The sequence below is a fragment of the Subsaximicrobium wynnwilliamsii genome, assembly GCF_007997225.1.
Lineage (GTDB): Bacteria > Bacteroidota > Bacteroidia > Flavobacteriales > Flavobacteriaceae > Psychroserpens > Psychroserpens wynnwilliamsii.
On the sequence record NZ_VORM01000002.1, the window covers coordinates 173,015 to 230,685 of the forward strand.

Consider the following 57,671-nt stretch of genomic DNA (forward strand, 5'->3'; position numbering starts at 1 on the left):
GGGCGAAAACGGTTAGAGCTGGCTATAATTTGGTAAGTAATTAAAATTCCAAATTCCAAATTCCAAAATCCACGAGCTAACTGCCAATAGCAATGAATAAAAAGCTACTCATCATCGGTTTTGTGTGGCCTGAGCCTAAAAGTTCGGCTGCGGGTAGTAGGATGCTGCAATTGATTTATTTTTTTAAGGCTCAAGATTATCAAATTACTTTTGCGACTGCCTGTGCTAAATCTAACAATGCTTTTGACCTAGAACAAATTGGAGTTGATAAGATTGGTATTAAACTCAACGATGCCAGTTTTGACGAATTCATTCTGAAATTAAAACCTGATGTTGTGCTTTTTGATCGTTTTATGAGCGAGGAGCAATTTGGCTGGCGTGTCGCAGACCAGCTTCCCGAAGCGTTGAGAATTTTGGATACGGAAGATTTGCATTTTCTGCGGAAGGCTAGGGAAGCCGCTTTCAAGAGCAATGCCAAGAACGAAAATGACTTCTTAATCAGCGATACCACCAAACGTGAAATCGCGAGTATGTATCGCTGTGATTTGAGTTTGATAATTTCTGAAGCTGAAGTACAGCTCTTGCGACAGCGCTTTGAAATCTCAAGTGACTTGTTGTTTTACTTGCCGTTTTTGGTTGAAACGCCTTCCGAAGCATCAAAAATAGAACTGCCCAAATACCAAGACCGTGCTCATTTTATGACGATTGGTAATTTTATACATCCTCCCAATTACAATGCGCTGCTGTATCTCAAAGAAACGATATGGCCAAAAATCAGACAGCAACTGCCAAAGGCTGAACTTCATAATTATGGGGCTTATGCGCCGCAGAAAGTAAGTGAGCTTCACAATGAAAAAGAAGGATTTTTGATTAAAGGCTGGGCGGAAGACGTCAATGAGGTCATGCAAGATTCTAGAATGCTATTGGCGCCGATTCGTTTTGGTGCGGGACTAAAAGGAAAAATCTTTGACGCGCTGCAAAATGGGACCCCTTTAATTACTACCACTTTTGGGGCAGAAGGCATTATGACTCCTGAAATTGCCAATGGCTTTATTTGTGATTCCCCTGATGCATTTTCTGAAGCAGCTGTAAAATTGTATGAAAACGAAACGCTTTGGTTAGATAAACAAGCCAAAGGCTTTGAGATTTTATCCACTAAATTTTCAAAGTCGCATTTTGAGACGGAGTTTGCAGCGCGATTAAGTCGTTTAGTGCAAAACTACAAACGAGAACGCCAACAGAATTTTATCGGGCAGTTGTTGCAGCATCACAGTTTGCAAAGCACAAAATATATGGGGAAATGGATCGAGGCTAAGCATAAGAAGCCCTAATTCAAGGTATTTAAAATCTTACTTAGTGCTTTATTACGAATCTTGCCCGATATCAAACTTTGAGAGGATTTCCAGTGCTTCATTCGCCAAATAATCTGTTAGGCCTACCGATGCGCTGGTTTGTATGAGTTTGTTTTTCAAGACGTCGGGTAAGGCGTTCAGTGACTTGTCGTCGTCAATAATGATAAAGCCCTGGTTGGTATCTTGGCTTTCGAACCATTTCAAAAGCTCATCTTTTCTATTTAAAAGGCTCACATTGTCGGGAAGGCGAGAGATGTTATTGACTTGAATATGGCGATGATTGAAAATGGCAGCCCATTGTTCTAAAGAAAAAAGAGTTTTGTGGGAGGTGGTTAAAACAATATCAGCACCTGTTTTGGCGATGATCTTATTCAAGGCTTGTGTCGCTCTTGAACTAAACTCAGGAAAACCGTCCTCTAAAATTTTAAGTTGCCTCCAAGAATTGGCAGGCACCATAACACCGTCTATGTCTAAGTAAATGAGCATGATTCAAAGATAATAAAAATTAGCGCGTGAGTTCTAGCAGTTCTTCCAAAGCGAGGATGTTGGATTGAGCATCCAAATGATTCCAGTGCAAAATATCGTCTTCCGTATCCCAGTCTTCTGCAACAAAATCAACTTCAGTCCAATCGTAAGCAATGGTTGCAGATGTTTTTGGGGATTTTAAAGTTTCTAGATCCACATCTGCCAAAAGGGAACTTATATAACGATGATGACCGTCAATTATCAAACTATCGCAGACTTTGATCGCATCGAATTTTATGCCCCTTGCCATTTTTTTGTAGAGCCTGTTGATGAGCGGCAATGACAATTTTTTGTGGGTAGAACGCAATTCTGCCTGCTTATTTGCAATGGTATTCAGGATGTTGGTTTTGTCTAAGACGTTCATTTTTTCTGAAGGATTCTAATACTGCTAAGCTAAACTATGGGTTACCAGTGTGTTAGTTGTAAATCAGATCTCCGTTTTCATCCTTTAGGAGAGTGACTCTGTCAGGCCTATGCGCAGCCGTTGGCATGGGAAACGTGATTTTTAAAAGGGATGCAGACGCTGTGATTTAGCGCGAGCAGTAATTTTTACTTTTTTTGATTTCAATTTGTTTAACTTGAAACGAAATACACGGATCGGATCGATTTGCAAACCTTCCAAATTTCCACAAATCACGGCAATTGATTATAGCTTTTGAACTTTGCTTAAAATGCTACTTATTTTTGATATAAATGTGTTTAATATTGTTTACCCCAGTTTCTTTTTCTTCGATTTTAAAGACGCCTATTTTTTTTATCAAAGGATATAATTTCGGAAAACCATAATTTCTGGGATCAAAGTCAGGTTTCTTTTTAATGATATAACTTCCTAATGTTCCTAAAAAAGCCCATCCGTTTTCATCGGAGATCTCATCAATACTTTCTTTCATGAGTTTGATGAGATTCTTGTCAATTTTACTTACTGAAGATGTTTCAGTCTTTGCATTCGGCTGTTTTTTTGGTTTTTCGGTGGAGTCAGAATCTTGTGCTTTTTTGAGAATTTCTATGTAAATGAACTTGTCACAAGCCGTGATGAAAGGTTGAGGTGTTTTCTTTTCACCAATGCCAATGACGAACATTGCAGCTTCCCTAAGGCGGGTTGCAAGTCTGGTAAAATCGCTGTCGCTTGAAACAATACAAAAACCATCTACTTTTTTCGAATACAGCAAATCCATGGCATCAATGATCAAAGCACTGTCACTTGAGTTTTTCCCTGAGGTATAACTGTATTGTTGAATGGGCGTAATCGCGTTTTCAAGTAAAATATTTTTCCAGCCGGAAACCGTTGGCATCGTCCAATCTGCATAGATGCGTTTGATGGTTGGATTGCCGTATTTTGCAATTTCATTGAGCATCTCTTTGACATGAGCGTAAGGCACATTGTCTGCGTCAATGAGAACTGCAAGATTTTTATCTTTCATAGTAATTGTTAATGATCAGCGTCAATTATTTGTATGCAATTTTTCTTATTCCGTATCCCATTGCACTAGAAATTGAAGCAATTTATTTGAAATGCATTCAGTTGATATGATTCGATGTTGTGTTTTAAAGCTATTCCTCCGAACTTTCTTCCATCGTGTGATATACATTCTGCACGTCGTCATCTTCTTCCAACCTTTCCAAGAGTTTTTCAACGTCTACTATTTCTTCTGCGGAAAGTGATTTGGTCACTTGTGGGATATATTCAAAACCTGAGGAAAGGATTTCAATTTCGCGAGATTCCAATTCAGATTGGATGGCGCCAAAACTTTCAAAAGGTGCGTAGATGAGAATGCCGTCATCATCGGCAAAGACTTCCTCTGCACCAAAATCGATAAATTCCAGTTCCAGTTCTTCTGGGTCAAGACCTTCCGCATGGATACGGAAATTACAGCTATGGTCAAACATAAACACTACCGAGCCCGATACGCCCATACTGCCATCGCATTTATTGAAACAGGCGCGCACGTTGGCCACTGTTCGCGTGTTGTTATCGGTCGCGGTTTCCACAAGTATCGCAATGCCATGTGGCGCATAGCCTTCAAAAACAACCTCTTTATAATCACCCTGACTCTTATCGGAGGCGCGCTTGATTGCACGGTCAATAGTGTCTTTGGGCATGTTAACAGATTTCGCATTTTGGATTACCGCTCGCAACCTAGAATTGGCATCTGGGTCTGGGCCACCTTCCTTAACCGCCATGACGATGTCTTTGCCAATACGTGTAAAAGCCTTGCTCATTGCCGACCAACGCTTCATTTTTCGTGCTTTACGGAACTCAAAAGCTCTTCCCATAATTAGTTAAGTTTAGTTTTTTGTTACTGATTTTCCGCAGTAAGTCTATAATTCAAGGTTCCGACGGTGCCAGGTTCAGGATTTAAGATTCAAAGTTGGTCCTTGAAATAAAATCAAAATCCTTATCTCCACTTTAAATCCCTCCAGAGGGCTGTATTCCCCAAGGCTTGCCTTGAAATACCAGGAACATCTTTCAAATCATAGCTTATGGGCTTGCCCCGAGCTTATTGATTTGCAGCTTTTGGATTTCGGAATTTTATTTTTTGGAATCTACCACATTTGGGCCAAAGCCCAAGTGTGCTTTAGTCTTCAACTTCCACAATTTCCTCAATCGCTTCCGCCAGATCAAAATCCTTTTGGGTCACACCATCGGCATCGTGGGTGGATAAAGAAATTTTAAGAAGATTATAAACGTTGCTCCAATTGGGGTGGTGGTTTTGGGCTTCACATTCAAAGGCAATTCTGCTCATGGCACTAAAGCAATCCTTGAAATTCTCAAATTCAAATTCCGCGTAAAGCGTATCATCCTTGAGCTCCCAATCTGGAAATTGCAATAATTTTTTCTCTATGACTTCGTTTGATAATTTACTCATGATATTCTGTTGTTTTTATAGCATAAAAGTAATAAAATTTCTTCGGAAAAAAGACCTGTTTCTTACATACGATTCTATTTGAATGGATACTTACAATTGTAAGTACTATGGATGCAACTTTAGAGATTGACGAAACATAGAATTTCCTAAAACAAAACGCCAAATTCCAAAAAAAAGCAGCCTGCTTCAAACCTTGAAAATTTTTCTCTGCGTCTTAGCGCCCCGGCCTAACGGCAGGCAGGTTTGCGAGAAATTTATGAATGATTTCCAACATATAATTTCCAATAAAAAACAGTCTTGATTTAAACCTTGAAAATTTTTCTCTGCATCTTAGCGCCCCTGCCTACCCGCAAGCAGGCTCGCGAGAGAAAATATATTTAAGATTTTGGAAAGTCGAATTCTGAATAACGAATAATGAAATTGAGTTAGTTGTTGAAAGTCTATCTAGTTTTAACAACTAACAACAACAAAAAATCACTTATTCAAATCTGCCAAAACCTGATCGCTAGTGACCTGTAGGTGCTTGGGCAACTTGTTGTACTTTGGTAAAACTGCTAAATAACGATCCTCGTTGGTGGTGTAAACCTGCTTATAAATCACGCCGTTGCTTTGGGCCATTTGATTCACGATGTCTTTGAAGTATTCATCGTGATGCACCAAATCGGTACTTCCCAAATGAAAAATTCCCGTTTCATCCCTATTGATGATGTAGTGGATTTGTTGGGTCACTTTAGAATCGGTCGTGACGTTCATAATGATGTTCGGGAATACTTCAATCGCGGTTTTGTCTTCCAAATGCTGTTTGAGTTCCTTTAGTCGTGGTGACTGTGCACCCAAAACCATTGGTAATCTTACGATGGCTACTTTTTTCTTCGGAAGGCGAAGCAACATGTTTTCAATCTTGATTTTAAAATGGCCGTAGATGCTTCCGCTAAAGGTTTTATCCAGCTCATAGCTAGGGTATTTGCTATAGGCATCAAAAACATTGGCCGAAGAAAGAAAGATGATTTTACACTCATGCCTCATTAGATATTCCCCGATATGTTGGTGAGCCATGACTTGGGCATGAAAATCACCACGCAAACAAGAAATAATGATCGAAGGTTTTGTCGTTTCCAAGAGCTCATACACATCGTCTTCCTCCACATTGTACTGAAAAAATTGCCGATTGTCCTCGAAGCTTTTCTTGGCCACACGATAAGTGCCGAAGGTTTTAAAATAAGCGCACAGCTCCCTGTAAATGGCGTTGCCCAGAAAACCACTGGCGCCAAGGATTAGGATTCTATGTTTATTGTCAAACGTGCTCATTTTTCAGTCAAGTTTAATTGTGTCTTTCGTTATTGTTTTACTGATATTTACCAAAATCGGAAAGTCGTTTCGAATTGATAAATGGTGCCTACAAGGTCAAAAAAGGACCTCTCAGGATGGGTTTAATTTGATTTTTATTTGTTTTTTTGATGCTGAAAAAAAAAGCTATAATGTTAGCTTTATTTAGTCTTGATTCTTGGCTCTAAAAGCGCAGCGATCTTGGGGCTATTCAAAGATGGTTGATTTAAAATATCGACAAATTACTTTGCGTGGTAAACATCTCCAAAGCCTCCATGCCTAATTTGGAGTTGCCTTTCTCGTTGAGTCCTGGCGACCAAACGGAAATGACAAATTCATTGGGCAATAGGGCGATGATGCCACCCCCAACACCACTTTTTCCAGGTAAGCCCACTTCAAAGGCGAACTCGCCTGCTTCATCATAAAAACCAGAGGTAAGCATGATGGCATTGATGCGCTTTACGTATCTTTTCTTGAGTCGCGGTATGCCTTGCATGTCTTTGCCCTTATTGGCAAACATATAAAAAGCTTTGGCCAGTTGGGCACAGGTCATGCTCAAGGAACATTGATGAAAATAGAAATCCAGCACCTCTTCAACATCGTTGTGCAAATTATCGTAAGCTTTCAAAAGGTTGGCAGCAGCGTAGTTTCGGAAGCCTGTGGAGAATTCCGATTCTAAGACTTTTTGGTCGTAATCAATACTTTGATCATTGGTTACGGTTCTCACAAATTCCAAAAACTCTTTTTTAGGTTCTTTGAAATGGGTGACCAGCACATCGGCAATGACCAAGGCACCCGCGTTGATGAGTGGGTTTCTGGGTATGCCACTTTCCAGTTCCAATAAGGAGAGCTGATTGAAAGGGTTTCCAGAAGGTTCAATATCCACGCGCTCCCATAGGTTGAGGCCTTCAATATGAATGGCCATGGCCAGTGTGAGCACTTTGGAGATACTTTGTATGGAGATATGGGTTTGTGATAAGCCCACTTCATAACTCTCGCCATTGACCAATTGCAAATAAATGCCGAAGGCATTGGGATCTACATTGGCCAATTCGGGAATGTAAGACGCCACCTCGCCACGGTCGGGATCAAGCGACAGCTTTTGGTAAATATCTTCTAAAATGCTTTGGTAATCTGGCATATATTATCCTTTGTAAAACGGCAGCTTCACGATTCGGGCTGGCACTGCGTTTTTTCTGATTTGAATATAGATTCCTGTTCCAAAATCGCTGTATTTCGTTTCCACGTAGCCAAGACCAATACCTTTGTTCAAGGAAGGACTCATGGTGCCTGAAGTCACCTTACCAATCAATTTGCCTTCCAAATCAACGATGTCGTAACCATTTCTCGGGATGCCTTTTTCTGTGAGTTCAAAGGCGACCAGCTTCCGTTTGAGCACACTTTGCTTTTGTTCTGAAAGATTTTCAGAATTGGTAAAGCGTTTGGTGAATTTGGTAATCCAACCCAGCCCGGCTTCAATAGGGGAGGTGGTCTCATCAATTTCGTTTCCGTAGAGACAATAGCCCATTTCTAATCGAAGGGTGTCCCTAGCAGCCAAACCGATGGGTTTTGCACCCGCTTCTACAACCTTATCCCAAATTTGTTGCACTTGATCATTTTTACAATAGATTTCAAAACCGCCACTTCCAGTATATCCAGTTGCAGAAATTATCACATGTGGAACGCCGGCAAAATCGCCAATTTCAAAATTGTAAAACTTTATGGACGATAAATCATGTGAGGTCAAAGCTTGCATCGTCTCAATGGCTTTTGGCCCTTGAATTGCCAGTAGCGAATAATTGTCACTCAAATCGCGCATCTTGGCATCTACATCATTTTTGGAGGAAATCCAATTCCAGTCTTTTTCAATATTGCTGGCATTGACCACCAAAAGATAGCTGTCTTCCTCGATCATGTAAATGATAAGGTCATCTACAATCCCGCCATCATCATTGGGCAAACACGTATATTGCGCTTTGCCAATCCTGAGTTTGGACGCGTCATTGGTAGTGACTTTTTGAATGAGTGCCAAAGCATTTGGACCTTCAATTAAAAATTCGCCCATGTGTGACACATCAAAAACGCCAACACCAGTGCGCACTGCCTCGTGCTCAATTTTTAGTCCGTCGTATTGTATGGGCATGTTATATCCTGCAAATTCCACCATTTTGGCGCCAAGCGCTTCGTGAGTCGCAGTTAAAGCTGTGTTTTTCATATCTGTTAGATTCAATGTTTAATGTTCGAGTTCATCTTAAAGCGCCGTGCTTACTACTTCCAACTTCATTCCTCACAGCTCACACCAACTCGCTTTGGTTCCCGCAAAAGTATCGAAAATTAATGGTACGCGTGGAGCCTTCCGCAGTTAATACCTCCCTAATGAAATGTTAATATTGAAATTGTTGGCTTAAGATATGGGGATAATACTTAATTTTCTAGTTCTTTAAATTCAGCACAGATGAAGCTATTTCAAACATTGATCTTACTTATCTCTTCATGTAGCATTGGGTTTTCTCAGAGGGGTTTGCCGGAGGATTACCTCAGTGCCCAATTTCATAAGGAGCGACGCACTGAACTCCGAAATCGAATGCCGGCAAACACGGTGGCGGTGTTTTTTGCCAATGCTGTGCGCAATCGGGCCAATGATGTGGATTATGTGTACCATCAAGACCCTAATTTTTATTATTTGACTGGGTATAAAGAGCCACATGCTGTATTGATTGTTTTTTCTGAAAACCAGCAGGATCCCGACGGCACTAAATACAACGAACAACTTTACGTGCAAGAACGCAATGCAAGGGCAGAGCAATGGACGGGCCGCAGATTGGGAGTTGAAGGAGCAAAAGCCCAACTTGGGTTTGAAAGCGCCTTCAACGGAAGTGAATTCCTAAATTCAAAAATCGATTTTTCAAAGTACGATAAGGTCATGTTCACTGATTTTAGAGACGATTATCGCGATACGAGGGACAAGGCAGATTTATTTGATTTGGTACACTCTTTTAAGCGCCAGATCCAACTAATTGATGATTATAAAATTGAGAATACAACGAACGATCCAGAAATAAATGACAACGCCAACATCAAAGCGGAAGCTGTGAAGACCGATACCAAGAGTTTATCAACGCTCATGGCCGGATTGCGCGAGATTAAAACCAAGGCAGAGCTGGTCTTGCTGAAAAAAGCGGTGCGCATCTCGGCCATGGGGCAGCGTGAAATCATGAAGGCCATGCATCCTGGGATGTCTGAGACTGAAATTCAGGGCGTTCATGAGTACATCTACAAAAAATATGGCAGCGAATATGAAGGTTATCCCAGTATCGTTGGTGCTGGTAATAACGGCTGCGTTTTGCATTACATCGAAAATTCTAAAACCAAGGTAGAAAATGACTTGGTCTTGATGGATCTCGGAGCCGAATATCACGGGTACACCGCCGATGTAACCCGAACCATTCCTGCCAACGGAACATTCAATAAAGAGCAAAAATTGATCTATGACTTGGTCTATGAGGCACAAGAAGCCGGTATTGAGGCCTGTGTGGTAGGAGCCAGTTTCCAAATGCCAGATGCTGCAGCAAGAGCGATTATCTATAAAGGTTTGGTAGATTTGGGTATTGCTAAACATGAAAGCGATGCGAGACAGTATTTTCCACACGGGAGCTCCCACCACATTGGGTTGGACGTGCATGACCCCGGACTTTACAGGGCTTTGGAAGCGAATATGGTCATTACCGTAGAACCCGGAATCTACATCCCAGAAGGTAGTGATTGCGATCCCAAATGGTACGGGATAGCTGTGCGCATTGAGGATGATATCTTGATTACTGCCGTTGGTCCTGAAAATCTTTCGGCGGAAGCACCTCGTAGCTCAAGCGCGATCGAGAAATTAATGAAAGAAAAAAGTGTTTTGAATGCTTTGGACTTACCAAATTTGGATTGATTTTTAATGTCGTAAATAAGTGAGTTACATCTCGAAATTTGTATCCCTTTTCATTTTAATTGTAATTTGGAATCTAGAATTTGATTTTAGAACCTACAAACATCTAACATCTAACTCCTTCTAACCTCAAATATCGAACATCGAATGACCAATGTTGAATAATGAAGTTGGCTTTTGAGATTGAATCGTATTTTTAATTAATCTACAATCTACAATCTACAATCTACAATCTACAATCTACAATCTACAACCTACAATCTACAACCTACAACCTTGAACTTTAAACTTTGAACTTTGAACCTTGAACATTGAAGCAAAAATCTGTAACCAAAGCCTGATCGCTGTCGTCATAGCTAAGAATGACCATCAACAAAGACCAAATACTCATCAATCAAATAGTGAAAGGCGACACGAGCGCGTTCACGGTGTTGGTTGATAATTACAAGGATTTGGTATTTACCTTGGCCTTGCGAATGCTCAAGAATAGGGAAGAAGCTGAAGAAGTGGCGCAGGATACATTTATAAAAGCTTACAAATCTCTAGCCAATTTTAAGGGCGATTCGAAGTTCTCTACTTGGATTTATCGTGTGGCTTACAACACCTGTCTGGACCGCATCAAAAAGAATAAAAAGCATTTAAATGATGTGCCCATTGATGAGTTTACCGAGCACGAACTCAAAACCATAGACAACGCCTTGCAGCAATTAATGACTGCGGAAAAGAATGAAACCATAAAAAAATGCATAGCCCAATTACCAAGTGACGATGCTTTTTTATTGACCTTATATTATTTTGATGATTTATCTTTGGAAGAAATTTCTAAAGTGGTCGATTTGACGCCGAATAATATCAAGGTCAAATTATTTAGATTCCGAAAGAAATTGGCCAGCATTTTAAAAGTACAATTAGAACCGGAAATTATAGCGACTTATGAAAGAGAACGTAGATAAACAACTAGATGATTTGAACCGAAAGGTCATGGGGACATCTTCCGTGGAGCAAACTTCAACTGATTTTACCAAAAACCTGATGTCGCAAATTCATTCCTTAAATAGATCGAGTTTATTTCGTTATAAGCCTTTGATCGCTACACCGGTTTGGGTGGGCTTGGCAGTCTTGGTCGTTGCAGTCTTTGGATATGTGTTTATCGCTACTTCAGAAACGGCTTCAGAAACCAAAAAGAATCTTGCGCTCAACGCTTTTTTAGAACATAATTTGGCGAATCCTTTTTCTGGGCTTGAAATGTCTCAGGCAGGGGTTTATGCAGTAGTATTGTTCTGTTTGATGCTGTGTATCCAAATCCCCATACTCAAACACTATCTTGATAAGCGAAATTAAGAAAATAGAATTTTTGCGGGACTACTTACGAAGCTCCCTAAAAAAGGCGCGTAACGGAGATAGTGAACGTTTCATGAATACAGCAAACCCTCAATCCGTTGAAAGCATAATGAACTTTTGGTAGAAGTAGCTTAATTGGAATTTGCCCGTGTCTTCCGCAGTGTTGGAATTTGGAATTTATTTTTTTCGGAATTTATATTTTCTTAGGTTCCCCTCAAGCTGTTCAAATCCCCTGTCGCTCCAAAACCAATTTAGAAGATTTCTTTTCTGAAACTTGCATTTTTTGCTCCTTCTTGATTTTTTCACGCATTTGTTTAATGGTCAAGGTGCTGCCATCATGGCTCCAGCCTGGAGCGCCAAAAGCATACATGAATTTATGCCTCCAATTTTTCGACTTTTTCATATCGTTCCAAATGTCCTTGTACTCGTGCGTTAAAATTACCAAGGGATTGTAGCTATTTGGTGGCTTTGTAACGCCGTATTCAATCTCGATATTTTCATCAAGCGCTTTCCAAGTCCCAAAAACCTTATCGAACACATTTAGAAATCCGCCATGGTTTTTATCCATATATTCGAGGTTTTTTGCATGATGTACTTGGTGCATGGTATGGGTGTTGAAGATTTTTTCTACAAAACCCATCTTCGGAACATAGACTGAATGTAGCTGAAATTGCCATAAAGCCTCAATCCCTAGACACACCACTACCATTTCCGGCGGAAAACCAATAATTGGCAACCACATGTAAAATAAAGGTTTGTAGAGAATTGTGAACCATCCGTTTCTTACCGCAGTTCCCAAATTGAAATTATCTGAAGAATGGTGAACAATATGAGCGGCCCATAAAAAACGAACCATGTGGTTTTGTCTATGGAACCAATAATAGGTAAAATCGTCTAAAAACTGACAAATCAACCAAACGTACCAAGCGTAACCAAAAGATTCATAACCCATGATGTTGGTGCGAATGCCATTGATTTCTGGATTGAATATTTCATACAGAAAATTGAATATTACAATCGCAGAAATGGTCTTAATTAATGGAGCGATAATACCAGAGCCAATACCCATCGTGAGTGACGAGGCAAAATCCTTCCACTTATAAAGGTCTTTGTTATTTTTATGGTCGTGCGTTTTACTGTAGGTAAGCTCCAATAAAATAAGGCCTAAAAAGCAAGGCACACCATAAATTAGGGGGTTTGTAAAATCCATATATTCAATTTCAGCAATGCGTATTCGCGATTTTTAAAGAAAAAAGCAAGATAACAGTTTTGGTAATGAAAAAATAATATGTAAGCTGTTTTGTGAAAAAAATAGTGCTTTTTTGGAAGGATTTAGTATTAAAGTTGGAAGGTTATAGTGTTAGGCAGTAATTTTCTGTTCTTAGATAATAATTTCAAAATTTTGAAACCTTCTCAATATTCTATCGTTTTTAATAATGGACAGCCTAAACAGATCAAATGCCATAAGATTTATCGCAACTTATTGAATTCAGAAAGAACTGTTAGTCGCTTTGATAGTGTGCATTTGGTTTCGCAGTATAGTGTGAACCAGAACCAGAACCTCACTTCAAAATTCAGTATTCGCTATTAAAAAGTTGAGTTCAATTTTTTTTATGATTCCCACTACCTACTACCTACTACCTATTTCAATACCAACGTTTTTTCTTCTTCTTCGACCCATCGCCTTTACGCCCTTTTTTGTATTTGCTGCCTTTCTTTTTATGCACGATAGGCTGTTCCTTGGGATTGAGTGGGTAGGGATGATTTTCTTCCACCGGAATCTGTACGTTAATTAAGTGCTGGATATTTTGAACGTAAGCCTTTTCATCTGCCGAGCACATGGAATACGATTTGCCAAAATGTTCTGCACGGCCGGTTCTCCCGATGCGGTGTACGTAAGTTTCTGGTTTGCTGGGCAAATCAAAGTTAAGCACGGCGTCCAATTCATCAATATCAATGCCTCGAGCCGCCACATCGGTTGCGATGAGAATATTGACCTCGCCATGTTTGAATTTGTTTAAGGCACTTTGGCGTTCGTTTTGGCTACGGTCGCCATGCAAACGTTCTACTTTATAACCATTAGTGGTAAGTGTTTGTTCCAGTTTATCTACCCCAAACTTGGTACGTCTAAAAATGAGCGTGCTTCCTTTTATGGTGTTGCGCATTAAATGAAGGCAGAGTTCAATCTTATTCTTTTTTGGAACGTAATACAACACCTGGCTCACATTTTTTGCTGCGGAAGAGGTTGGTGTCACTTCGATGCGCTCAGGTGAATTTAAAATTGTTTTGGCCAAATCTTCGACCTTGAAAGGCATGGTTGCGGAAAATAAAAGCGTCTGCTTATCTTCCGGACATAAACGTTCTATTTTTCTAACATCGTCAATAAAACCCATGTCCAGCATTAAATCGGCTTCATCTAAAACCAAAATCTCTACATGATCCAAATTGATTTGATCTTGCTTGTGCAAATCCAGCAAACGTCCTGGAGTGGCCACAACAATATCAACACCCTTGGTAAGCATATCGATTTGAGGCTCTATGCCTGTGCCACCAAAGATCACGGTGGACTTTAAATTGGTATGGCTTCCGTAGGTTTTAAAATTCTTACCGATTTGTTGTGCCAGTTCCCGAGTGGGACTGATGACCAAAGCCTTTACAGTCTTCCCTTTTTTAGGCGCGTCTTGTCGGTCATATAGCAGTTGAAGAATTGGCAATGCAAAAGCTGCCGTTTTTCCAGTGCCTGTTTGGGCTGAGGCAATCACATCTTTTTTCTCCAAAACCAATGGGATGGTTTGTTCTTGGATTAAAGTGGGATTGTCGTAACCAGCTTCCGCAACAGCGCGCAAGAGTGGTTTGATGATTTTTAGATCTTTAAAAGACATGCAATTTGTGTTTTGGACAAAGTTAATGGATTAATATTGATTTCGTTCTATAAAGACTTAAGAGTGTGGCAATGGCTCAGGACAGCGACAATAGGCGCCTAGACTTGTTCATGAAAAAACGGGTAGGAATATTATATTGATAGCTTATAATTGATCTTTCAGCTTTCTGAACTTCAAGATTCCATATAGGCACCAACTGTTTTAGGAATTAGATTATTTTTTATTATGTAAAAAAACTAGATCTTGGTGGAATTAGAATCGGTAAAAACGTCATCGTTCGTTAAATGTTCCTTTGGATAGAAATTTTCAGATAAGATCGAAGGCTGCTAAATTTTACGAGTAGATGAAATAAAGGACTACAGCAATAGTAAATGCAACCACCACCATCATTAGCGCTTTTGATTGGTCTTGATTTGAAGCAATCACATGGGCGCCTTTTCTTTTTGATTCCCGAGTCTTTTGATTTTGGCCATGACCTAAGTCCTTTTGCTCATTGATGCCAGTCGCTAAGGCGATGTCTTCTTCATAACTGTCATAATAATCAGGGTTTTGCGCTAAATTCTCCACAATGTCCTTACAACTTTTTAAGCCCACTCGGGCGGTTGCTTTGATGTATTTAATGGCTTCGGGCTTTCGGCCTTGCTTGATGAGCTGCAACAATTTCTGTTTTTCTAAACTGGAACCGTTAATAAGTAATATAGAATTTTCCATGGCATTTGAATATAATTATTGACTTCGACTTTTTGGATTACCGGGCTGATGGGATAGCTTCGGACGTCTTAAGTTTCCATTTTCTTTGGTCGCTCCTTAATGGGTAGCTCGGTCGCGTTTGTGATGCCTTCAGAAGTTATTGTTCAGAATAAAAACCTTCTTGGTAATAAGCAATATCCATATAATATTACTCAAATTTCATTACATATAGAAATTTCGCATCAAGTTTTGCTCAACCGCCCTTATAAATCAGTGCTTATAATAAAAAAAAGCTAGAGGGTATGGTGTAGGTCATTAAGAGCATGCCAAAACCGAAAACGGTAAACTAAAAAGCGTCAATAAAAAGGTATGGGCTTGAAAACAGCCAGTATGCATGCGCAACACCGCTATTACTTATAGCGAAAGTTCCACTACCAATAATCCCCAAATGGGTATTAAGTGCCGCTTTGAAACATGTAATTTTTACCTGAACATGTTGCGAGTTGCAATTGGTTAGTTTTGGATGTCTTCAGAAAATAATTGTAAGTATTTAAGCGGAAACCACTTCGCCGTACAAATCAAAATCCTCTGCTTCGGTGACCTTGATTCTGGCAAATTCGCCCGTTTTCAAATAGTTTTTTGAAGCGTCAATCAAGACTTCATTATCCACATCGGGCGAGTCAAACTCGGTTCTGCCCACAAAGTAATTGCCTTCTTTTCTATCGATAACCACTTTAAACTCCTGTCCGATTTTTTGCTGGTTCAGCTCCCAGGAAATTTGGGATTGAATTTCCATAATCTGGTTGGCGCGGTCAATTTTCACATTTTCCGGCACATCATCCTCCAAGTTATATGCGTGGGTATTCTCTTCGTGAGAGTAAGTGAAACAGCCCAAGCGCTCAAAGCGCATGTCTTTGACCCATTGTTTTAGGGTTTGGAAATCGGCTTCGGTTTCACCAGGGTAACCAACAATCAATGTGGTTCTAATAGTCATTTCTGGGACTTTAGCTCGAAAATCCTTCAGTAATTTTGTGGTTTTCTCATGCGTGGTGCCACGTCGCATACTTTTCAAAATCGCGTCGGAAATATGCTGTAACGGGATATCCAAATAGTTGCAAACCTTTGGCTCACGTTTCATCACGTCCAAAACATCCATTGGGAAACCGGTTGGGAAGGCGTAATGCAAACGAATCCACTCAATGCCTTCCACTTTCACGAGATGTTCAAGCAATTCTGCAAGATTCCGTTTTTTGTAAAGGTCGAGGCCGTAGTAAGTCAAATCTTGCGCAATCAAAATCAGTTCCTTAACGCCATTGGCAGCCAGTTTTTCGGCTTCAATAACCAAATTTTCTATAGGCGTAGAGCGGTGTTTGCCGCGCATTAAGGGGATGGCACAAAAACTGCATGGTCGGTCACAACCTTCGGCAATTTTCATGTAGGCGTAATTTTTTGGAGTGGTGGTCAAACGTTCGCCAATAAGCTCATGTTTGTAATCTGCGCCCAGGGCTTTTAGGAGTTGTGGTAATTCCGTAGTGCCAAAATATTGATCCACATTAGGGATTTCCTTTTGCAAATCGGGCTTATAACGTTCACTTAAACATCCGGTCACAAAAACCTTATCAACTTCGCCTGCTTCTTTTTTCTGCATGTATTCCAAGATGGTATTCACACTTTCTTCCTTGGCGTTATTGATAAATCCACAGGTATTGATGACCACAACATTGCCGTCTTGCTCATGCACAACGTCCTTGCCGCTGGCTTTGAGTTGACCCATCAATACTTCGCTATCGTACACATTCTTGCTGCAGCCAAGCGTGATGACATTGATTCTGTTCTTTTTAAGTGATTTTGTTCTCATGCACATTTTCCGCACAAGCGGAAATTTAATTAATTATTTGCCCTACTAATTTGGGCATGCAAAGATACATAATGATTTAGGATTTATTAGTGAAACCCAAAACTTATAAGCGAAGCGCATTAAGTTTTGATGGTTGAACTTATCCCGCTTTTTAGCGGGATCTTTGATTCAGCTTGCCGGGAACTCAACGCTAGCCTTTTTATAAATGAAATCTTCCTTTGAATACATCGTAGGCATGAACAAAAGGTAATTATAGCCGGGCTGCAATTAAACCTTTGCGTAATTTGGTTGTCCAAATTAAAACCTGCCAATATGAAAATCAATTTCTTTTATCTTGCCATAAGCTTAGTCCTTTTACATTTTAGTTGTTCTTCGGAAGACGACACGGTTCCAACCGATATACCTTCTGAAGCAAGCATTTATTTTCCACCGCTCAATGCAGCCGAAACTTGGGAAACCAAAAGCTTGGCGGAATTACAATGGAACCCATCCCAATTAGCGCCTCTTCAAGATTTTTTAGCGGAACGGAACAGCAAAAGCTTCATCATTTTGCACAACGGAAAAATTGTGGTGGAGCATTATATGAACGGCCATACCGCAGTAACGCCATGGTATTGGGCAAGCGCAGGAAAAACGCTGACATCAACTCTAACGGGAATTGCGCAAGATGAAGGACTTCTGGACATCAATACTAAAGTATCTGATTATTTAGGCACCGGTTGGACCAGCAGTGCAACGGAAAAGGAACATTTAATCACTTCTAAAAACCTGCTCAACATGACTTCTGGGCTCAATGATGAATTGGGCGATGGTGTTTCCGCAGAAAATTTGCAATATGTGGCAGATGCTGGCACGCGTTGGGCGTATCATAATGCTTATGTGAAATTACAGGATGTTGTGGCACAGGCGAGCGGTCAATCTTGGGATGCCTATTTCAATACCAAATTACGGGATAGAATTGGGATGAATGGCACTTGGTTCACTTTTGGCAATTCTAATGTGTATGCAAGCACTACGAGAAGCATGGCGCGATTTGGCCTGCTCGTTTCGGCAAAAGGCCGTTGGGAAGAAACGGAAATCGTTTCAGGGGATTTTTTGAACGCAGCCACAAATAGCTCCCAAAACATCAACCAAGCTTATGGTTATTTATGGTGGCTAAACGGCAAATCGACTTATCATTTACCGCAGACCCAATTGGAATTTCAAGGCGAGCTCATCCCAAATGCACCAGAGGACATGTATTGCGCATTGGGCAAAAACGACCAGAAACTCTACATCGTGCCGAGCCAGAAATTGGTAATTGTTAGAATGGGAGATGCTGGCGATACTGAAAATTTCGGACTATCAGATTTTGATGACCAGCTATGGCTAAGAATTAATGCTTTGGTAAATTAATTATCAATATTGTACCGACAAATACTTAAAGTCCCGATAGCTATCGGGACTGCAAGACATAAGAGCTGCCTGTCCGGCAGGCATAAGACATGATTCGTAAACATTTGAGAATTAAGCGCATCTGATTTTCATTTTTAATTTCAAAACTTAAAATGTCTTTTAGAGCTTAAGCAAGCTGTTATATTTTAAAATATTCCTAAAAGCTTGCTGCTGTTAACAAAATCATTGTTTATAAAAGTTTAATCGGACAACAATGATTAATTATAGGCTTTTGGTGCTTTACGCATTTTAGAAGCTTGTTCATAAACGTAGCCCCATCCTAAAAGTTTTTTTTCAGATTTAGGTTTCGATATGAAAGTCAGCCCCTCAGGAGCGGCATCTAAAGCATAACCCATCGGGACGGTTAAGGCAGGATATTCTGCCACAGCTGCTTCCGCAGCATGATAATTGTTCATGGATAACACAGCATCAAGATTTTGTTCTTGCATTGGGATATCAAAAAAGCGGCGACCATTCGTTTTAAGCGTTTGTTTTATGGCTTCGTGCTCTTCTTTTGAAGCAGAGTCTGCAGCCACAGCTTTGAATAAGTTTTGGCCATAAGGCATGGTATTCAAACTGTCTATTTCATTGAATGCCATAAGGTCTTCAACCGTTTTGAAGTTGAGCTGCTGGTTTCCATATTCCGAAAAATAGGTCGGTAAATCTTTTTTCATATCCAGATTTAAGAGTCTTAAGAAAGCGGGAAATTCAACAGGTACTTCAGAAATCTCTATAATTTCAGCGCCTTGGGATTTTAATACGGCTATGGCGTTTACATAAAGTGAATCTTCCATCAAGTTTTTAAATGCACCGAAACGTTTTGATTTCACAGATGCATCGGAAAGGTTTTGGAAGTAAGACCTGCTTTCGGCATTTGAAGAATAGGCTTTAAAATCGGCGGCGTCGTAACCGCTCATGGCATCCAAGAGGATGGCGTTGTCGATGACATTTTTTGAAATGGGACCAGGCGTGTCGAGGGTGGAGGAAATAGGTACAATCCCAGACCTGCTCAACAAACCGATGCTTGGTTTTAGGCCTACCACCGAATTCTGGCTCGCTGGTGATAAAATCGAACCGGCAGTTTCGGTACCAACTGCGGCCACGCAAAAGTTCGCAGCTACCGCAACGCCACTTCCAGAACTAGAACCGCCAGTGTCAAGGGTTTTTCGGCCATAAGGATTTAGGGTTTGCCCACCAATGGCGCTAAACCCACTTGGGCAATTACCACAAAAATAATACGCCCATTCACTTAAATTGGTCTTACCGAGAATGAGTGCCCCGTTTTCAATGAGCCGCTGCGTTATAAAAGCATCGGTCTCGGTGTTGTTTTCTTGCAGGGCGACTGATCCTGCGGTGGTTGGCAAATTTCTGGTGTTGATGTTATCTTTCAGTAAGATGGGCATCCCAAAAATAGGATGTCTTTCTGCAGTACCCATCAGTTCCTTATCTCTTTGCCTTGCTTCGTTAATCACATCTGGATTGATAGCAATAACCGCATTCAAGGACAGGTCATTTTCACGATCAAAGGTCTTGATGCGATATAAGTAGAATTTGGTAAGCAGTTCATAGCTCAATTTTTTGGTGGCGATGTGTTGTTGAATGGTCGGAATATCTTGCTCTAAGATGAGTGGTTTAAGCGCATTATAGGTGTCTTCGGTAAAATCTCGAAAGTCCTCATCAAATGCCGCCCAAATCTCAGAGGATTGAAGGTATTTAGAATCCAACACCTTAAACTCTCGAAAAGGCTTGTTGGAGATGGCGCTCAAATTGGCGTCCTTTTTTGACTCGGAGTTTTGGTTTTTTTCTTCTTCGGAAGACTTGCAGCCAAGAAAGATTAAAAATAAAGAAAGTAGGAAAAGAGATCTCATGTCACAAATTTTTATGAAAAATACATAAAACTAAGCTGAAGACGAGCTATTGATGGCACTTATTTCTACTGAGAAAAGAAAACCGTATTTAGAGAACAGAGAACAGAGAACAGAGACCAGAGACCAGAGAACAGGGAACAGAGAACAGTGAGAGTTTATCCGGAATTTTGTGTTTTTGAAAAATAATTTCCCGCTTTATTTAAATCTGGATCTTTACCACAAAACTTCAGATATGAACAAAAGTAAAAATTTGAGTGGACAACCTATTATCAAACAGGTTTTCAACTTCCTCGACGCCACATGAAATCCAATCGTAACTTCAAGCGATTTACCCACAAAGGAATAGAGAAAGCAGAATTAGAGTTCGGTTTGCACGTATTGGCACTTAATCTAAGGAAGAAGAGTGCCTGAGAAGGACAATTTTGTGCCAAAATATAAATCATGACTTAATCTGTTGTCAAAAATAAAAATAAAAAAAGCCGTCCCATTTAGATTAATGAGACGGCTTCTTAAATCAATTTTAGTTTTGAACTATTGCGTTTTAATCAACGTTAGCACCTACGTTACCTTGCGCTACAATAGTGCCTAATGCTTCCGCACTTAAATGCACATTGATATAACCATCGATAGCTAAAAGTCCAGAATAGTTAATGGCTGCACCATCATCACCATCAAATTTGGCGACGTTGGTTTTACTAATACCTGTTCCGCCCATTACATTTGTTAATGAAATTAAGATGTCTCCAGGAGCTTCTGCAACAGAGCCTGCATGAATATGCGCTGGGTGCATACCCCCATCAGGTGTACCGCTAATACTTATTGTGACTAAGGTTTCATCATTAACTCGTTCTTCAAATTTAGCCGTACCACTAATGGTAGGAACGGCCACAGAATTTAATACGTAAGTCTTGCTTTCACCGGTTAGCTCATTTTGACCAATATCACCTTGGGCTACGAGAGTGCCAAGGTCTTCTGCACTAAAATGTACATTGATATAGCCATTGATATCGAGTAACTCAGTATAAGTAATTTCAGTACCATCATTAAGTGCTTCAACCTGTATGGCACTCATACCAGTAGAGCCATCAACAGAGGCTAAATCAACAATTATTGCCCCGCCTTCGGCAGCAGTGTTTGCGTGAATATGTGCTGGATGCATTCCACCATCTGGTGTACCATTCAAATTTAGTTCTACTAATGAAGTACCATCTTTTCTTTCAGAAAATAATGCTGATCCATTGATGCTTGGAACTGCTACAGATCCTAAAACGTATGATTTTGTATTTCCTGTCAATTCGTTGGCGCCTATGTCTCCTTGTGCCACAACTGTACCTAATTCTGCCGCACTTAAATGTACATTGATATAACCGTCAAAATCCAATAAGTCGTCATAGGTGATTTCTGTATCGTCATTTAGTGCAGCTACATTGGTCATACTAATACCTGTATTACCGTCTACGGGGGTTAAACCTACAGCAATAGCTCCAGTTTCTACCGCGCTATTTTCATGGATGTGTGCAGGGTGCATTTCTCCAGGCAATGTGTTTTCAACATCAAGTGTAATTAAAGAGGTGTTATTTGCTCTTTTTGCAAATGTGGCAACGCCCATAATGCCCTCAACGTCTTTCGTCTTCAAGTCATACGCTTTGGTATCTACAATTTCATTTTGACCTATATCGCCTTGAGCAACTATGGTTCCTAACTCGTCTGCACTTAAATGTACGTTGATGTAACCATCAAATTCAAGTAATTCTGCGTAAGTTATTGCAGTACCATCCTCAAGAGATGCAACATTTATTTGACTCATGCCAGATGTTCCATTCACAGTAGCCAAATTAATAACAATACCGCCAGTTTCTAATGCAGTATTGGCGTGAATATGAGCTGGATGCATACCCCCATCTGGAGTGCCATCTAAAGCAAGACTAATCAAAGTTTCTCCGCTCACGCGTTCTTCAAAAGTTGCAGTACCGCTAATGCCATCAACATCTTTAGTGTTTAGAGCATATTCTTTAGATTCACCAGTCAAAACGTTTTGACCAATATCACCTTGAGCCAGCAAAGTACCTAAGTTGTCGGCACTTTCGTGGACATTAATATAACCGTCAAAATCAGTCAATTGCTCAAAAGAAATTGCAGTTCCACCGTTAGTCGCTGTTATGTTGGTAACACTGCGACGTGTAGGGCCGTCAACAGGATTTAAATCAATAACGATATCTCCTCCTTCAATTGCGGAATTCATATGTATGTGCGCTGGATGGGATCCAGTAGTCTCACTAGAAAGTAAAATTCTGACCTCTGTAGAGCCATCTGTTTTTGGAATAAATTGAGCGCTACCGCTTACATCTGGATTGGAAACCGATTTTAAAGTATAAGTTACAGGTTCCCCTGCAACACCGCCTGAGCCAACATCAATATTGTCGTCATTTTCGCAGCCCGCTATTAATAAGCAGGATAACATTAAAAGATACACTTTTTTCATAAAAATTTGTTTAAATGTTAGTAAATTTGAATATTCGAAAGTACTCATTTTAATTCACTATTGAAAAATAATGGAAAGTTAATGCAAGTTTTTTTTAAGTGAGTTCACTTAAAAAACGAATCCACAAATTCAATCTTATTGAATACCTGTAGATCCTCAAGGCCTTCGCCAACGCCAATATATTTCACGGGAATCTTAAACTGATCGGAAATACCGATGACCACGCCACCTTTGGCGGTACCGTCTAATTTTGTGACTGCTAATGAAGTGACTTCGGTCGCTGCTGTAAATTGTTTGGCCTGTTCAAATGCGTTTTGACCTGTGGAGCCATCCAAAACCAAAAGTACGTCGTGAGGTGCATCGTCAATCACTTTTTGCATGACCCGTTTGACTTTGCTCAGCTCGTTCATCAAATTTATTTTATTGTGCAAACGGCCAGCAGTGTCAATAATAATAACATCGGCATCTTGATCAACACCAGCTTTAACCGAATCAAAAGCGACACTGGCAGGGTCACTGCCCATATTCTGACGAATCATTGGCACGTCTACACGATCTGCCCAAACCTGCAATTGCTCAATGGCAGCAGCTCTAAAGGTATCGGCTGCACCAAGAACCACTTTTAAACCTTGTTTCTTGAATTGATAGGCAAGTTTGCCAATGGTTGTGGTTTTACCCACGCCATTGACGCCAACCACCATAAGCACGTATGGCTTTTTATCTTTGGGGATCACGAACTCAGTATCTTCTCCAGAATTGGTCTCAGACAATAAGCCAGCAATTTCCTCACGGAGTATTTGGTTTAATTCTGAAGTGCCCAAGTATTTATCTTGAGCCACTCGAGCTTCAATACGGTCGATGATTTTTAAAGTTGTATTAACGCCAACATCGCTGCTCACAAGAATTTCTTCCAAATTATCGAGCACATCCTCATCAACTTTCGATTTTCCTGCAACTGCTTTATTTAATTTACCGAAAAATGAGGTTTTGGATTTTTCCAGACCTTTGTCTAAGGTTTCTTTTTTTTCCGAAGAAAATATTTTTTTGAAAAAACTCATGTTGTTGTGAAGTTGTTAAGTCGGTTGTTGTTGAGTTGTTTGTTAAACGATATGCAGTTGTGTTTTTCTAAGATCAAAACCTAAGCCCAAAAAGCCGTTACTGCTATTATGGCAAAAAGCCACTCAAATATAGACATAAAAAAACTGCTTTCAAATTTGAAAGCAGTTCCTAATCAAACAATGATTGTTTAATTTATTTCTTGTTGATAAACTCTTCGACAAACTCTGGTGCCATCACTGACTCCACAAACATGTAAGCGCCTGTTTTTGGTGACTTCACCATTTTGATCGCTTTAGTAAGTCTCTTAGATCCTGTTTGTAATGATGCTACTGATTTCTTTGCCATGATAAATTTATTTATCATTTCCACGAGAGTGGAAACCTAATTATTCTATTTATTTAATTTCTTTGTGAACGGTCATACGCTTAAGGATAGGATTGAATTTTTTAATCTCCATTCTACCTGGCGTATTCTTCTTGTTCTTGGTTGTAATGTAACGGGATGTTCCTGGTTGTCTAGACTCTTTATGTTCTGTACACTCCAATATCACTTGAATTCTATTTCCTTTTTTTGCCATTGTAAACTATTTTATTATGCCGTTTCTTTTAACTGAAAACCGCGTCCTTATAGGCTGTTATTTTATAAATCCTTTGGATTTTGCTTCTTTTAGGGCTGCCGAAATACCAATTTTATTGATGGTTTTCAATGCAGAAGTAGCAACCTTCAAGGTTATCCACTTATCTTCTTCAGGAATGTAAAAGCGCTTCTTGATTAAGTTAGCGTCAAATTTACGCTTTGTTTTATTCATTGCGTGCGAGACATTGTTCCCAACCATCGCTTTTTTTCCTGTAAGTTCACAAACTCTTGACATTTCTCTCTAACTTTAATTTTATGTTATTTTAAACAGGCTGCAAATTTAGTAAAACTTTACAATATCAGCAAACTAAAAGATTTACTTTTTCAAAATTTCTTTTAATAAGAGCTCAAAAGCTTTATTGGCAGCTTTGTTAATGACTTTTTCACGTGAATTCCCAAAACTGAATTTTGCTGAAAACACCCCGTCTTTATTGGCAATGGCTATATAGACATCGCCCAAACCCTCTTGGGTATGGTCTTTGGTTGGCCCCGCATTGCCCGTTGTTGAAATCGCAAAATCTGTTTTGAAAAGCTTTAAGGCATTCAAAGCCATAGCTTCTGCCACTTCTATGCTTACCACACTATGCGCATCGATTAATGCTTCAGGTATGTTGAGCAATTGCATCTTTGTTTCTTTACTATAAGTCACTACACTGCCCTTGAAATACTTTGAGGCTCCTGCATTGGCTGTGAAACGAGAGGCGATGAGACCACCTGTGCAGCTTTCCGCAGTAGCAACTGTTCTGCCTTGTTCGGTTAAATGTTTTCCAACAATATCTTCTATAGAACCATCTTCTTCAAAGCCTGTAAAGATATCCTTGATTTGAGGTAGCAGCAAATCGGTTTGAATCTGCATCTCTTTTTCTATCAATTCTCGGTTTATTCCCTTAGCCGATAGTCTTAAGCGCACTCGCCCTAAACTGGGTAGGTAAGCTAACTTTATGAAGGTTGGTAGTTCGTTCTCAAAGGTTTCTATGTGTTCTGCCAAAGCACTTTCCCCTAAACCATAGGTCAAAAATGTCTTGTGTTGAATGTAAGGAAACTGATAGCGGTTTCTCAATTTCGGGATGACCTCATCGTCAATTAAGGCCTTCATTTCATAAGGCACGCCGGGTAGCGCAATTACGATCTTATCGTTTTTTTCCATCCACATGCCAGGGGCACTGCCTAGCTTATTCATCAAAACGCTGCATTTCGACGGTACTAAGGCCTGATCAATATTGACCTGCATCAGTGGTCTTTTGATATAGTGTTCCCAAAGATGCTCGATATTTTTACGTACGGCAACAGCTTCCACCAAGTGATCATCAAAATAATGGGCTAATGTCTTTTTGGTTATGTCGTCTTTGGTTGGGCCTAAGCCACCAGTAAGGATGATGATATCGGCATTCGCTTCAGCTTCGGCCAAAGCTTTCAAAATGTGGTTTTTATCGTCTTGTACCGAGGTAATTTGGTAGACTGAAACCCCAATTTTATTGAGTTGCTTAGCTATGAAAGCTGAATTTGAATCTACAATTTGGCCAATTAAAATTTCATCGCCTATGGTAATTATCTCTGCTAACATATCAAAGTTTGAAATCTGCTTTCATTTCCATGGAGGCGTTTTGGATCGCGTTGAGCACCATTTGTAGTTCGTTGGTACAATCTTCTTTTGATTTTTCCAGTTTGCCCCAATCCTGCACCACAATCAATTCTTCGAGTACGCCAAGTTCGAACAGATCGATCGTGGGCTTCATTTTATGAGCCGCTTGATACGTTTCTTTATAGTCTTTGTTCCCGACTGCTGTGTTGAGTCTTTGGGCGTCTTCTGGCAATTCTTCCAAAAAAGCCTCTACGAGGGATTTTACAAAATCCTCATCATCGTCTGCCAATTCACGAACTCTGTATAATTTATAAGTCTGTTCCATTTATTTAACTGTTATTGAAAACATTGCTTTGTCTTCTAAAAATCCGGTTAGTTTGTCGTCTGTGTTTACCCTTCCCACGCCAGATGGCGTGCCCGTAAAGATAATATCTCCAATCTTCAAAGTAAAGTATTTTGAAATATATTCTATGATCTCGTCAATTTTCCAAAGCATGTGGCTGGTATTGCCTTTTTGAACAAGAATATCATTCTTTTTTAAGCTGAAATTAATATGGTTGACGTCAGTAATCCCAGACTTCGGAAGCCAATCACCTATTACTGCAGCACCATCAAACCCTTTTGCCTTTTCCCAAGGTAGTCCTTTTTCTTTTAATTGGGACTGCAAATCCCTTGCGGTAAAATCGATTCCCAAACCAATCTCGTCATAATATTTATGCGCAAATCTTTTATCGATGTGCTTGCCTACTTTATTGATTTTCACCAAAACCTCCACCTCATGATGCACATCGTCTGAAAAGTCGGGAATAAAAAACGGTTGCTTTTTCAGTAAAATGGCGGTGTCGGGCTTTAAAAACACCACGGGGTCTGAGGGCCTTTCGTTTTTGAGCTCTTCAATGTGCTCTGCATAATTTCGACCAATACAAATGAGTTTCATTTTATTGTTGTGTTGTTAAGTTGTTTGTTATTGAATCGTTTGTTGTTAAGTCGTTTAGCTCTAACTGTCAAAAAATAGGATATCTTTTCAGTTTTAAACTGAAACCAATCCAGTCAATTCCTATTCTTAATTCATCTTCATCTTCATCTTCGTCTTCGTCTTCAATTTTAAGCTATTTTCAAATTCAAATTCAAATTCAAATTCAACTTCATCTTTAAATTCATCTTCAGCTAAGCTTATTATTGAACGCCCTCAATTTAATGGCGGTCAACACCTTTTTGGTATATCGCGGAAAATCGGCATTTAGCAGCCAGCCAAAATACCCTGGTTCTTTGTCGAGAACATCTGTCACGAGCTTGCCTTTATGCTTTCCGAAGGCGAAACATTCCTCGTCTTTTTTGTTATAGATAATAAAACCTGCAAAATCAGCGAATTTTTTACGTGAGCTGAAATCTGCCAAAAAATTGGCATCGTTTTCCAATTCGTCATAACGATCCAATTGGGATTTCAAGACTTCATAGGTCGCAACCGTATCGGCTTCAGCGCTATGGGCATTGTCTAAGTTTTTGTCACAATAAAATTTATAGGCAGCACTTAGGGTACGTTGTTCCATTTTATGGAAGATGGTTTGCACATCAATCGAAACCTTGTTTTTCATGTCAAAATCCACATCTGCACGCAATAATTCCTCTGCCAGTAACGGAATGTCAAAACGATTGGAATTATAACCTCCCAAATCTGAATCCTTGATCATGGTATGAACCTCCTTTGAAATCTCTAAAAAAGTGGGCATATCTGCTACATCGGCATCAGATATTCCGTGAACCAAAGTGACTTCTGCAGGGATGGGCATTTCTGGGTTGACGCGTTGGGTATAACGTTCCTCCTTTCCGTTGGGGTGCACTTTTAAGATGGCGATTTCAACAATGCGGTCTTTGGAGATATTGATTCCCGTAGTTTCCAAATCGAAGAAACAAATGGGTTTGGTTAAATTGAGTTGCATGCTTTTAGAGTTTTTGGATTGCTTTCAAACAATAGTTTACAAAAATAGAAAATGCAAGCGGTTTCTGTCGTGCTTTCCGAAAATTAACGTGGTTTTAGGATAAGGCGATGGATATAAAGTTCGGCCTTAAGCCAAAATCGAAACATAATTCTTATTTTAATCAAATCTTGAAACCAATACCTCACACTTATGAAGTTAAAAATCATTTTAATAGTGCTGTCCTTAGTCTTTGCAGCTTGTAAAGACGCTAATAGTGAACGGAAGCCGGTTGGCAACGAGCAGCCTTCCGAAGTAAAATCAACCAGGCCTTCCCTAAATTATCCTGAAAACCTATCTAAGGTTTTTGAGGCTCACGGTGGTATTGGTACTTGGAACGCCATGAATACACTCAAATTCACAATGGATAAAGAGGGGGGCGATGAAATTACAACGACCGATTTAAAAAACCGAAAGTCGCTCATTCAAATGCCAAAGCACCACATTGGCTTTGATGGCGAAAATGTTTGGCTTCAAAAGGCAGATACCACTTCCTATAAGGGCAACCCGAAATTTTATTACAACCTCATGTTTTATTTTTATGCCATGCCTTTCGTTTTGGGCGACGACGGAATTATTTACGAAAACATCGCACCCTTGCAATTTGAAGGTAAAAGCTATCCTGGCATCAAAATTTCTTATAAGGCAGGAGTCGGCGAATCACCGGAAGACAACTATGTGATGTATTATGACTCGGAAACTTATCAAATGGCTTGGCTGGGTTACACAGTGACGTTTTTCACGAATGAAAAAGAGGAGGCCTACCACTTTATAAAATACAGGGATTGGCAAACCCTAAACGGCTTGACCCTGCCAAAAACGCTCACATGGTACAATTATGAAAATAATCTACCCACCACCAAACAGCGGGATTTGGAGTTTAGTGACGTCCTGATTTCCGAAGAAAAAATGGATGATTCTATGTTTAATTTGCCAGAAGGTGCTGAAGTTGTGCAATGATGCTTACTTTTTTGCACTATATTTCTTTGAATAACGCTTCCATAATTCAGTCTGGTGGGTTTCCAAACTAAGGTCACGACCATCAATAAAAGCTCTGCTAAGGATGTTGGTTCGCATATCCAACGCATCGCCTTCACTTATAAATAAGGTAGCGCTCTTGCCAACTTCCAAGCTGCCATAGTCTTTGTCAATCCCTAATATTTTTGCTGGATTTAGCGTTATGAGCTGCAAAGCTTGTGCTTTTGTCAAACCATAAGCCACGGTTGTGCCTGCGTAAAAAGGAAGATTTCTTGTGTTCATGCGTTCCATTTGTCCGTCGGCCTGCAACGCAACCATCACACCTTTATCGGTTAAAAGTTTAGCGAGCTTAAATGGCAAGTCATAATCATCATCGGCAGCGTTTGGTCTTGAGTGCACGCGATTGAGCAGAACGGGAATATTGTTTTTAGCAAGTAAATCGGCCACTTTATAAGCTTCGTAGCCGCCAACAATTACCATAGCTTTGACATTTTCTGAATTTGCAAAATGAATGGCATCGGTAATGCCTTTTTCGTCATTGACTTCAATGTAGAGTGTTTTTGAACCGTCAAATAGACCTGCCACAGCAGCATAAGGTAGATTGATGGTTTTAGTATCGCCATTCTCATAAGCTTTGGAAGCGTTGAAGTAGCTTTGAATTTCAGTGACCTGTTTGTCATAATCCTCGTTGACTTTCATGGCTGGATCTTCTCCCAACCACCAACGGCCTCTAGAAAAAGAGTTTGGCCAACTCATGTGAATGCCATCATCAACCTTAATCGCCGCATCTTCCCAGTTCCAAGCGTCAAATTGCACTACGGAAGAGGTTCCAGATATGCGTCCGCCTCTTGGTGTGATTTGGCCAATGAGCACGCCATTTGGGCGCATGGATTCTACGATTTTCGATTCGGCGTTATAAGCGATCAGGCTTCTAATGTGCGGATTCCAAGAGCCCAATTCAGAATCATCGTCTGTGGCTCTAACGGCATCGATCTCTACAAGACCGAGCGTGGAGTTAGGGGCTATAAAACCGGGATACACGTGCTTTCCGCTGGCATCGATTACTTCCATGCCGCTCAAGTCTATCTTAGTCATCGCGCTATCGGCAACGGTGGTCAATTTACCGTCCTTAAAAACCAGGATGCTATTCTCTATGATAGTACCGTCACCAATATGTGCAGTCGCGCCAGTGATAGCAATGGGTTGGCTCTGTTTTGCAGCCGGTGTTTGTTGTGCACTTCCCAATTGGAAATTAAAAATGAGTGCTAAGAGCGTGAGTTTATAAAATGTCTTCATAGTTATTTATTTTTTTCTCCACAAATCTATCTGCCGATAGGCAGTTACACGAATAGTTTAAATTGGAAATTCGTGAATTCGTGGCCTTTTTATATTTTTTAATTCAGCTTTGCTGTATAATTTTTCAAGTTCAAGTTCAAGTTCAAGTTCAAGTTCAAGTTCAAGTTCAGCTTCAATTTCAGTTTCACTGCTGGTCAATATAGTCACAGTGCATCTGCACTTTTTCGTCTTTTTTGATGGGTTGTGTCTTAAGACCTTTGTTTTTTGCGATGAGCATTTGATTGATCAAATCGCTTTTCTCTGCTTTTAATTTGGTGCGCATTTGTTGGTCGCGTTGCAAATCAAAATAAGTAACCCCTTCAATTATGGTTTTTTCGGCCTTAGCGTAAATGGACATTGGGTGGTCGCTCCAGAGTACCACATCGGCATCCTTGCCAACCTTCAAACTGCCCACGCGATCGTCAATGTGCAACAATTTTGCAGGATTTAAAGTCACAAACTTCCACGCTTCCAATTCTGAAATACCGCCATATTTAACCGATTTTGCAGCTTCCTGATTCAATCGACGGGCCATCTCACCATCATCACTGTTTATGGCAACCGTTACTCCAGCATTATGCATAATCGCAGCATTGTAGGGAATGGCATCGTTGACTTCATATTTGTAGGCCCACCAATCACTAAATGTAGAACCGCCAACACCATGAGCAGCCATCTTATCGGCGACTTTATAGCCTTCCAAAATATGGGTAAAGGTATTGATGTTGAAATCGAATTGATCTGCCACCTTCATGAGCATATTGATTTCACTCTGTACATAAGAGTGACAGGTAATAAATCGGTTGCTGTTCAAGATTTCAGCGAGCACATCCATTTCGATGTCTTTGCGATAGGGTTTTCCGCTTTTTTTTAGAGCAGCATATTCTTGGGCTCTGGTAAAATAATCGATGTACAATTGTTCAACCCCCATGCGTGACTGCGGGAATCGATTTCTCGCCTCATCGCCCCAATTGGACTGCTTCACATTTTCACCTAAGGCAAATTTTATAAATTGCGGACTCTCCTTATAAATCAAGTTTTCAGGCGATTCGCCCCATTTCAGCTTAATAATTGCCGAGCGACCACCAATTGGGTTGGCCGAGCCATGCAGAACTTGAATGCTAGTGACGCCACCAGCGAGATTGCGGTAAATGTCAATATCTTCTGCATCGAGCACGTCTTCAATGGTTACTTCCGCAGTAGAATTTTGTCCCGCTTCATTGACAGAGGAAGTTGCAATGTGCGAATGCTCATCGATTATCCCCGCAGTTAAATGTTTTCCTGTGGCATCGATGGTTTTGGCGCTGGCATCAGAAAGATTTTTACCTATTTTGGCAATTTTTCCATTCTTGATGAGCACATCGGTATTTTCTAAAGTACCATCGGTTTCATTGGTCCAAACGGTGGCGTTTTTGAAAAGCAAGGTTTCTTGTTTGGGCAGCTCGTCAAAACCAAAAGCGACGTTGGGATAGGTCAATGGCGCGGTGGTTTTTGGACCATCTGATTTATCCTTTTCTTCGGAATCCTCTTCAGCATCCTCATCAGTTTTCTCTGGGTTTTCTGCGGAAGCAGTTTCCGAAGCCTCTACTTTTTTTGCATAGAAGGTCATTTCATTGCCATCTGGGAAAATCGCCTTTCCATTCAAGTCGTCACTTTTGGTGAGGTTCGCGGTCAATCTAATGAATTGCTGTTTTGTGGAGTCTTGGGTGGTCATCGTGAGATAAAGCCAATCATCACTGTAATTGATTTTTGAACCGCGTTTTTTGCCTTCACTGGTAATTTCTACTTTAAGCTTACTGGGCTCGCCTTTCAAACTCATCTTATAGGCCTCGCCAGCCAAGCTAAACTCATAGTCGCCTTTGATGTCCTTGACCATCATATCGTCAAGAACCGTACGTTCGCCTTGCACCCAATTTTCAAATAGGGTGCTCTTTTCATCAAATATATCGCCCGAAGTGATTAGGAAATTGGCATAAGCACCGTTTTGTAAGGAACCTATTTCAGCAGATTTGCCTAACACATTAGCAGGAATAGTGGTAAGTGCAGCTAGAGCAGTTTCTTTTGGGAGTCCGTAAGCTATGGCCTTTCGTACATTTTCCAAGAACGTTTTTGGAGATTTCAATGCGTTGGTTGTGAAAGCGAAAGAAATGCCGTTCTCAGCTAAAACCTTAGCATTTGCGGGCTCTTGGCTCCAAGCACGCATATCGCTCAAAGAAAGGGATGCGCTCAAAAACGAATTTTCAACATCATAAGCGTCCCTAAAATTCACGGGGAGAATCAGCGTTGCGTTCATCGCCTTGACATCGGCTATGCGCTCGTACTCGTCGCCACCACCAAGAATCACGTATTGAATTTGGAAAAGATCTCCTACCTTATCGGCTCTCAAAGCATTGGCGCGACTGCCAGCATCGAAGATTTGGACAAGATTCTTCTGTTTGTTCAAGGCTTCAAGGGATAAATCCTTGGTCTCAATATTGCCCTTGGCGTACCAATCGGCATCATAATACATTTGGCGCAACAAAGCCATCGCTCCCATAGTGGAAGTTGGATACGCCTGTTTGGAAGCTTCACTTTTTTCGAAGGACAAGTACTGAGCGGAGTTATCGTCTAAGATTCTGGAGCCATTGCCTACTTCGTTATTAAGCGCCACCAGTGCGCCAGTCCCTCTAACGATGCCGTCTTCAACGTGAGTGTTGACAACACCAAAGCCGGCCGCCATTAATTCCTTAGCCGCTTTGTCGTCATACTTAAAGCTTGAAATTGCTTTTTGCTCGGGCATGATATGGTCGTTCCAATAATAGCCGGTTCGCGTTGGGTCGTATTGCGGATTTCGACCGCCGCCCCCTTGTTGTTTCGGTTTTTCAATGCCAAAACTGGAATACATATCTATAAAGGACGGATATATGGTCTTACCTTCTAAATCTATGACATTCGTGTTTTTTGGAATCGCTACCGATTTCCCGGAACTTACCACCTTGCCATCTTTAATCAAAAGGGTGGCATTTTCAAGAATTTGAGTGGGCGTCACATAGATTTTAGCGTTGGTAAGCGCGGTAAAATTGGTGTTTTTGGTTTTTACACCATCGTTTTTTGGAAAGTATTCCTGGGCATGTATTGCAAAACTGCATAAACAGAGCACCAGGGCTAATTTAATTTTGGACATAGATGTGTTGGTTTGTATTAGTTTCTAAAGATATAAATTTAACGCTAATATCTAACTCGGAAGTTTAAGGTTTCAAGTTCAAGATTAAAAATGGAGCATTTCGAGTTCTGGGTTCCGCGTTCCGAGTTAGAAATTTAAACGCTTAGCCTTAAGCCATAAATCTTGAACTTAAGTTTTAATCCAAAGGATGCGCTTCATAATAATTGACCAATAAAGCCACGACATAGCTGTAACTTTTCATGCCTGCTGTTTGGTTATTGGCTTTAAGGAAATTGTTGTAAGTGGATTTAAACAAAGGCTCAGTTGGGTTTTTGTAGCGATCCCAAAAACCTTGCACTTCTTGATAATTTTTAAGGATGCCTGGATTTATCGTAGCCAAAACTTCATAATAGGTCTCTGGCTGGCGTTTATAGAGTTCGCCCAAACAATGCCGAAGCGCAAACGCATGCCCAGAATATTTAAAATAGACATCGGGATGCTTCATGGTTGCCATGCTGCCAATAAAATTCGCTTCGTTTTCCGCAGCATAACCCAATTGGTGGGCTACCTCATGGCTGCCTGTGGTTGGGTATTTGTAGGTTGGGATGAGTCCGTCAATTTGTGCTTCATTGGTAAACGGGTTCAAATAGCCCGAAAAGCCCATGTAGGTCAATGGTAAACTATAAATAGAACGCTTAATGCTACTCGGGCTATAGGCCAAATAGGGGAATTCCTTTGCCAAATGCTCGTAACCCTCGGGCACTTTTTTGAGCAGTTCAGACTTGGAGTAGGGCATTGTCACTTTTAAACTGTCGTCCTTAGTGATTTTGAAGTGAATCGCATTGGTCTTCGCGATGAGTTGCTTAGTAAAATCCATCAGTTGGGCAGTGGTATAGTCTGATTCGATGTTTAGGGACTGGTGCAAAGGCAAACGGTAATAATTGAAAGCCCATAACAAGTGAAACGCGAAATACGCAATTGACACTGCACTCAAGACCTCTAATATCCAATTTGTAAAATCCCTTAAAATCCGTTTTCCATTCAAGATCAACCAACGTATGGCATAAATAATCACAAACGTGTAGAGCAAATCCCCAAAAGAAAATGGCAGCCATCCCAGCAAATACCTTAGCGTTTTCGAAATGTACCTGTAAACGCCATGGCTGTAGAATGCTTCTACAAAATCTGGGTACAAGGCTAAAACTTTAATCAATAGCACTTGCGGAATGATAGACAACGCAAGGATGATTTTTCTCTTTTTGGGCATGCTTCAAATTTAATCAAAAGATTTTCAAAATGGCTTTAGAAATGCGGTAGCTATTAAAATGAATCTCATTATTTGAACCCTATATTTTTGCCCGTTTATAAAGTGGGTATCCTGCTGTTCGTTCTATCTTTTTGGCAACAGGTTGCGCTGCGCTTCACCTGTCGCCAAAAAGGATGCCACTGCCATCAGGAGTAGGAGTAAGGTCATTTTGCGTAGCTGGGGTTTTTAGCTGCGTAGGTTAAAAAAAAATCAATCAAAGTACTGTAATTTTTGAAAGCCAGAGTTTGCCAATCCATTTGCTTCATAATTAGAACGCCTTTAGCGTATATTTTCCAGATAAAGTATTTGTGTTGATCTGCTTGTGGAATGCGGGTTCTTATTCATGATGCTTCAGTAGTGGCGAAAATTTTACAATAGCCTAACTAAAATGCATCTAAGAGTAGCGTTATGACTCAATTTGAAATAGGATGAAAGAAGTTTCCGCTAAAGAAAACATGGCTCTAGTTTAAAACAGGTAGTATAGCTGAGCATTGCAATTTTCGGCATCATGTCGCACTTTAGTCTCGATTTCTACCTGGAGGGGCAAGAACATGATGCCGAAAATACAATTAATTTTACCCTGACCCTGAAGGCCCTAATTGAATTTCCTAGAATGGAGACAACTCAAAATATCTGGATTTTAAATTAAATTTAAAGCATCAATACTTGATTAAACTAGAGCCTAAAACATCAACCATCCATTCCAAATATCTTCTCGACAATTCGTAACTTCGCAAAAACCGATGATTTGCAAAGGCAGTTCGCTTTTATGCGGGTTATTTCGTTCGTGTTGGCGTTTTTCAAAAGCAGCTGTTTTCGAACGGAAACCTTTCAGATCTAAATAATAACATCAAAAAAATAAATCAGAATGAACGAAGCCATAAGAGAACTAGAACCCAAAGCACTTTGGAACAAATTTGCCGACCTTAATGCAGTACCGCGCCCTTCAAAAAAGGAGGAGCGCGTGATTCAATTCATGACAGATTTTGGTAAAAGCCTCAATCTCGAAACTGTAATAGATGGGGTGGGCAACGTCATCATCAAAAAACCTGCTAGCGCAGGGATGGAAGATCGCAAGGCCATCGTTTTGCAATCGCATTTGGATATGGTGCACCAAAAAAACAACGATACCAATTTCGATTTTGACACCCAAGGGATTGATATGAAAATTGAAGGGGATTGGGTTAAGGCAAAAGGCACCACTTTAGGCGCCGATAACGGGTTGGGCGTCGCCACCATCATGGCGATCCTCGAAAGTAAAGATATCGAGCATCCTGCAATAGAAGCGCTTTTCACGATAGATGAAGAAACAGGAATGACGGGTGCCATGGGCTTAAAAGGCGCTGTGCTCAAAGGAGATATTTTATTGAATCTCGATACCGAAGAAGATGATGAAATTGGCGTGGGCTGCGCCGGCGGCGTGGATGTCACTGCCTCGAGAACCTATAAATTAGAAGAAACACCTGAGTTCAAAACCGGATTTAAAATAACCGTTAAAGGCCTGCAGGGTGGACATTCGGGCATGCAAATCCACGAAGGATTGGGCAATGCCAATAAAATCATGAATCGCGTGTTGTTTGATGGTTTCGAGAACTACGGCTTGCGCATTTCAGAAATTGATGGTGGTAGTTTACGCAATGCAATCCCTAGAGAGAGTAATGCGATTGTGGTTATTGATCAAATTCATGAAGAAGCGTTCCAATCAGATTTGAAAGACCTGGAAACCGAAATCAAGACCGAACTAAAAACCATGGAACCCGATTTGAAAATCGAAGTTTCCCAAATCGAAACCCCAAAACACATCATGGATTTGGGTGTTCAAGAGGGTTTGACCCGCGCACTGTATGCGGCTTTGAATGGCGTATATCGCATGAGTGCCGATATCCCAGATTTGGTGGAAACCTCAAATAATATTGCCAAAGTGATTGTTAAGGATGGCGAAATTACCATAAAATGCCTGACCAGAAGTTCTGTGGAAAGTTCTAAATGGGATTTGGCAAATGCTTTGAGAGCGACTTTTGAACTTACCGGTTGCGAAGTGGAATTTAACGGCGAATATCCAGGCTGGAAACCTAATATGGATTCTGATATCCTCAAAGTGTTGGTGCCTCTTTATAAAAAATTGAATGATGGAGAAGAACCTCACGTGGCAGCTTGCCACGCCGGTTTGGAATGTGGCATCCTAGGCCAAAATTATCCAGATATGGATATGATTAGTTTTGGTCCAACCATCAAAGGCGCGCATTCGCCAGATGAAAGAGCCCAAATATCATCGGCGCAGAAATATTGGAAATTCGTTTTGGAAATTTTGAAGAATATTCCCAAAAAATAATTTTTTTTGGAAATTGATTTTGATTTCATCAAATTATGATGAATGAAATGGAATTTTGATATTGGCATGCGGTAGGGACAGCTCGCGACCTGTCCGTACGCCACGATTGCGCATGGGATTTCATCATGATTCCGCAGAATGATTATGGCAATTTAATCCAATTTAATCCAATTGAAATTTGCGATTGCGCATTGGATTTCATCATGATTCCGCAAATTTATAATGGAAATTTTAAAAAATATTCCCAAAAAATAATTTTTTTTGGAAATTGATTTTGATTTCATCAAATTATGATGAATGAAATGGAATTTTGATATTGGCATGCGGTAGGGACAGGTCGCGACCTGTCCGTACGCCACGATTGCGCATGGGATTTTATCATGATTCCGCAAATTTATAATGGCAATTTAATCCAATTGAAATTTGCGATTGCGCATTGGATTTCATCATGATTCCGCAAAATGATTATGGCAATTTAATCCAATTGAAATTTGCGATTGCGCATGGGATTTTATTATGATTCCGCAAATTTATAATGGAAATTTAATCCAATTGAAATTTGCGATTTTGCATCGGATTTCTTAAAAATAAAAAGGCGAATTCCCTCAGGAATTCGCCTTTTTTGATTTCCGAAGAAAATTATATTATTCCATGATTTCCTTGATTTCGATAATAAAGGTCAAATCGGTATTTGGTTTGATGCCTCTATTGCCTCGCTCGCCATAAGCCAAATGGGATGGCAAATAGAAAAACGCACGGTCACCCACTTTTAGAGTAGCGATGGCTTCTTTGAATCCAGCGATCATTTGGGCATCAGGAGATACTTCAACGGGCATACCGCCATACATACCAGCATCCATTCGTCTTTGGTCAAAAACGCCGTTGGCTTCGGCAACTTCAGCGTCATTGCTGTCAAACAACATGCCATCGGTAAAATACCCTTCGTACAAAACGTTTACCGTTTGGCCTTGTTTTGGTTTTGGTCCCTCGCCTTCTTTGATCATGTACATTTTCAATCCAGATGCCAAGGTTTTGGCCTTAGAATTATAGTCTTCTAGTGTAGGTTTCATCGCTGCGGCAGCCTCTTTTAATTTTTCCTCGCGCATTTGTCGCTCTTCTTCAGCTTTTAAGCGCTCCAATTCACGAAGTCCTTCTTGCTTTTCCTTAACTTTCGGTAATTCTTCCTCATAAACTTTAGCTGCTTCAAAGGCTTTGGCATCAGATCCTTTTCTAATGATATTGATCTTGTAAATCACCACATCTTCAATAGGCTTATCACTTTGATCGGTTTTAACATTAGAAATCGAATCCAGGACATCAAGACCTTTAACCAATTCGCCAAAAACGGCATGGCGATTATCTAAATTTGGCGTAGGCGATTCTGTGATAAAAAACTGACTCCCATTAGTTGCTGGTCCTGAGTTTGCCATGGACAGCATACCGGGTTTGTCATGTTTTAAATCTGGATTGAACTCATCTTCAAATTTGTAACCGGGATTTCCAGAACCAGTTGCAGTTGGATCGCCACCTTGAATCATAAAATTATCGATGACACGGTGAAAGGTAGTGCTGTCATAAAAGCGTTTGCCTTTGTGTTTTTCACTTACCATTGGGTGGTTACCTTCGGCCAATGCCACAAAATTAGCCACGGTCACAGGCACTTTTTGATAGAATAACTTAGCGAGCATTGTGTCTTTGGAGGTCACAATTTCGGCATATAGCCCATCTTCAAGATTTGGGTACTGCTCCTTGCAAGAGGTTAAAGACACCAATAAGCAAAGGCTTACTATTTTTAATGATTTACTTAATAATTTCATTGTTTTTGTTTTGAATTAAATGGTCAATTTAAGCTGCCAAAAGTAGCGTTTTCTGCGGATTTTCAAAATCCAATTCAAAAAAGCTTGATTTAATCTTTTTTAATCGCGTTTACAGTCACTTGGGATATGAGCGGGATATTGGTGCCAATGCGTTTTTTATCGCCATAATATCCAAATGCTTTTTGTGATGGGAACATAAAAGTTACCGTTTCGCCGGGTTTCATAAGCTTGAGGCCCTCACGAAGTCCTGTAAAAAGTTCTTCCTTGTCCATTACATAATCTTGGTTACCCAATTCTTCCGAAGCATATATCGTTCTGCCTTTGAGGTCTTTTAGATTGTAGTCGAAGTTGACGAGATCGCCAAAATCGGCAGTAATGGTGTCTTTTTCTACCTTGGTATTGTAATGGTACCAAAAGCCAGTGTTGGAAGCGATATAATTGTTCTCTGAATTTTCAGCAATTATTTCTTCTATGAGTTGCTGCTCCTTGTCATTGAGCTTTTTATTGCGCTCGGCAGATTCCTTTATGAACGAACCCGATTTAACCGACTCTGGCCTACGGGCATCTGGCGATTTGCAACTTGCGAAAAGTACTAAGAGTATTAGATAAAGTGTTGGTTTCATTGTGTTTTAAGGTCTTTTTGATAGTGTGGCAAGATACCAATAAATTTTTCAATGGTCTCTTTGAGGCTTAAATCACTTTTCCCGCCGGCTGCGTTGGTATGTCCACCACCTTCAAAATAAGTTCTAGCCACATCGTTTACAGAAAAATCCCCTTTACTTCTTAAGGATATTTTGATGATTTTATCCTGGTGGCTTTCAATGAATATGGCGGCGAAGATCACGCCTTTAACCGATAGCGCATAATTGACGAAACCTTCAGTATCTCCTTTTTTAAAGTTGAATGTATTGAGCTCCTCTTGAGTTAAAGTAATATAAGCGGTTTGATATTCTGGGATCACTTTCAAATTGCTAAGCGCGCATCCCAATAATTGCATCCTTTCGTAACTATTGGAGTCGTGGATGTTATTATGGATTTCAGAATTACTAATGCCGGTTTCAATAAGCTTCCCAATGATTTTATGGGTGTTGCTTGAGGTTGATGAAAACCGGAAGGATCCCGTATCGGTCATAATCCCTGTATAAAGACAGCTCGCGATAGCCTTATCTATTTTATCCACATCGCCTAACATCTCTATAAAATTAAAGACCATTTCACAGGTGGAAGACATTGTCACATCCGAATACATGAAATCAGCATAATCATCGGGTTGTTGATGATGGTCTATCATGATTTTTTTTGCTTCGGAAGCTGTAATCACGTTTTCCATGGCACCAATACGACCGAGTGCATTGAAATCTAATGTGAAAATGATATCGCTTTTTTCGATGTCTTGGTCACAATCCTGTTTTTGACTGTCGTACTTTAAAATGGCGTTCTCACCGGGCATCCATTTTAAAAAGTCTGGATAGTCATTGGGTGCAATTACCACCGCATGGTGATTGTGAAGTTTTAGGTAATGGCACAGTGCTAATGTGGAGCCAATGGCATCACCATCTGGGTTTTTATGAGGTACAATAACAATATGCTTTGGTGTGCTGAGCAGCGATTTTATACTTGAAATAGCGTGTTTATCCATAGGGAGCGAAGTTACAATTTTATAACATAAAGTGTTAATGCTTATTGTTACTTTTGCCAAAACATTAACGCTCTTGTTATGATACGATACTGTTCTATTTTTCTGCTTTTTTTAAGTATTTATGCCTGTAAAACTCGAGATAACATCTCAAAAAGTGAATCTGAGGATTTGGTTATCGCTTTCGGCTCCTGCAATAAACAGTATGAGCCTAACCTGCTTTGGGACGACGTTTTGAGCAACAAGCCGAAAGTTTGGGTTTGGGGAGGCGATGTGGTTTATTCAGATACTGAGGATATGGCGGTACTTGAGAAAAGTTATACGATGCAGCATAGTCAAGAGGCTTATCAATTGGCTGAAAGTGAAATGAGGATCTTGGGTACTTGGGATGATCACGACTACGGAAAAAATGATGCTGGTGCAGGATATCCCAAGAAAAACGAAAGCCAGCAATTGTTCCTTGATTTTTTGAATGTGCCTAAAACCGATGCACGCCGTGACCGAGAAGGTGTGTACCACTCAGAATTGATCACCACTCCAAAAGGCAGTGTCAAACTCATTATTTTGGACACACGTTTTTTTAGAACGGCCTTGACCGACGCCAATGTTAAAGGCAAACGCTATGTGCCAAATACGTATGGCGAGGGTACGGTTCTGGGCGAGCAACAATGGCAATGGCTTCAAAAAGAACTCGAAAATTCTTTGGCAGATTTCAATGTTATCGTGAGTAGTATTCAGTTTTTATCTTCAGAACACGGCTTTGAAACCTGGGGTAATTTTCCACATGAGGTCGATAAGATGCTAAAAACCATAGTGGCGTCTAAGGCAAAAAATGTATTGCTAACCTCTGGTGATCGCCATATTTCAGAATTTTCCAAAAGGACTGTCAAGGGTTTGTCTTATCCAATCATAGATTTCACATCCAGTGGTTTGACGCACGCTTATTCCAGTTTTGATGGTGAGCCTAACAGGTTTCGTTCAGGAAAAGTGGTTAGTGAGATTAGTTTTGGGGTCTTAAAATTCAACTTCAGCAGCAAAACTGTGACCATGCAAATGCGAGGTGATGGCAACACCCTTCAGCAAGAGCTAATTCAAAGGTATTAAACTTGCATTTCAATATAAATGGCTTAATTTTGCACAAATTTTAAAAGAATAAAATGGCAACGAATAGAACGTTTACAATGTTAAAACCAGATTCTGTTGAAAAAGGGAATGTTGGTGCAATTTTAGAAAAAATCACTGCTTCTGGTTTTAGAATCGTGGCAATGAAATTAACCCACATGACTCTAAGGGACGCGCAAGAATTCTATGCAATCCATAAGGAACGTCCGTTTTTTGGGGAATTGGTTGAATATATGACCAGAGGTCCAATCGTGGCTGCAATTTTGGAAAAAGAAAATGCAGTAGATGATTTTAGAGCCTTGATTGGCGCAACAAATCCTGAGGATGCAGCTGAAGGTACCATTAGAAAACTGTATGCAGCCTCCATAGGTGAGAATGCTGTACATGGCAGTGATAGCAACGAAAATGCAGCTATTGAGAGTGCTTTCCATTTTTCTGGAAGAGAGCAATTCTAAAAAGCAATACCTATTTATACTTCTTAGGAGCCTGTGACTATTTTGTCTCAGGCTCTTTTTATTAAAACACCTGTCTCATATAGCTCTTGAAAGTTGTGGTTGCTTTTTGCGACCTAGGTTGAACAATGCAGTGGCTTTCATACACATTAAATTATCCTTAAATTTTGAAAAAAAACGCTTAATGAAAAAAATTGCCTTACTATTTTGCTGTTTCCTTGTCATCAACTTCGCTTCCTTTGGACAAAATGGAAACAAAACCATCCAGAAATTAAAATCGGAGACTAAAGCCCAAGTCACAATCAACCCCTCAAATGGGATTGTGGAATTCATAAAGTTTCCTGCGCAACAGCCATTCGCTTTGAAAGGGAATACCCTTCAGCAAAAAGCCTTTACTTTTTTAGATGCCTTCGCCGACCTCTACGCGATTGAGAATTCTGAGCTGCAATTTACAAGTCAAGAGATCAAAACAGATAACTACGGTTTCAAGCAATTGATATTAAAACAAGTGCATGAAGGAGTACCTGTTTATGATGGTCAATTGCGTTTCCACTTCGACAAGAATCTCAAATTGACTGCAATAAATGGCACAGTGATTCCTAACATCAAAACAGAGGCTACTGCGGTTTTGAGCAGCTCGGCGGCGGGGCAAATTGCGGTTCAGCTCGTTGAGAAGCAGCAAATCAATTATTCAAAACAAGCGCTGGAAATCTTCGATACCAAACGCTATATCTTCCCAAAGGGTTTGGCTCAAGGCTATGTTGGCAACACCTATTTGGTGTATGAAGTGGAGATTCGCAACAATGCCGATGTAAGGGAGTTTTTGTATATCGATGCGAACACCGGTAAATTGGTAGAACAGTTTACAGGCATAGCGCACGCGCTCAACAGGCAGGTTTACGAAGAAAATTACAGTAACCTAGTATGGCAGGAAGGAGATGCATTGCCTGGCGATTTGGATATTTTTCAACAAACTGAAGTGCTGGCCTCTGGTCACATGTATCATCTTTTTAATAATGCGTTTAATTATGACTCTTATGATGGCGCAGGCCGCACCATGCGCACCATCAATAATAATCCAAATATCGATTGCCCCAATGCGAGTTGGAATGGCGTTACTGCAAATTACTGCACCGGCACTGCCTCAGATGATGTGGTTGCTCATGAATGGGGACATGCATACACCCAATTTACCAGTAATTTGATTTACGCGTACCAAGCTGGTGCCATCAATGAGTCTTACTCTGATATTTGGGGTGAAACCGTGGATCTTTTGAATAATTATAGCGATGATCTTGAAGATTTAAGTGTGCGTACATTTTGCAACAGTTCAGATCGCTGGCGAATAGGTGAAGACGCTTCGGCCTTTGGAGCTCCCATTCGTGATATGTGGAATCCTAATTGCAATAACGATCCAGGCAAAGTTTCCGATTTACAGTACAGATGTGGTGAGGGCGACTCTGGAGGCGTACATTCCAACTCAGGTGTGCCAAATCACGCGTATGTGCTTTTGGTGGATGGAGGCAGCTATAATGGCCAAATTATTGAAGCGCTCGGCTTTACTAAAGCGGCCCACGTTTTTTGGCGTGCCCAAAGTAGCTATTTAACTGCAACCAGTGATTTTGTTAATTTGGCAGATGCTTTAGAAGCCTCAGCAACCGATTTAATAGGAATAAATTTAAAAGGCTTATCTGTGACAGATGTTGATGCGGGTTTATCGGGTCAATCCATTAGCGCCAACGACCTGCTCCAGGTGGTCAAAGCCATGCTGGCGGTTGAGATGCGGCTGGATCCTGAGGCTTGTGAATACCAGCCACTTTTGGCAGATTCGGAAGCGCTTTGTAACGCAGCCACGACTGGCCGGGTCTTTTTTGAAGATTGGGAAACTGGGACAGAAGGTTGGAATTTTGAAGAATTGCCGGAAAATGCGGAGACTTGGAATACCCGTTTTTGGACGGTTGAAGGAAATCTGCCAGACGGAAAGCCGGGCCAGGCCGTATTTGCCGAAGCCGGTCTCATTGGTGATTGTGTCAATGATTTCGAAAACGGAATCATGCGATTGGAGAGTCCGGTCATTAATTTACCAAATATAGAGTCCGGTAATTTTGACCTGTCTTTTGATCATTATTTGGCTACCGAAGCCAATTGGGACGGTGGTAATTTGAAATACAAACTAAATGGCGGACTTTGGGCCATTGTGCCAAGTGAGGCGTTCACTGTGAATCCGTATAACGGAGTGCTCAACACTGCAGCTGCAGGTAACGATAACCCGATGGAAGGTCAAGCAGCCTTTAATGGCACCGATGGAGGTTCGCTCCTGGGAAGCTGGGGTACCAGTGTGATTGACTTATCTGTTTTAAATGCAAGCGCCAATGATACCGTCCAGTTTAGATGGGAGATGGGTACCGATGGCTGCAACGGGAGAATAGGGTGGTTTGTTGATAATATTGCGGTTTACAATTGTTCTGCGGAAACTTTATCGGTTTCAAGCTCAACTTTGCAAAACGAGATTCAAGTGTATCCGAATCCTTCAAACGGGTTGTTCAAACTGAAGAAGATGAATAACATCAGCTTGCTCAAGGCATCCGTTTACGATATCAACGGTAGATTGATACAGCAGGTAAATTTATCTGAAATGACTACAGAGGCTTCCATAGATATGACTAATGCCAGTACTGGAATGTATTTCATGAAAGTACAGAGTGCCTCAGCAGAAGCAACTTTTAAATTGATCAAGCAGTAAAATTAGATCTGAAAACTGATTTCATAGTGTTCTATTAAATAAAATAAGCGCAGCCCTAAAGGTTGCGCTTTTTTTAATGCTTTAAATGAGGATAAAAATGGCGGGCGTTTAACACGGCAGCTCAATTAATATCTATGATCTTTAGAACGTTATATTTTAGGCTGGTCATATTGAAGTCCACTAAAGCACGCTGTGCGTACTGAGTTTACGGTAGCATAACTTAGTTTCTTATCAAAACCGCACATTGCTTCCCTAAAATCGCCGCAACACCAGCAGCGAGACCGCCAATAAGCCCTGTAACCAAAATCAACAGATAAGGATTTCCATCTAAAGGTAACAAAACGGCTATTTTTTTTGCCATTATAAAGTCATGGCCACTGCTCAACCAAAAACAATACACGCTCCATAACAATAAGATCGCCAAAAACGGGACCAAAAATACTGCAGAACGTTTCAAGCTAAAAAACAAGGCAGTAACAAAACCTGCCACCATAATAGACCACCAAGGCAAAAATTGGGATAGTATTAGTGCCACAATAATGGTCACTATAAAATTGATTGCATTTTTCATTGTTTTGGTGTTAAGGTTTGTGTTGCCATAATTTGGGAATTGGTTGTATTGTCTTGCATAAACAAGAGCTCGTGGTAGTTGCCTGCTGCCCAATCGTCAATAAAATTATCGTAATACTTGCTGCCAGGATTCCCCGATTGGCCTCCAGGATAAATACCCAAGGCTCTTGGCGGCGTACTCATTTCAACAATCATGCGCCATGAGGGGCCGTGGTTTTTAGAGGCTGCATTAACGGTGTTGTAATCGCCGCCAATGGGGATGTCAAATCGCGAAAAGGCTGGCAAGGCTTGTAGTAAATGCCCAGTAAACGTGCCTTTATACTCGCTCCAGTTATAATTGCCATTTTTGGCTTTCCAGTCTAATAATTCTTTGGCGCTTGCTTTGAATGTGATTAAAAACAGGTCTTTTGCCGTTTCCGTTTCAGGCGTGCTCACGATATCCATAAATTGATCTTCGGGATTGTTCTTGAGCAAATAAATGGTTTGATAGATAAACGGTGTATCCAATGCTAAATCGTCGTTCTCAAACTCATCCCATACTTGGTCGTAAAGTTTTTCCCACCATAAATCCCAGATACTCGGCGCCAGTTGATCAATTTCGCTGTAGAAATCCCAAGCTTTGATTTGATTATAGATTTCTTTTTCTTCGGAAGTCAGCCCAGTTACATCCATGTGTTCAAATATATTTGGTAATAACTCTGAAGCTTTTAGATTGAAATTATTGTTTTGCAGACTCTTAAAATCTTCCACAGAGATCTTTTCCTTGTTTCTGAAAAAATCGTTGATAACCCGGTTTCTGTAGGTTTCATAGCCATCGTTGAATACATAAAACGGATACGTTTCATCTACAGGATGTTGATTGGCAGAACTGATAAAGCCGCGTTCTGGATTTTTGACGTGTGCATTGAATTGCTGCGGGATAAAGCTTTGCCATTCATTTTCTGGGTTGCTGCCATCCATTAAAAATTTGCCTTGGCCTTTCCATTTATTGGGAAACAAGCCCTGGATCCAAAGTGCCACATCGCCGCTGGTAGATGCAAATGCAAAATTCTGGGCAGGAGCGGTGTAATTTTTAAGGGCATTTTCATAATCTTCGTAGGTTTTGGCTTTATTCAGTTGTAAAAAAGGCAACTGATTATTACCGCCAATATGGCCAGTCCATTTCATGGCATAGCCTATTTTTTCGCCATTTCCCTTGAAGTTTTTGTCATAGGTTACAGGGCCGTAATGTGTATAAATCACGGAGTCCTGGAGGGTTTCGGCACCGTTGATCTTTATGTTTTCAACGCGTACTCTTGTGTTTTTCCAGCCATTACCATATTTGTACTGCTGCCTTGAGGCATCCTTGAATTCAATTTTATACCAATCCAGCACATCACGTGTGGCATTGGTAACACCCCAAGAAATGTGATTGTTGAAACCTGAAATCACACCCAAAGCACCGGGAAGTGTGGCGCCCATTGCATTGTGTTCTGGGGTTTGCAATTGCATCACAAACCAGATGGAAGGCAAATTGAGCCCTAAATGTGGATCGTTTGCTAAAATGGCATTTCCGCTAGCCGATTTTTCCGCAGCAACTGCCCAGTTGTTACTGCCGTTATTGGGGTGTGGTTTGTCTATGGTTTCGCTAATTGAATCGCGAGGAATTTTGTGTTCTGGCGTGGCGGTAATTTCAGTGGTGATGAAATCCCAATTGGTGTCTTCCGGAATGACAGGATCTAATTCACCATAAAAATCTGGGAATAAAAGGTCAAAACGCTCTTTTCCGAAGAGGTGCAATGCATTGGTGTATTCGAGATCAGAATCCCCGCCAGCCAGCATTTTGGTCATGTACATGAGCAGTAGTGCCGTTTTTTCACTGCTCCATAATTCGGGCTTATAATCCAATAGCTTGTATTCAACAGGGAGGTCATTTGTATCCAATTGATTGATGTAAGAGTTTACGCCATCCCGATAGGCCTCCATGAATTTGTAGGTTTCGGGATCTTCCTTCATTTTAATCAGCGCATTTTCAGCGCCAAAAATCATGCCTCGTCGGCGCTGTTGTTGGTCATACTCCAAGGCTTTTTCTCCAATGATTTCTGAGAGTCGTCCTGCAGCGGCAAAGGTTTGAAATTCCATTTGCCACAAGCGATGCTTGGCAGTGATATAGCCTTGCGCCCGATACAGATCGCTGTCGTTTTGGGCAAAAATATGCGGTATCAAGATGGAGTCGTAGTGCACGGTAACCACATCCAGAAGTCCGTCGATGCTGAGGTTTCCAGTGATTATTTCTTCGGAATCATTTTGCCAGACCCCACTAACCGGGTTAAGAAATTTGCCCATGGGCGGAATGCTTCCTAATTTGGTATTGAGCACAAAAAATACGAGAACAGTAAGAATTAGGGCAATGCCCAATTTGAAAAAGCGCATGTAGAATTGATAATTGAGTTAGGGTTGAAAAAGACGACTTCCAATTCATTGAAAAGTGATGGAAGAATCTTATTTCAGCGTTAAATATAAGATTTTATTCAAGAATAAAAGTATGCGCTCTATATTAGTCGAAGACCTTGACTAACGAACAGAAAATGCAGTGGCAATTTTTTTTCAGAAACCTAATCTTTAAACCGATGGTGCTTTGACCTGTTACGCAGCACAATATTTTTCGCACTTCTGAAGATAAAAAATCACTCCACCGTATTCAGATGGATTTGGCCATCTTTCATCACAAAAACAATGGTATTGATGCTGCTTACGAAATCGTTTATGAGATCTCCCTTTACTGCAATGATATCGGCTTTCGCTCCAGTTTTAAGCACGCCAATTACATGGTCCTGGTTCATGGCCTGAGCTGAAACAAAGGTTGCCGACTGCAGAATATCCAATGGCGCCATGCCAGCTTCAAAATAGGCACGGAAAAGATCTTTCGAAGAAGCGCCTCGCGTGGTCTTGATGTCTGTGTAGTTATCTGACCCTGCCACAATGGTCACGCCTTTTTCAATAGCTCTCTTTAATCGGTCTTTAGATCGATTGAGATAGCCGTCTATAAAGTCTCGTTCTTCCGAGGTATAGCCTGCCAAATCTGAATAGGTGTTCATGTAGTTACGGCTATTTTCCGTGGGTACTAAAAACACATTTTTCGTGGCCATTGCAGTCAATGTGGAATCTTCCAGAAAAAACCCGTGTTCAATCCCATCCACTCCAGCCTGAATGGCCTCCCAAGCCGATTGATTGCTAATGGAATGTGCGGTTACCTTAAGGCCGTATTGATGTGCGGTTTCCACTATGGCGGTTATTTCAGCACTATTTAAACGGGTATTGTTGGGAATGTTGTCGGCACAGATTTTAATAAGATCTACATTTTGATTGATATGCTCGCGCACCGAATTTCTGGCATCGTCCACAGAAGTGATCACGCGATATTCCAAACCCACCAGATGTTGGTGCTTATGCGAGACGCCATAAATTTGGCCACCAACCGATGACAGAATAGGGCCAGAGGCATACACGCGAGGTCCAATGATGCTGCCTTCATCAATGGCATCTCGCAAGGCCACATCCAAGAACTGACCGGAATTGCCTAAATCTTTAATGCTGGTAAAGCCCACATCGAGATAGGACTTGGCGCGTTTAGCACCGCGCAAGGTTCTCAAGGCTTCAGATACTAGGGTAAGTGTGTTGATGCTGGATTCCGCAAAATCTTCATTGGCATCTTGGGAAAAGAGCACGTGGGTATGTGCATCTATCAATCCAGGAAGTACTGTGTAGGAACTGAGATCTATAATGTGTGCATTGTTTGGGATGTCTTGTCGTTTAAGTAGGGCTTTTATTTCTGAATCTTCAATATGCAGTACTTGGTCTTTCAACAGTGTATTGTTTTGGCTGTCGTAGAATGTGCCTGCAATGATGTAAGTCGCGTTGGACTGCGCATTTGAATTGCCAAAACACAGTAAAAATAGAGCCAACAGGAGAAGTGAATTTTTGAGCATGTTGATTAGGATTAGTGTTTTAAAGGTTTGACTTGTATAGATTGTAATATCCCATAAATCATTTTTAAAAGGATAAGATAACTAAAAAAACCGCATCGTCATGAATAGCCAGAATCTTGTGATAAATCCTAAACTATTCCCAAAAACTTTAAGAATAGACCTCTTGGACTAACATTTGCAAGAAATCAATCAGTTCGTGCAATTGATCAACTACATTCGTCATAAAAAACGAAGATTTTATTGACTAAAATTTCCGGCACTGTCGGCTTTGAGGTGTTGCGGCAAGAGCTCTTCCAAGACGATTTTGTGATTGCGGTTATTGATGGAAGGTCAAAACGTTCCGAAGAAAAATCAAATCCGTTTAAATACCGTATGAATCTGATTTTTAGCGCTAAAAATTTTTCACTGTGGATGTGCTGCGTATGGTGAGGATCTCGAAAATAATGTTACCTTTAACCGGCCTCCATTAGAGGAATATTTCAAAATGGAAGCAACGGAAGTGTCAGGTTTTATTAGGGTTACAGCCTCCATATTTTGAAAGTCAATGAAGTGGTATTTGCTGAAACAATCGAAATTTTACCGCGCTTTTGAGACAAACAACGAGACACAGATTGCGCATTTTTTTAATCAAAACAATTAAATATGAAATTTCTTATTATTTATATCGTGCTGTTCTTAGGCATTTTTTCAGATGAAAATCCAAGGGAAAATCCCAGCGAAACTACCAAACTTACCATTCAAATCGATAATATAGCAGTACTGGATGGTACCATCAAAATAGGAGTTTTTAATACTGATATTGACTTTTTAGAAGAAAACGCCACCATTAGGGATTATTCGCTAACAGTAACTTCAGCCACAGAAATCTTTGTGATTGACGATTTGCCTAAAGGCGAGTATGCCATTTCAATGTACCACGATGAAAATTCAGATGGCGTACTAAACCGCAATTTCTTCGGCATTCCCAAAGAGCCTTATGGGTTTTCAAATAATGTCAAACCAAAATTATCTGCTCCAGATTATAAAGACTGCAAATTTTCGTTCGCAAAGAACGATACCCTTAAAATTAGACTCATCCATTAAATTTTAGGCTCTATTTTCAAGTCAGTTCCTATAGGTTTCCCTCATCCAAATTTGGAATTGTTACCAATCTTTTTTTGCTTCGCGTTTTGCATTTAGGAAGACTCCTTAGGATTCGTAAATTACGGCAACATCATAACTCCATAGAATAAATTACCTAGTAATTTGCCATTGTCGACGCAGATAGCGTTTCGTTCAAGATAACATCTTTTAGAACTCCTTATCTTTAGGGTTCTGGCGCTCAAGTTTTAGAACCCTCATCAATTTGCCTTGAGCGACGATCAAGTCAAGATACGATACCACAACTTATAGAATCACGACCTGTAGGCATAGCTCTTGGTGCAACGTAACATTCAGCATTTAAACGCATTCGGTCATATTTTTGCCGGGTATGACGAGCCGAAAGAAATTGGAGTTCTAACTATTTGGACATCAATACATAAAGGGATTCAGCATTTTAGCTTTATCGCGATTTGTTACTTAGCCAATTGATGTGTTTGAATTGATTTACAACGAAAAGAGAATAGCGATATGATCAAAATAGCAAAAGCACAATTAGAAGATCTAGCAGGCATCATTGCCATTGAGCAAGACGTATTCGATACCGATAGTTATCCGCCGTTTGTGGTAAGACAGCTGTTTGATATTTCTGGAGACTATTTTTTAGTTGCAAAAGAAAAGGACAAAATTTTAGGATATGCTTTGGGCGGGTTAAATACAAAGAAGCAGCAAGGCTGGGTATTATCTTTGGGAGTTCATAGAGATGCGAGAGGTAAAGGATTGGGCAAACAACTCACTGCACAATTGATTGAACTCCTAAAAGCCGAATATGCCGAAGAAATTGCATTGACGGTTTATCCCGATAATACTTCAGCAATAAAAATTTATAAGGATTTGGGCTTTGTGGGCGAAACGGTCTTGGATAATTATTTCTTTGATCATGAAGAGCGCGTCGTTATGACACTAAAGATTAGTCATCAGTAAAGAATATAGGCTTCTTTCAATTATTTTCAACTGCAGCCTTCAGTCCTGAAAAAAGCTAAAGGACCACAAATACAATAAGTTTGCCAAACGAATCTTCGCAATTCCAGAATATGTAGAAGCTGTTGTAGCACATCGCAAACCTAAACCTGCGCCAACTAGTATGACGAAAAACGCCGACTCTTAGTTTTATGACCCAGATTGATAAGGAGCCCGTTCATTGAAAAGTTAGCAGTTTTTGTTATTTTAGTTAGAAATCTGCAAAAGTTGAGCCAATGGATGGAAAAATCCAAGCCCTATGCCTAATTGTATGGCTGAACCGATGAATACTGATGCTGCTTTCATAAATTGAGGTCATCTTTCTGGCAGAACATCCAAATAAGCCTCCAATTTGTATCGGGTTGTTTTTTGGAGCGCATAGTTTGAAACAAATGGATTAGCTTTCCGAAGAAATACAGAAAAAAACCAGCTTGTAAGTCCTTGAAAAACATAGGGCTGCTCATTCATGTAATATCAAGGCAAAAGCGAAGAAACCGTTTAAAGCAGAATGGTTAACCAGCGTGTTTAGCTCAAAAAAAATAGCGTTTACTGCAACAGACCTCATTGCTCCTAAATTTCTGGATCCTGAGGACTTTTTGTTCTAATAAACTCGTCCTTACTCAAAATATCTTAATTTACTACAGCATAAAAACAAGGACAATGAATTGGGTTTTACTCCTACAAATCGCTTACATTATTTTAGTGATCCTAGTCATTTTAAGGGTGTTGTACGATACAAGAAGTGGCACCAAAACTTTGGCATACATTCTTTTTGTTGTGTTTGTGCCTTTTGTTGGGATGATTTTCTATTTTTCCTTCGGAATCAATTATCGAAAACGAAAACTTTACAGTAAGAAAATGCTAATGGATGAGCCACTTCGGAAAAGCTTAACACATAAAATGGACATCTATTCTGAAACGATTAGCAAATCAGGTTTGATAGCAGAACGCCGAGCAACCTTAGTTGAATTTATTCGTAGGTCTGGCAACTCCCCATTAACAGCCAATAACGAGTTGAAATTACTTGTGAATGGCGAGGAAAAATTCCCGGTGCTTTTGGAAGCCTTGGAAAAGGCCACATGCCACATTCATTTGGAATATTACATTTATGAAGATGATCTCACAGGAAATCAAGTTGCAGAGCTTTTAATTAGGAAGGCAAAGGCAGGGGTTGAGGTGCGTTTTATGTACGATGATTTTGGAAGTCATGACTTAAAAAAATCATTCCTAAAGAAACTCAATGATGCGGGTGTCCAAACGGCGCCATTTTATAAAGTAAAATGGTATGCTTTAGCCAACCGACTCAATTATAGAAACCATCGAAAAATTGTGATTATTGATGGCAGTGTCGGTTTTGTGGGTGGCATCAACATGAGCGATACATATCGAAATGATTTAGATGAAGCAAAGCATTTGTATTGGCGAGACACACATTTGATGATCCATGGGCAGGCCACAGCCTATTTGCAATATTTATTTATGGCCGATTGGAATTTTTGTAGCACAACACCTTTAGAATATGCTGAAGGCTATTTTCCAGATAGCACAAGACAATATGCCATTGGAGATGAAGTGCTGCAGTTCGCGGCCTCAGGACCAGACAGCACTCAGCCTGTCATTCTTTATGCCCTGCTGCAAGCCATAGCGTCGGCCAAAAAACGCATCCATATCACGAGTCCCTATTTTATTCCCGGCGAGAGTATGATGGATGCTTTGATCATTGCCATCAAAAGTGGATTGGATGTGAAGCTTATCATTCCGGGTGTTTCAGACTCTAAAATGGTAAATACAGCGGCCAGTGCCTATTATACCGAATTGCTTCAGTATGGTGCCAAAATCTATAAATACAATAAGGGGTTTGTTCACGCAAAAACAATGGTCATTGATGATGATCTCGCCATTATTGGTTCAGCAAATATGGATTATAGAAGTTTTGATCTCAACTTTGAGGTCAATGCCATGGTATACAGTAAAAATATGACCGCACAACTTTCCGAAGTCTTTGAAAACGACTTAAAAGCATCGGTGCAAATAGATGCAGCGGCTTGGGGCAACCGACCAAAACGCGTTCATTTATGGGAGAAAGTAGTGCGGTTGCTGTCGCCGTTTCTGTAAATCAATTTGCCACTGGTTTTTTTTCTGAATTTTTCGAAAAGCTGCAATTACCATTACAATGCAACTCGTAGATTCTTAAAATTCTGGCATTAAAATGGAAACTTTTAAAAAAAAGTTTCCTTGTAGTTGAGCATTTGAAAATTCACGTTTTTAAGATTAGTCCGATCCTGGAGACCAGGACTTTTAATCATGGATGTAGCAATACATTTTCAGTATTTTAACACGGTTAATCCCAGTAAAGCGCTTGAATTATTTAAGCTCAAATAAGAACTTAGCTGATAGCGTTTTGTCCAAGAGAGCGTCCTTTTTCTGGCTGATGCTTAAAAGTAAATCATTTACACAATAAGTTTTTAGCAACGAAACACTATATTTGAAGCTTATTTTGTTGATAACACGCAACCACTTATATGATAAAAGAAGTATTCTTAAGCCCTTTCCAAAAGTTCGTAAAAATTGAAAGTTTCAGTGGTATCCTACTATTGCTTGCTACAATTATCGCTTTGGTATGGGCAAATTCACCTTTTGGGGATACTTATAGAGAGCTTTGGCAATATGATGTTGGTATTGTCACAAAAACTTTTGAATTTAAAAAACCCTTGATTCTTTGGATCAATGATGGCTTGATGGCCATTTTCTTTTTCTTGATTGGTTTGGAGATCAAACGTGAGCTAATGATTGGGGAGCTCAACTCTGCAAAAAAAATCGCCTTCCCTTTGGTGGGTGCTCTGGGTGGTATGTTGGTGCCTGTGGTTTTCTTTCTGGTACTTAATCAAAATCCTGAGACAGCGAAAGGTTGGGGCGTGCCAATGGCTACAGATATCGCTTTTTCATTGGCCATCTTAAACACCTTGGGAAACCGTGTGCCTTTGAGTCTCAAGGTGTTTTTGACGGCTTTTGCCATTGTGGATGATATTGGAGCGGTTTTGGTAATTGCCATTTTTTATAGTGGTTCAATCAATTTGACCTTATTGTCGATTGCTTTGGTGATGTTGGCCGTTTTGTATCTCTTGTCTTATAAAGGCTACTACTCGAGGTTCTTGGTTTTTTTCTTAGGGTTGTCGGTCTGGTTCCTCTTTTTGAAAGCTGGTATTCATCCTACAGTTGCCGGCATTTTATTGGCATTTGCCATTCCCATAAGACAGAAAATCAACACCTCAGCTTTTTTGGTACAGTTAGAGAAAGTGTATAATGACATTAAGAACGCCAGTATCTTACAAAAGCCGTTGCTCTCTAATGAACAAATTTCTTCTATTGATGATCTTGATGATTGGGCTAGGAAATTTCAGTCACCATTGCAACATTTGGAGCATAACTTGCACGGTTGGGTGGCGTATTTCGTTATTCCAATTTTTGCACTTGCCAACGCAGGGGTGCTCATTGGTAATACTGATGATCTAGATACAGCTTTGATCACCAATATCGTGATCTGTTTAATTTTAGGCAAAGGTATTGGGATCACGTCGCTAGTTTTACTAGCCCAAAAAATGAGATTGATTGAAGTGCCTAGCGAGATTAGTTTTAAACAGATCGTAGGTGTTGCATTTTTAGCGGGGATTGGGTTTACCATGGCCATCTTCATTGCCAGTTTAGCCTTTGCTTCATCTCCAGAGTTTATAGATTCCGCTAAAATTGGCATCCTCATTGGCTCTTTCATCTCCGCAATTATTGGCTATGGGATCTTGCGAGCGGGTTCTAATAAAGAGCCTAACGTAAAAATATCATAAAGGCAGTTGCTCTTAAAAGCCTGATTTTTTGTAAAATCCATCCAATTGACAGCGCTTCATACTGTCCTTTCTGTATTCTTTTTTCCTGGATAACTTTTAACACATGCTTAACGCTGTTTAGTTCGATACATATCGAACTAGACGTATTTTTGCAAAGAATTTAAATGATAGCCTAAAAAATGGAATTATCTCATCATAAAAAACAGCTCATTGAAGATGTGGGTGTTCTTTTGGAAGAACGCGCCAATCTCTCTCCCTTAGCGTCAAGGATTTATGCATTGCTTATTCTTTCGTGCTACGAAGGGATGAGTTTTGAAGATGTAGTCACTAGCATGCAAGCGACTAAGAGTTCTGTATCAAGTAATTTGAATGTTTTATTGCAACTGCATTATGTAGACTACTACACGAAGCCTGGAGATCGTAAACGGTATTTCCGCACGTCTCAATTCTATATTAAAAACACGATGGAACAGCAGGTTCACTTAATCGACAAAGAACTTAAAATTGTTCAAAAAGTCAATCAGTTCAATAAAGAACATAATCCCGAGAAATTTAAAAATGAAAAATCGCTTGGTTTATTGTTTCAAGAGCATTTAGAAGATCAGCGCACAAAAATAAATCAGAAAATTGAAGAAATCAACCAATTCGAAAAGCAAGCTTAAAACACCGAAACACATGAATACCATCACTAAAAACCTAATGCCACTGTTACTTTTGATCTTAGCAAGTTCTTGTGGAAATGATGAAGCTGGGCAAAATCCCGCTTCTGCCAAGCAACGCGCTATGGTGCTACCAGTAATTGAAGTGCCAACAAAAACAGTAACCGTCTATACTGATTATCCAACCAGTATTGAGGGTATCATAAACAGTGAAGTTCGGGCAAAAATCTCTGGGTATATTACCGACGTCTTGGTAGATGAAGGCCAAAAAGTACGCAAAGGGCAAACCTTGTTTAAGCTTGAAACACAATCCATGAACCAAGATGCCGCAGCAGCTCAAGCCAACGTGAATGCTGCCCAAGTTGAGGTTGACAAACTAAAACCTTTAGTGGACAAAAGCATCATCAGTCCTGTGCAGTTGGAAACTGCTGAAGCCAAATTGCAACAGGCAAAAAGCGCTTACAACAGCATCGCTTCAAACATTGATTACGGTACCATAACGAGCCCTGTTGATGGTTATGTTGGTTCGATTCGTTTGAGAAAAGGGGCGCTGGTTAGTCCAAGCAATGCGACACCATTGACAACGGTTTCAGACATTAGCGAGGTGTATGCTTATTTCGCCATGAACGAAAAGGAATATCTTGACTTTATCCAGAATGCCAAGGGAGAAACAAAAGAAGAAAAGATCAACAACATGCCAGAAGTGATTTTGATATTGGCCAATGGTACCGAGTATGGGGCTAAAGGAAAAATTCAAACCATCAACTCGCAAGTCAATAAACAAACTGGGACGGTCTCGTTTAGAGCGCAATTTGACAATGCCAACGGGATTTTAAACAACGGTAACAGTGGTGTTATAAAAGTACCAACTGTTTTTGAGAATGTTGTTGTGGTACCAAAGTCTTCAACCTTTGAAAATCAAAACAACCGATTTGTCTATACTATAAAAAAGGACAGCAGCGATGCCACTGTTGCAGCTTCAAAACCCATAATAATCAAAGGACAGAGCGGTAATTTGTACCTCATTGATTCAGGGCTCGAAAAAGGCGAAACCATTATTGCCAAAGGTTTGAGTAAACTGAGTGATGGTATGGCGGTACAGCCTAACAAGGTAGATTTCGATAGCATTGCACAGCCTATCATAAAGGAGTTTCAATAATCACAGTTTATACGATAACATAACTTAAGAGATCATGTTAAAGACATTTATAACGAGACCCGTACTCTCTACGGTCATCTCTATCATCATCGTAATTTTGGGTATTTTGGGGCTACAATCCCTGTCTGTGACGCAGTATCCCGATATTGCACCACCCACGATTCAAGTGTCTGCGACCTATCCTGGTGCTACTGCAGAAACAATTTTAGAAAGTGTAATCATCCCAATTGAAGAGCAGATTAACGGTGTGGAAGGGATGACTTATCTTACATCTACTGCGACCAATAATGGTACAGCCAACATTACTGTATATTTTGACCAAGATATTGATCCAGATATTGCTGCGATAAATGTTCAAAACCGCGTGGCTCGTGCCAATCCCTTGTTGCCTCAAGCAGTGAGACAAACTGGTGTGTTGACGCAAAAGCAACAAACTAGTGCCTTAATGTTCATTAGTTTTTTTAGTACTAATGAGGCCTATAATGACACCTATCTCCAAAATTATTTAAAAATTAACGCCGTACCTGCTTTTCAACGTATCAATGGAGTAGGTAATGTGACCGTTTTTGGCGCTAAGGATTATGCGATGCGCGTTTGGTTGAAACCAGATAAAATGTCGGCCTACTCATTGACACCTGCAGATGTTACAGCTGCCATTAACGAGCAGAGTCAGGAAGCAGCAGCGGGCACATTAGGTGAAAATA

The 57,671-nt window shown here is 40.4% G+C and carries 51 protein-coding genes (2 of these 51 running past the window's edge); 19 read left to right on the forward strand and 32 right to left on the reverse strand.

Annotated elements, in window-relative coordinates; all coding sequences use genetic code 11:
* Positions 1-44 carry the final stretch of a heme-binding domain-containing protein gene (locus ESY88_RS02140; protein ID WP_147085252.1) on the forward strand. 424 nt of this gene lie to the left of the window's left edge, so only the last 44 of its 468 coding nucleotides appear in the window; its start codon lies beyond the left edge, outside the window; it ends in the stop codon at positions 42-44.
* A 48-nt stretch (positions 45-92) separates the two neighbouring features.
* Positions 93-1,331 (forward strand): glycosyltransferase, encoded by a 1,239-nt coding sequence (locus tag ESY88_RS02145; RefSeq protein ID WP_147085253.1) that lies wholly within the window; start codon positions 93-95, stop codon positions 1,329-1,331.
* A 33-nt stretch (positions 1,332-1,364) separates the two neighbouring features.
* Here the strand turns inward: ESY88_RS02145 and ESY88_RS02150 are convergent, their stop codons facing one another.
* The 8 genes from ESY88_RS02150 to gcvT form a co-directional block, all read right to left on the reverse strand.
* Positions 1,365-1,838 (reverse strand): HAD domain-containing protein, encoded by a 474-nt coding sequence (locus ESY88_RS02150; RefSeq protein WP_147085254.1) that lies wholly within the window; start codon positions 1,836-1,838, stop codon positions 1,365-1,367.
* Positions 1,839-1,857: 19 nt separating this feature from the next.
* Entirely contained in the window at positions 1,858-2,241 is a 384-nt protein-coding gene (locus ESY88_RS02155) for a hypothetical protein (protein ID WP_147085255.1), read from the reverse strand.
* A gap of 310 nt (positions 2,242-2,551) precedes the next feature.
* The gene (locus tag ESY88_RS02160) at positions 2,552-3,298 is read right to left on the reverse strand and encodes an NYN domain-containing protein (protein ID WP_147085256.1); all 747 of its coding nucleotides are present in this window, start codon (positions 3,296-3,298) and stop codon (positions 2,552-2,554) included.
* A gap of 130 nt (positions 3,299-3,428) precedes the next feature.
* Positions 3,429-4,151, reverse strand: coding sequence for a YebC/PmpR family DNA-binding transcriptional regulator (locus ESY88_RS02165; protein WP_147085257.1), 723 nt, complete (start codon positions 4,149-4,151; stop codon positions 3,429-3,431).
* Between the two features lie 302 nt (positions 4,152-4,453).
* A complete protein-coding gene (locus ESY88_RS02170; protein ID WP_147085258.1) occupies positions 4,454-4,744 on the reverse strand; it encodes a 4a-hydroxytetrahydrobiopterin dehydratase in 291 nt (96 codons plus the stop codon).
* A gap of 474 nt (positions 4,745-5,218) precedes the next feature.
* On the reverse strand, positions 5,219-6,052 hold the full coding sequence (locus ESY88_RS02175; protein ID WP_147085259.1) for a sugar nucleotide-binding protein: 834 nt from the start codon (positions 6,050-6,052) through the stop codon (positions 5,219-5,221).
* A gap of 244 nt (positions 6,053-6,296) precedes the next feature.
* Positions 6,297-7,211: a glutaminase gene (locus tag ESY88_RS02180; RefSeq protein ID WP_147085260.1), complete on the reverse strand. Its 915-nt coding sequence runs from the start codon at positions 7,209-7,211 to the stop codon at positions 6,297-6,299.
* Positions 7,212-7,214: 3 nt separating this feature from the next.
* Positions 7,215-8,285 carry a glycine cleavage system aminomethyltransferase GcvT gene (gene gcvT / locus ESY88_RS02185; protein ID WP_147085261.1) on the reverse strand — a complete coding sequence of 357 codons (1,071 nt, stop codon included), beginning with the start codon at positions 8,283-8,285 and terminating at the stop codon, positions 7,215-7,217.
* Between the two features lie 240 nt (positions 8,286-8,525).
* On the opposite strand from gcvT, the gene ESY88_RS02190 reads away from it, so the two are divergent.
* From ESY88_RS02190 to ESY88_RS02200, 3 genes are all read left to right on the forward strand, one after another.
* Entirely contained in the window at positions 8,526-10,004 is a 1,479-nt protein-coding gene (locus tag ESY88_RS02190; RefSeq protein ID WP_147085262.1) for an aminopeptidase P N-terminal domain-containing protein, read from the forward strand.
* 359 nt (positions 10,005-10,363) lie between these two features.
* The gene (locus tag ESY88_RS02195) at positions 10,364-10,954 is read left to right on the forward strand and encodes an RNA polymerase sigma factor (protein WP_147085263.1); all 591 of its coding nucleotides are present in this window, start codon (positions 10,364-10,366) and stop codon (positions 10,952-10,954) included.
* Positions 10,935-11,342 (forward strand): hypothetical protein, encoded by a 408-nt coding sequence (locus tag ESY88_RS02200; RefSeq protein ID WP_147085264.1) that lies wholly within the window; start codon positions 10,935-10,937, stop codon positions 11,340-11,342. Before ESY88_RS02195 ends, ESY88_RS02200 begins: the two co-directional genes overlap by 20 nt.
* A gap of 223 nt (positions 11,343-11,565) precedes the next feature.
* Here ESY88_RS02200 and ESY88_RS02205 read toward each other — a convergent pair whose 3' ends face one another.
* From ESY88_RS02205 to rimO, 4 genes are all read right to left on the reverse strand, one after another.
* Positions 11,566-12,552: a sterol desaturase family protein gene (locus ESY88_RS02205; protein ID WP_147085265.1), complete on the reverse strand. Its 987-nt coding sequence runs from the start codon at positions 12,550-12,552 to the stop codon at positions 11,566-11,568.
* Between the two features lie 436 nt (positions 12,553-12,988).
* The gene (locus tag ESY88_RS02210) at positions 12,989-14,224 is read right to left on the reverse strand and encodes a DEAD/DEAH box helicase (protein ID WP_147085266.1); all 1,236 of its coding nucleotides are present in this window, start codon (positions 14,222-14,224) and stop codon (positions 12,989-12,991) included.
* A 333-nt stretch (positions 14,225-14,557) separates the two neighbouring features.
* Positions 14,558-14,935 (reverse strand): hypothetical protein, encoded by a 378-nt coding sequence (locus ESY88_RS02215; RefSeq protein WP_147085267.1) that lies wholly within the window; start codon positions 14,933-14,935, stop codon positions 14,558-14,560.
* 529 nt (positions 14,936-15,464) lie between these two features.
* A complete protein-coding gene (gene rimO / locus ESY88_RS02220; RefSeq protein ID WP_147085268.1) occupies positions 15,465-16,772 on the reverse strand; it encodes a 30S ribosomal protein S12 methylthiotransferase RimO in 1,308 nt (435 codons plus the stop codon).
* A 312-nt stretch (positions 16,773-17,084) separates the two neighbouring features.
* Here rimO and ESY88_RS02225 point away from each other — a divergent pair, with 312 nt between their 5' ends.
* Complete coding sequence (locus tag ESY88_RS02225; protein ID WP_147085269.1) at positions 17,085-18,167, forward strand: serine hydrolase domain-containing protein; 1,083 nt, start codon at positions 17,085-17,087, stop codon at positions 18,165-18,167.
* A 257-nt stretch (positions 18,168-18,424) separates the two neighbouring features.
* On the opposite strand, the gene ESY88_RS02230 is transcribed toward ESY88_RS02225, so the two are convergent.
* From ESY88_RS02230 to ESY88_RS02275, 10 genes are all read right to left on the reverse strand, one after another.
* Positions 18,425-20,074 carry an amidase family protein gene (locus tag ESY88_RS02230; RefSeq protein WP_147085270.1) on the reverse strand — a complete coding sequence of 550 codons (1,650 nt, stop codon included), beginning with the start codon at positions 20,072-20,074 and terminating at the stop codon, positions 18,425-18,427.
* A 541-nt stretch (positions 20,075-20,615) separates the two neighbouring features.
* Entirely contained in the window at positions 20,616-22,535 is a 1,920-nt protein-coding gene (locus ESY88_RS02235) for a CHRD domain-containing protein (protein ID WP_189702490.1), read from the reverse strand.
* 125 nt (positions 22,536-22,660) lie between these two features.
* Positions 22,661-23,614 (reverse strand): signal recognition particle-docking protein FtsY, encoded by a 954-nt coding sequence (gene ftsY, locus ESY88_RS02240; protein ID WP_147085271.1) that lies wholly within the window; start codon positions 23,612-23,614, stop codon positions 22,661-22,663.
* A gap of 193 nt (positions 23,615-23,807) precedes the next feature.
* Complete coding sequence (locus ESY88_RS02245) at positions 23,808-23,960, reverse strand: DUF4295 domain-containing protein (protein ID WP_147085272.1); 153 nt, start codon at positions 23,958-23,960, stop codon at positions 23,808-23,810.
* Between the two features lie 49 nt (positions 23,961-24,009).
* Complete coding sequence (rpmG, locus tag ESY88_RS02250) at positions 24,010-24,192, reverse strand: 50S ribosomal protein L33 (RefSeq protein WP_147085273.1); 183 nt, start codon at positions 24,190-24,192, stop codon at positions 24,010-24,012.
* Between the two features lie 57 nt (positions 24,193-24,249).
* Entirely contained in the window at positions 24,250-24,486 is a 237-nt protein-coding gene (gene rpmB / locus ESY88_RS02255) for a 50S ribosomal protein L28 (RefSeq protein ID WP_147085274.1), read from the reverse strand.
* Between the two features lie 81 nt (positions 24,487-24,567).
* Positions 24,568-25,815 carry a competence/damage-inducible protein A gene (locus tag ESY88_RS02260; protein ID WP_147085275.1) on the reverse strand — a complete coding sequence of 416 codons (1,248 nt, stop codon included), beginning with the start codon at positions 25,813-25,815 and terminating at the stop codon, positions 24,568-24,570.
* Position 25,816: 1 nt separating this feature from the next.
* Positions 25,817-26,158: an Hpt domain-containing protein gene (locus tag ESY88_RS02265; protein ID WP_147085276.1), complete on the reverse strand. Its 342-nt coding sequence runs from the start codon at positions 26,156-26,158 to the stop codon at positions 25,817-25,819.
* Positions 26,159-26,770 (reverse strand): fumarylacetoacetate hydrolase family protein, encoded by a 612-nt coding sequence (locus ESY88_RS02270; protein WP_147085277.1) that lies wholly within the window; start codon positions 26,768-26,770, stop codon positions 26,159-26,161.
* 226 nt (positions 26,771-26,996) lie between these two features.
* Positions 26,997-27,773, reverse strand: a complete 777-nt coding sequence (locus tag ESY88_RS02275) for a 3'-5' exonuclease (protein WP_147085278.1) — start codon at positions 27,771-27,773, stop codon at positions 26,997-26,999.
* A gap of 189 nt (positions 27,774-27,962) precedes the next feature.
* Here ESY88_RS02275 and ESY88_RS02280 point away from each other — a divergent pair, with 189 nt between their 5' ends.
* Positions 27,963-28,769 (forward strand): DUF6503 family protein, encoded by an 807-nt coding sequence (locus ESY88_RS02280; protein ID WP_147085279.1) that lies wholly within the window; start codon positions 27,963-27,965, stop codon positions 28,767-28,769.
* A 3-nt stretch (positions 28,770-28,772) separates the two neighbouring features.
* On the opposite strand, the gene ESY88_RS02285 is transcribed toward ESY88_RS02280, so the two are convergent.
* The 4 genes from ESY88_RS02285 to ESY88_RS02295 all read right to left on the reverse strand — a co-directional run bounded on the left by ESY88_RS02285 (position 28,773) and on the right by ESY88_RS02295 (position 34,531).
* Positions 28,773-30,083 carry an amidohydrolase family protein gene (locus ESY88_RS02285; protein ID WP_147085280.1) on the reverse strand — a complete coding sequence of 437 codons (1,311 nt, stop codon included), beginning with the start codon at positions 30,081-30,083 and terminating at the stop codon, positions 28,773-28,775.
* 57 nt (positions 30,084-30,140) lie between these two features.
* Positions 30,141-30,290 (reverse strand): hypothetical protein, encoded by a 150-nt coding sequence (locus ESY88_RS20830; protein WP_189702491.1) that lies wholly within the window; start codon positions 30,288-30,290, stop codon positions 30,141-30,143.
* A complete protein-coding gene (locus ESY88_RS02290) occupies positions 30,268-33,285 on the reverse strand; it encodes an amidohydrolase family protein (protein ID WP_147085281.1) in 3,018 nt (1,005 codons plus the stop codon). Before ESY88_RS02290 ends, ESY88_RS20830 begins: the two co-directional genes overlap by 23 nt.
* Positions 33,286-33,460: 175 nt before the next feature.
* Positions 33,461-34,531 carry a DUF3810 domain-containing protein gene (locus ESY88_RS02295; RefSeq protein ID WP_147085282.1) on the reverse strand — a complete coding sequence of 357 codons (1,071 nt, stop codon included), beginning with the start codon at positions 34,529-34,531 and terminating at the stop codon, positions 33,461-33,463.
* A 907-nt stretch (positions 34,532-35,438) separates the two neighbouring features.
* On the opposite strand from ESY88_RS02295, the gene ESY88_RS02300 reads away from it, so the two are divergent.
* Positions 35,439-36,902: an aminoacyl-histidine dipeptidase gene (locus ESY88_RS02300; protein ID WP_147085283.1), complete on the forward strand. Its 1,464-nt coding sequence runs from the start codon at positions 35,439-35,441 to the stop codon at positions 36,900-36,902.
* A 644-nt stretch (positions 36,903-37,546) separates the two neighbouring features.
* Here the strand turns inward: ESY88_RS02300 and ESY88_RS02305 are convergent.
* From ESY88_RS02305 to ESY88_RS02315, 3 genes are all read right to left on the reverse strand, one after another.
* Positions 37,547-38,719, reverse strand: coding sequence for a peptidylprolyl isomerase (locus tag ESY88_RS02305; RefSeq protein WP_147085284.1), 1,173 nt, complete (start codon positions 38,717-38,719; stop codon positions 37,547-37,549).
* An 89-nt stretch (positions 38,720-38,808) separates the two neighbouring features.
* Positions 38,809-39,342 carry a gliding motility-associated peptidyl-prolyl isomerase GldI gene (gldI, locus tag ESY88_RS02310; RefSeq protein ID WP_147085285.1) on the reverse strand — a complete coding sequence of 178 codons (534 nt, stop codon included), beginning with the start codon at positions 39,340-39,342 and terminating at the stop codon, positions 38,809-38,811.
* Positions 39,339-40,358 (reverse strand): DHH family phosphoesterase, encoded by a 1,020-nt coding sequence (locus ESY88_RS02315; RefSeq protein WP_147085286.1) that lies wholly within the window; start codon positions 40,356-40,358, stop codon positions 39,339-39,341. Before ESY88_RS02315 ends, gldI begins: the two co-directional genes overlap by 4 nt.
* Before the next feature lie 78 nt (positions 40,359-40,436).
* Here ESY88_RS02315 and ESY88_RS02320 point away from each other — a divergent pair, with 78 nt between their 5' ends.
* The 3 genes from ESY88_RS02320 to ESY88_RS02330 all read left to right on the forward strand — a co-directional run bounded on the left by ESY88_RS02320 (position 40,437) and on the right by ESY88_RS02330 (position 44,672).
* On the forward strand, positions 40,437-41,459 hold the full coding sequence (locus ESY88_RS02320) for an alkaline phosphatase D family protein (RefSeq protein WP_147085287.1): 1,023 nt from the start codon (positions 40,437-40,439) through the stop codon (positions 41,457-41,459).
* 53 nt (positions 41,460-41,512) lie between these two features.
* Positions 41,513-41,932, forward strand: a complete 420-nt coding sequence (locus ESY88_RS02325; protein WP_147085288.1) for a nucleoside-diphosphate kinase — start codon at positions 41,513-41,515, stop codon at positions 41,930-41,932.
* Between the two features lie 181 nt (positions 41,933-42,113).
* Positions 42,114-44,672 carry a M4 family metallopeptidase gene (locus ESY88_RS02330; protein WP_147085289.1) on the forward strand — a complete coding sequence of 853 codons (2,559 nt, stop codon included), beginning with the start codon at positions 42,114-42,116 and terminating at the stop codon, positions 44,670-44,672.
* Positions 44,673-44,892: 220 nt separating this feature from the next.
* On the opposite strand, the gene ESY88_RS02335 is transcribed toward ESY88_RS02330, so the two are convergent.
* From ESY88_RS02335 to ESY88_RS02345, 3 genes are all read right to left on the reverse strand, one after another.
* A complete protein-coding gene (locus ESY88_RS02335) occupies positions 44,893-45,243 on the reverse strand; it encodes a hypothetical protein (RefSeq protein WP_147085290.1) in 351 nt (116 codons plus the stop codon).
* The gene (locus tag ESY88_RS02340) at positions 45,240-47,654 is read right to left on the reverse strand and encodes a penicillin acylase family protein (protein ID WP_147085291.1); all 2,415 of its coding nucleotides are present in this window, start codon (positions 47,652-47,654) and stop codon (positions 45,240-45,242) included. Before ESY88_RS02340 ends, ESY88_RS02335 begins: the two co-directional genes overlap by 4 nt.
* Positions 47,655-47,908: 254 nt before the next feature.
* On the reverse strand, positions 47,909-49,210 hold the full coding sequence (locus ESY88_RS02345) for a metal-dependent hydrolase family protein (RefSeq protein ID WP_147085292.1): 1,302 nt from the start codon (positions 49,208-49,210) through the stop codon (positions 47,909-47,911).
* A 240-nt stretch (positions 49,211-49,450) separates the two neighbouring features.
* Between ESY88_RS02345 and ESY88_RS02350 the strand changes: the two genes are divergently transcribed.
* From ESY88_RS02350 to ESY88_RS02385, 8 genes are all read left to right on the forward strand, one after another.
* Positions 49,451-49,639, forward strand: a complete 189-nt coding sequence (locus ESY88_RS02350; protein WP_147085293.1) for a hypothetical protein — start codon at positions 49,451-49,453, stop codon at positions 49,637-49,639.
* Between the two features lie 213 nt (positions 49,640-49,852).
* Positions 49,853-50,293, forward strand: a complete 441-nt coding sequence (locus ESY88_RS02355; protein WP_147085294.1) for a DUF2141 domain-containing protein — start codon at positions 49,853-49,855, stop codon at positions 50,291-50,293.
* Positions 50,294-50,821: 528 nt separating this feature from the next.
* Positions 50,822-51,274 carry a GNAT family N-acetyltransferase gene (locus ESY88_RS02360; RefSeq protein WP_147085295.1) on the forward strand — a complete coding sequence of 151 codons (453 nt, stop codon included), beginning with the start codon at positions 50,822-50,824 and terminating at the stop codon, positions 51,272-51,274.
* Between the two features lie 696 nt (positions 51,275-51,970).
* Positions 51,971-53,425 (forward strand): cardiolipin synthase, encoded by a 1,455-nt coding sequence (cls, locus tag ESY88_RS02365; protein ID WP_147085296.1) that lies wholly within the window; start codon positions 51,971-51,973, stop codon positions 53,423-53,425.
* A gap of 407 nt (positions 53,426-53,832) precedes the next feature.
* Complete coding sequence (gene nhaA, locus ESY88_RS02370) at positions 53,833-55,149, forward strand: Na+/H+ antiporter NhaA (RefSeq protein ID WP_147085297.1); 1,317 nt, start codon at positions 53,833-53,835, stop codon at positions 55,147-55,149.
* 179 nt (positions 55,150-55,328) lie between these two features.
* Entirely contained in the window at positions 55,329-55,811 is a 483-nt protein-coding gene (locus ESY88_RS02375; protein ID WP_147129016.1) for a GbsR/MarR family transcriptional regulator, read from the forward strand.
* 13 nt (positions 55,812-55,824) lie between these two features.
* Entirely contained in the window at positions 55,825-56,967 is a 1,143-nt protein-coding gene (locus ESY88_RS02380; RefSeq protein WP_147085299.1) for an efflux RND transporter periplasmic adaptor subunit, read from the forward strand.
* 34 nt (positions 56,968-57,001) lie between these two features.
* Positions 57,002-57,671, forward strand: the beginning of a protein-coding gene (locus tag ESY88_RS02385; RefSeq protein ID WP_147085300.1) for an efflux RND transporter permease subunit. Its footprint extends 2,462 nt past the window's final position; 670 of the gene's 3,132 nt are visible here — the first part of the coding sequence; its start codon is at positions 57,002-57,004; its stop codon lies off the right edge, out of view.

What these genes read in the sequence shown, in the direction of transcription:
- ESY88_RS02325 (WP_147085288.1), top strand. Translation starts at nt 41,513, where the DNA reads ATGGCAACGAATAGAACGTTTACAATGTTAAAACCAGATTCTGTTGAA.
- ESY88_RS02150 (WP_147085254.1), bottom strand. Translation starts at nt 1,838, where the DNA reads ATGCTCATTTACTTAGACATAGACGGTGTTATGGTGCCTGCCAATTCT.
- cls (WP_147085296.1), top strand. Translation starts at nt 51,971, where the DNA reads ATGAATTGGGTTTTACTCCTACAAATCGCTTACATTATTTTAGTGATC.
- ESY88_RS02245 (WP_147085272.1), bottom strand. Translation starts at nt 23,960, where the DNA reads ATGGCAAAGAAATCAGTAGCATCATTACAAACAGGATCTAAGAGACTT.
- ESY88_RS02180 (WP_147085260.1), bottom strand. Translation starts at nt 7,211, where the DNA reads ATGCCAGATTACCAAAGCATTTTAGAAGATATTTACCAAAAGCTGTCG.
- ESY88_RS02160 (WP_147085256.1), bottom strand. Translation starts at nt 3,298, where the DNA reads ATGAAAGATAAAAATCTTGCAGTTCTCATTGACGCAGACAATGTGCCT.
- ESY88_RS02230 (WP_147085270.1), bottom strand. Translation starts at nt 20,074, where the DNA reads ATGAGATCTCTTTTCCTACTTTCTTTATTTTTAATCTTTCTTGGCTGC.
- rimO (WP_147085268.1), bottom strand. Translation starts at nt 16,772, where the DNA reads ATGAGAACAAAATCACTTAAAAAGAACAGAATCAATGTCATCACGCTT.
- ESY88_RS02265 (WP_147085276.1), bottom strand. Translation starts at nt 26,158, where the DNA reads ATGGAACAGACTTATAAATTATACAGAGTTCGTGAATTGGCAGACGAT.
- rpmB (WP_147085274.1), bottom strand. Translation starts at nt 24,486, where the DNA reads ATGTCAAGAGTTTGTGAACTTACAGGAAAAAAAGCGATGGTTGGGAAC.
- ESY88_RS02295 (WP_147085282.1), bottom strand. Translation starts at nt 34,531, where the DNA reads ATGCCCAAAAAGAGAAAAATCATCCTTGCGTTGTCTATCATTCCGCAA.
- ESY88_RS02165 (WP_147085257.1), bottom strand. Translation starts at nt 4,151, where the DNA reads ATGGGAAGAGCTTTTGAGTTCCGTAAAGCACGAAAAATGAAGCGTTGG.
- ESY88_RS02260 (WP_147085275.1), bottom strand. Translation starts at nt 25,815, where the DNA reads ATGTTAGCAGAGATAATTACCATAGGCGATGAAATTTTAATTGGCCAA.
- ESY88_RS02360 (WP_147085295.1), top strand. Translation starts at nt 50,822, where the DNA reads ATGATCAAAATAGCAAAAGCACAATTAGAAGATCTAGCAGGCATCATT.
- ESY88_RS02275 (WP_147085278.1), bottom strand. Translation starts at nt 27,773, where the DNA reads ATGCAACTCAATTTAACCAAACCCATTTGTTTCTTCGATTTGGAAACT.
- ESY88_RS02215 (WP_147085267.1), bottom strand. Translation starts at nt 14,935, where the DNA reads ATGGAAAATTCTATATTACTTATTAACGGTTCCAGTTTAGAAAAACAG.
- ESY88_RS02300 (WP_147085283.1), top strand. Translation starts at nt 35,439, where the DNA reads ATGAACGAAGCCATAAGAGAACTAGAACCCAAAGCACTTTGGAACAAA.
- rpmG (WP_147085273.1), bottom strand. Translation starts at nt 24,192, where the DNA reads ATGGCAAAAAAAGGAAATAGAATTCAAGTGATATTGGAGTGTACAGAA.
- ESY88_RS02235 (WP_189702490.1), bottom strand. Translation starts at nt 22,535, where the DNA reads ATGTTATCCTGCTTATTAATAGCGGGCTGCGAAAATGACGACAATATT.
- ESY88_RS02305 (WP_147085284.1), bottom strand. Translation starts at nt 38,719, where the DNA reads ATGAAATTATTAAGTAAATCATTAAAAATAGTAAGCCTTTGCTTATTG.
- ESY88_RS02155 (WP_147085255.1), bottom strand. Translation starts at nt 2,241, where the DNA reads ATGAACGTCTTAGACAAAACCAACATCCTGAATACCATTGCAAATAAG.
- ESY88_RS02195 (WP_147085263.1), top strand. Translation starts at nt 10,364, where the DNA reads ATGACCATCAACAAAGACCAAATACTCATCAATCAAATAGTGAAAGGC.
- ESY88_RS02205 (WP_147085265.1), bottom strand. Translation starts at nt 12,552, where the DNA reads ATGGATTTTACAAACCCCCTAATTTATGGTGTGCCTTGCTTTTTAGGC.
- gcvT (WP_147085261.1), bottom strand. Translation starts at nt 8,285, where the DNA reads ATGAAAAACACAGCTTTAACTGCGACTCACGAAGCGCTTGGCGCCAAA.
- ESY88_RS02145 (WP_147085253.1), top strand. Translation starts at nt 93, where the DNA reads ATGAATAAAAAGCTACTCATCATCGGTTTTGTGTGGCCTGAGCCTAAA.
- ESY88_RS02270 (WP_147085277.1), bottom strand. Translation starts at nt 26,770, where the DNA reads ATGAAACTCATTTGTATTGGTCGAAATTATGCAGAGCACATTGAAGAG.
- ESY88_RS02170 (WP_147085258.1), bottom strand. Translation starts at nt 4,744, where the DNA reads ATGAGTAAATTATCAAACGAAGTCATAGAGAAAAAATTATTGCAATTT.
- ESY88_RS02290 (WP_147085281.1), bottom strand. Translation starts at nt 33,285, where the DNA reads ATGTCCAAAATTAAATTAGCCCTGGTGCTCTGTTTATGCAGTTTTGCA.
- ftsY (WP_147085271.1), bottom strand. Translation starts at nt 23,614, where the DNA reads ATGAGTTTTTTCAAAAAAATATTTTCTTCGGAAAAAAAAGAAACCTTA.
- ESY88_RS02380 (WP_147085299.1), top strand. Translation starts at nt 55,825, where the DNA reads ATGAATACCATCACTAAAAACCTAATGCCACTGTTACTTTTGATCTTA.
- ESY88_RS02335 (WP_147085290.1), bottom strand. Translation starts at nt 45,243, where the DNA reads ATGAAAAATGCAATCAATTTTATAGTGACCATTATTGTGGCACTAATA.
- ESY88_RS02190 (WP_147085262.1), top strand. Translation starts at nt 8,526, where the DNA reads ATGAAGCTATTTCAAACATTGATCTTACTTATCTCTTCATGTAGCATT.
- ESY88_RS02375 (WP_147129016.1), top strand. Translation starts at nt 55,329, where the DNA reads ATGGAATTATCTCATCATAAAAAACAGCTCATTGAAGATGTGGGTGTT.
- ESY88_RS02320 (WP_147085287.1), top strand. Translation starts at nt 40,437, where the DNA reads ATGATACGATACTGTTCTATTTTTCTGCTTTTTTTAAGTATTTATGCC.
- ESY88_RS02210 (WP_147085266.1), bottom strand. Translation starts at nt 14,224, where the DNA reads ATGTCTTTTAAAGATCTAAAAATCATCAAACCACTCTTGCGCGCTGTT.
- ESY88_RS02200 (WP_147085264.1), top strand. Translation starts at nt 10,935, where the DNA reads ATGAAAGAGAACGTAGATAAACAACTAGATGATTTGAACCGAAAGGTC.
- ESY88_RS02315 (WP_147085286.1), bottom strand. Translation starts at nt 40,358, where the DNA reads ATGGATAAACACGCTATTTCAAGTATAAAATCGCTGCTCAGCACACCA.
- ESY88_RS02225 (WP_147085269.1), top strand. Translation starts at nt 17,085, where the DNA reads ATGAAAATCAATTTCTTTTATCTTGCCATAAGCTTAGTCCTTTTACAT.
- ESY88_RS02285 (WP_147085280.1), bottom strand. Translation starts at nt 30,083, where the DNA reads ATGAAGACATTTTATAAACTCACGCTCTTAGCACTCATTTTTAATTTC.
- ESY88_RS02175 (WP_147085259.1), bottom strand. Translation starts at nt 6,052, where the DNA reads ATGAGCACGTTTGACAATAAACATAGAATCCTAATCCTTGGCGCCAGT.
- nhaA (WP_147085297.1), top strand. Translation starts at nt 53,833, where the DNA reads ATGATAAAAGAAGTATTCTTAAGCCCTTTCCAAAAGTTCGTAAAAATT.
- ESY88_RS02280 (WP_147085279.1), top strand. Translation starts at nt 27,963, where the DNA reads ATGAAGTTAAAAATCATTTTAATAGTGCTGTCCTTAGTCTTTGCAGCT.
- ESY88_RS02340 (WP_147085291.1), bottom strand. Translation starts at nt 47,654, where the DNA reads ATGCGCTTTTTCAAATTGGGCATTGCCCTAATTCTTACTGTTCTCGTA.
- gldI (WP_147085285.1), bottom strand. Translation starts at nt 39,342, where the DNA reads ATGAAACCAACACTTTATCTAATACTCTTAGTACTTTTCGCAAGTTGC.
- ESY88_RS02345 (WP_147085292.1), bottom strand. Translation starts at nt 49,210, where the DNA reads ATGCTCAAAAATTCACTTCTCCTGTTGGCTCTATTTTTACTGTGTTTT.
- ESY88_RS02330 (WP_147085289.1), top strand. Translation starts at nt 42,114, where the DNA reads ATGAAAAAAATTGCCTTACTATTTTGCTGTTTCCTTGTCATCAACTTC.
- ESY88_RS02355 (WP_147085294.1), top strand. Translation starts at nt 49,853, where the DNA reads ATGAAATTTCTTATTATTTATATCGTGCTGTTCTTAGGCATTTTTTCA.